This is a genomic window from Aliiruegeria lutimaris (assembly GCF_900099935.1).
GTDB lineage: Bacteria > Pseudomonadota > Alphaproteobacteria > Rhodobacterales > Rhodobacteraceae > Tropicimonas > Tropicimonas lutimaris.
The window spans coordinates 57,011-98,064 of sequence record NZ_FNEK01000012.1 but is presented as its reverse complement, the minus strand read 5'-3'; the positions used below and the strand labels follow the sequence as shown (position 1 = coordinate 98,064).

Annotated in this window: 40 protein-coding genes and 2 tRNA genes (1 of these 42 cut by a window edge); 27 read left to right on the top strand and 15 right to left on the bottom strand. The window is 61.7% G+C overall.

Going from position 1 to position 41,054, the window contains the following annotated elements:
• Both BLR85_RS07935 and BLR85_RS07925 read right to left on the bottom strand, forming a co-directional pair.
• A partial coding sequence (locus BLR85_RS07935) for a transposase (protein ID WP_139188333.1) occupies window positions 1-269 on the bottom strand: 269 nt, incomplete at its 3' end.
• Window positions 270-1,040: 771 nt separating this feature from the next.
• Window positions 1,041-1,127: transfer RNA gene (locus BLR85_RS07925), tRNA-Leu, on the bottom strand.
• Between the two features lie 182 nt (window positions 1,128-1,309).
• Between BLR85_RS07925 and BLR85_RS07920 the strand changes: the two genes are divergently transcribed.
• Entirely contained in the window at window positions 1,310-2,290 is a 981-nt protein-coding gene (locus BLR85_RS07920; RefSeq protein ID WP_093153200.1) for a complex I NDUFA9 subunit family protein, read from the top strand.
• Window positions 2,291-2,423: 133 nt separating this feature from the next.
• On the opposite strand, the gene BLR85_RS07915 is transcribed toward BLR85_RS07920, so the two are convergent.
• A complete protein-coding gene (locus BLR85_RS07915) occupies window positions 2,424-3,227 on the bottom strand; it encodes an undecaprenyl-diphosphate phosphatase (RefSeq protein WP_093153195.1) in 804 nt (267 codons plus the stop codon).
• A 215-nt stretch (window positions 3,228-3,442) separates the two neighbouring features.
• Between BLR85_RS07915 and BLR85_RS07910 the strand changes: the two genes are divergently transcribed.
• From BLR85_RS07910 to gltB, 3 genes are all read left to right on the top strand, one after another.
• Window positions 3,443-4,879, top strand: a complete 1,437-nt coding sequence (locus BLR85_RS07910; protein WP_093153190.1) for an NAD(P)-dependent oxidoreductase — start codon at window positions 3,443-3,445, stop codon at window positions 4,877-4,879.
• A gap of 80 nt (window positions 4,880-4,959) precedes the next feature.
• On the top strand, window positions 4,960-5,664 hold the full coding sequence (locus BLR85_RS07905) for a hypothetical protein (protein WP_139188332.1): 705 nt from the start codon (window positions 4,960-4,962) through the stop codon (window positions 5,662-5,664).
• Window positions 5,651-10,189 carry a glutamate synthase large subunit gene (gene gltB, locus BLR85_RS07900; protein WP_093153180.1) on the top strand — a complete coding sequence of 1,513 codons (4,539 nt, stop codon included), beginning with the start codon at window positions 5,651-5,653 and terminating at the stop codon, window positions 10,187-10,189. The genes BLR85_RS07905 and gltB overlap by 14 nt, the downstream gene beginning before the upstream one ends.
• Before the next feature lie 66 nt (window positions 10,190-10,255).
• Here the strand turns inward: gltB and BLR85_RS07895 are convergent, their stop codons facing one another.
• A complete protein-coding gene (locus BLR85_RS07895; RefSeq protein WP_093153175.1) occupies window positions 10,256-10,759 on the bottom strand; it encodes a hydrolase in 504 nt (167 codons plus the stop codon).
• A 115-nt stretch (window positions 10,760-10,874) separates the two neighbouring features.
• On the opposite strand from BLR85_RS07895, the gene mtgA reads away from it, so the two are divergent.
• The 4 genes from mtgA to BLR85_RS07875 all read left to right on the top strand — a co-directional run bounded on the left by mtgA (window position 10,875) and on the right by BLR85_RS07875 (window position 13,683).
• Window positions 10,875-11,627, top strand: a complete 753-nt coding sequence (gene mtgA / locus BLR85_RS07890) for a monofunctional biosynthetic peptidoglycan transglycosylase (RefSeq protein ID WP_425284468.1) — start codon at window positions 10,875-10,877, stop codon at window positions 11,625-11,627.
• A gap of 61 nt (window positions 11,628-11,688) precedes the next feature.
• Complete coding sequence (fzlA, locus tag BLR85_RS07885) at window positions 11,689-12,354, top strand: FtsZ-binding protein FzlA (protein WP_093153165.1); 666 nt, start codon at window positions 11,689-11,691, stop codon at window positions 12,352-12,354.
• Window positions 12,355-12,381: 27 nt separating this feature from the next.
• Window positions 12,382-13,419 carry a tRNA epoxyqueuosine(34) reductase QueG gene (gene queG, locus BLR85_RS07880; protein ID WP_093153160.1) on the top strand — a complete coding sequence of 346 codons (1,038 nt, stop codon included), beginning with the start codon at window positions 12,382-12,384 and terminating at the stop codon, window positions 13,417-13,419.
• A 66-nt stretch (window positions 13,420-13,485) separates the two neighbouring features.
• Window positions 13,486-13,683, top strand: coding sequence for a hypothetical protein (locus tag BLR85_RS07875; protein ID WP_093153155.1), 198 nt, complete (start codon window positions 13,486-13,488; stop codon window positions 13,681-13,683).
• Between the two features lie 40 nt (window positions 13,684-13,723).
• Here the strand turns inward: BLR85_RS07875 and BLR85_RS07870 are convergent, their stop codons facing one another.
• Window positions 13,724-14,194 carry a hypothetical protein gene (locus BLR85_RS07870; RefSeq protein ID WP_139188331.1) on the bottom strand — a complete coding sequence of 157 codons (471 nt, stop codon included), beginning with the start codon at window positions 14,192-14,194 and terminating at the stop codon, window positions 13,724-13,726.
• Between the two features lie 90 nt (window positions 14,195-14,284).
• Window positions 14,285-15,154: a branched-chain amino acid aminotransferase gene (locus BLR85_RS07865; protein WP_093153144.1), complete on the bottom strand. Its 870-nt coding sequence runs from the start codon at window positions 15,152-15,154 to the stop codon at window positions 14,285-14,287.
• A gap of 155 nt (window positions 15,155-15,309) precedes the next feature.
• Here BLR85_RS07865 and BLR85_RS07860 point away from each other — a divergent pair, with 155 nt between their 5' ends.
• The 6 genes from BLR85_RS07860 to dxs all read left to right on the top strand — a co-directional run bounded on the left by BLR85_RS07860 (window position 15,310) and on the right by dxs (window position 20,652).
• Window positions 15,310-15,822 carry a MarR family winged helix-turn-helix transcriptional regulator gene (locus tag BLR85_RS07860; RefSeq protein ID WP_093153139.1) on the top strand — a complete coding sequence of 171 codons (513 nt, stop codon included), beginning with the start codon at window positions 15,310-15,312 and terminating at the stop codon, window positions 15,820-15,822.
• Window positions 15,819-16,538, top strand: coding sequence for a response regulator (locus BLR85_RS07855; RefSeq protein ID WP_093153134.1), 720 nt, complete (start codon window positions 15,819-15,821; stop codon window positions 16,536-16,538). Before BLR85_RS07860 ends, BLR85_RS07855 begins: the two co-directional genes overlap by 4 nt.
• A gap of 81 nt (window positions 16,539-16,619) precedes the next feature.
• The gene (locus tag BLR85_RS07850; RefSeq protein WP_093153130.1) at window positions 16,620-17,555 is read left to right on the top strand and encodes a histone deacetylase family protein; all 936 of its coding nucleotides are present in this window, start codon (window positions 16,620-16,622) and stop codon (window positions 17,553-17,555) included.
• Window positions 17,552-17,794 carry an exodeoxyribonuclease VII small subunit gene (locus BLR85_RS07845; protein WP_093153126.1) on the top strand — a complete coding sequence of 81 codons (243 nt, stop codon included), beginning with the start codon at window positions 17,552-17,554 and terminating at the stop codon, window positions 17,792-17,794. Before BLR85_RS07850 ends, BLR85_RS07845 begins: the two co-directional genes overlap by 4 nt.
• Window positions 17,791-18,663: a polyprenyl synthetase family protein gene (locus BLR85_RS07840; protein WP_093153120.1), complete on the top strand. Its 873-nt coding sequence runs from the start codon at window positions 17,791-17,793 to the stop codon at window positions 18,661-18,663. Before BLR85_RS07845 ends, BLR85_RS07840 begins: the two co-directional genes overlap by 4 nt.
• Window positions 18,664-18,717: 54 nt before the next feature.
• Complete coding sequence (gene dxs, locus BLR85_RS07835) at window positions 18,718-20,652, top strand: 1-deoxy-D-xylulose-5-phosphate synthase (protein WP_093153116.1); 1,935 nt, start codon at window positions 18,718-18,720, stop codon at window positions 20,650-20,652.
• Between the two features lie 17 nt (window positions 20,653-20,669).
• On the opposite strand, the gene BLR85_RS07830 is transcribed toward dxs, so the two are convergent.
• From BLR85_RS07830 to BLR85_RS07815, 4 genes are all read right to left on the bottom strand, one after another.
• Window positions 20,670-21,254, bottom strand: a complete 585-nt coding sequence (locus BLR85_RS07830) for a hypothetical protein (protein WP_093153112.1) — start codon at window positions 21,252-21,254, stop codon at window positions 20,670-20,672.
• Window positions 21,251-22,123 carry an SDR family oxidoreductase gene (locus BLR85_RS07825; RefSeq protein WP_093153107.1) on the bottom strand — a complete coding sequence of 291 codons (873 nt, stop codon included), beginning with the start codon at window positions 22,121-22,123 and terminating at the stop codon, window positions 21,251-21,253. The genes BLR85_RS07830 and BLR85_RS07825 overlap by 4 nt, the downstream gene beginning before the upstream one ends.
• A gap of 70 nt (window positions 22,124-22,193) precedes the next feature.
• Entirely contained in the window at window positions 22,194-22,628 is a 435-nt protein-coding gene (locus tag BLR85_RS07820) for a DUF1810 domain-containing protein (protein ID WP_170844484.1), read from the bottom strand.
• A gap of 153 nt (window positions 22,629-22,781) precedes the next feature.
• Window positions 22,782-23,261: a hypothetical protein gene (locus BLR85_RS07815; RefSeq protein WP_093153102.1), complete on the bottom strand. Its 480-nt coding sequence runs from the start codon at window positions 23,259-23,261 to the stop codon at window positions 22,782-22,784.
• A gap of 257 nt (window positions 23,262-23,518) precedes the next feature.
• Here BLR85_RS07815 and BLR85_RS07810 point away from each other — a divergent pair, with 257 nt between their 5' ends.
• From BLR85_RS07810 to BLR85_RS07800, 3 genes are all read left to right on the top strand, one after another.
• On the top strand, window positions 23,519-24,472 hold the full coding sequence (locus tag BLR85_RS07810) for a sugar phosphate isomerase/epimerase family protein (RefSeq protein WP_093153097.1): 954 nt from the start codon (window positions 23,519-23,521) through the stop codon (window positions 24,470-24,472).
• A gap of 137 nt (window positions 24,473-24,609) precedes the next feature.
• Window positions 24,610-24,882 (top strand): YciI family protein, encoded by a 273-nt coding sequence (locus BLR85_RS07805; protein WP_093153092.1) that lies wholly within the window; start codon window positions 24,610-24,612, stop codon window positions 24,880-24,882.
• A complete protein-coding gene (locus BLR85_RS07800) occupies window positions 24,882-25,301 on the top strand; it encodes an EVE domain-containing protein (RefSeq protein ID WP_093153088.1) in 420 nt (139 codons plus the stop codon). The genes BLR85_RS07805 and BLR85_RS07800 overlap by 1 nt, the downstream gene beginning before the upstream one ends.
• Window positions 25,302-25,389: 88 nt before the next feature.
• Here the strand turns inward: BLR85_RS07800 and BLR85_RS07795 are convergent, their stop codons facing one another.
• From BLR85_RS07795 to BLR85_RS07780, 4 genes are all read right to left on the bottom strand, one after another.
• The gene (locus BLR85_RS07795) at window positions 25,390-25,635 is read right to left on the bottom strand and encodes a hypothetical protein (protein WP_093153083.1); all 246 of its coding nucleotides are present in this window, start codon (window positions 25,633-25,635) and stop codon (window positions 25,390-25,392) included.
• Between the two features lie 223 nt (window positions 25,636-25,858).
• Complete coding sequence (locus BLR85_RS07790; RefSeq protein WP_170844483.1) at window positions 25,859-26,410, bottom strand: rhomboid family intramembrane serine protease; 552 nt, start codon at window positions 26,408-26,410, stop codon at window positions 25,859-25,861.
• Window positions 26,411-26,591: 181 nt separating this feature from the next.
• Window positions 26,592-27,980 (bottom strand): hypothetical protein, encoded by a 1,389-nt coding sequence (locus BLR85_RS07785; RefSeq protein ID WP_093153074.1) that lies wholly within the window; start codon window positions 27,978-27,980, stop codon window positions 26,592-26,594.
• 16 nt (window positions 27,981-27,996) lie between these two features.
• Window positions 27,997-28,605 (bottom strand): polysaccharide biosynthesis/export family protein, encoded by a 609-nt coding sequence (locus tag BLR85_RS07780; RefSeq protein ID WP_093153071.1) that lies wholly within the window; start codon window positions 28,603-28,605, stop codon window positions 27,997-27,999.
• 229 nt (window positions 28,606-28,834) lie between these two features.
• Here BLR85_RS07780 and BLR85_RS07775 point away from each other — a divergent pair, with 229 nt between their 5' ends.
• The 5 genes from BLR85_RS07775 to BLR85_RS07755 all read left to right on the top strand — a co-directional run bounded on the left by BLR85_RS07775 (window position 28,835) and on the right by BLR85_RS07755 (window position 34,712).
• Entirely contained in the window at window positions 28,835-29,668 is an 834-nt protein-coding gene (locus BLR85_RS07775; RefSeq protein ID WP_093153067.1) for a flagellar motor protein MotB, read from the top strand.
• A 99-nt stretch (window positions 29,669-29,767) separates the two neighbouring features.
• A complete protein-coding gene (locus BLR85_RS07770; protein ID WP_093153063.1) occupies window positions 29,768-31,111 on the top strand; it encodes a flagellar hook protein FlgE in 1,344 nt (447 codons plus the stop codon).
• Window positions 31,112-31,141: 30 nt separating this feature from the next.
• On the top strand, window positions 31,142-32,599 hold the full coding sequence (flgK, locus tag BLR85_RS07765) for a flagellar hook-associated protein FlgK (RefSeq protein WP_093153059.1): 1,458 nt from the start codon (window positions 31,142-31,144) through the stop codon (window positions 32,597-32,599).
• A 2-nt stretch (window positions 32,600-32,601) separates the two neighbouring features.
• Window positions 32,602-33,609, top strand: a complete 1,008-nt coding sequence (locus BLR85_RS07760; protein ID WP_093153055.1) for a flagellin — start codon at window positions 32,602-32,604, stop codon at window positions 33,607-33,609.
• On the top strand, window positions 33,609-34,712 hold the full coding sequence (locus BLR85_RS07755) for a flagellar basal body P-ring protein FlgI (RefSeq protein ID WP_093153051.1): 1,104 nt from the start codon (window positions 33,609-33,611) through the stop codon (window positions 34,710-34,712). The genes BLR85_RS07760 and BLR85_RS07755 overlap by 1 nt, the downstream gene beginning before the upstream one ends.
• Window positions 34,713-34,730: 18 nt before the next feature.
• On the opposite strand, the gene tsaD is transcribed toward BLR85_RS07755, so the two are convergent.
• On the bottom strand, window positions 34,731-35,843 hold the full coding sequence (tsaD, locus tag BLR85_RS07750) for a tRNA (adenosine(37)-N6)-threonylcarbamoyltransferase complex transferase subunit TsaD (RefSeq protein ID WP_093153046.1): 1,113 nt from the start codon (window positions 35,841-35,843) through the stop codon (window positions 34,731-34,733).
• Between the two features lie 45 nt (window positions 35,844-35,888).
• Here tsaD and BLR85_RS29780 point away from each other — a divergent pair, with 45 nt between their 5' ends.
• The 5 genes from BLR85_RS29780 to BLR85_RS07725 form a co-directional block, all read left to right on the top strand.
• Window positions 35,889-36,623 carry a uroporphyrinogen-III synthase gene (locus BLR85_RS29780; protein ID WP_093153041.1) on the top strand — a complete coding sequence of 245 codons (735 nt, stop codon included), beginning with the start codon at window positions 35,889-35,891 and terminating at the stop codon, window positions 36,621-36,623.
• A gap of 76 nt (window positions 36,624-36,699) precedes the next feature.
• The gene (locus tag BLR85_RS07740) at window positions 36,700-38,208 is read left to right on the top strand and encodes a COG4223 family protein (protein ID WP_093153038.1); all 1,509 of its coding nucleotides are present in this window, start codon (window positions 36,700-36,702) and stop codon (window positions 38,206-38,208) included.
• An 11-nt stretch (window positions 38,209-38,219) separates the two neighbouring features.
• Window positions 38,220-39,740: a heme biosynthesis protein HemY gene (locus BLR85_RS07735; protein ID WP_093153034.1), complete on the top strand. Its 1,521-nt coding sequence runs from the start codon at window positions 38,220-38,222 to the stop codon at window positions 39,738-39,740.
• A gap of 251 nt (window positions 39,741-39,991) precedes the next feature.
• A tRNA-Thr gene (locus tag BLR85_RS07730) sits at window positions 39,992-40,067 on the top strand.
• A 345-nt stretch (window positions 40,068-40,412) separates the two neighbouring features.
• On the top strand, window positions 40,413-41,054 hold the 5' portion of the coding sequence (locus BLR85_RS07725) for a 2-hydroxyacid dehydrogenase (protein ID WP_093153029.1). It continues 303 nt past the right edge of the window; 642 of the gene's 945 nt are visible here — the first part of the coding sequence; its start codon is at window positions 40,413-40,415; its stop codon lies off the right edge, out of view.

The following is a 41,054-nucleotide window of genomic DNA, read 5'->3' as shown; positions in this document are numbered from 1 at the left end:
CCCCGTGCAGCCTCGGCCAGAACCATCTTGTCCAGCGTCAGATCAGATACCGCGCGCCTGAGCCGCTGGTTCTCCGTTTCCAACTGCTTCAGGCGCTTCAGTTGATCCCGGCTCATGCCGCCATACTCCTTGCGCCATCGGTAGTAGGTCTGCTGCGTCACGCCAATCTGGCGAACGGCATCGGCAACCGAGCTGCCCTGACCTTGCAGCACTTCAACCTGCCGCAGCTTCAGCACGATCTCCTCGGGTTTGTCTCGCTTTCCAGCCATCGTTTGGTCCTCCTGAAAACGGGATAAAGCTATCCCAGTTGGTGGACCACTTCATTGGGGGCACTCCACGACGGCAATGCGCAGTCAGTGGACTATCTCAAAGTGGTGGGTTTCCGCTCGACCACCGCAATAACCAATTACGGGTTTGCCCTTCCGCATTACCTTCCCTCGGTTTTCGGTTTTTGCTGCCCCTGCTAACAGTGGAGCACTTTCTTTTTGCCGACGCCAAATAGTCCGCTGACGAGGAGCTTGGAATGTCGCGCCTGCCTGCGCCACTAAGAGCAGAGAGGGGGACGCCTGTATCAGTGATGAAAATGGGGCGCCCTAATCCGCAGAAGCTCCCGTTGGCGTTCCTGAGAACGATAGAAAATCTGGAAACATCAAGAATCGCGAACGCCTCTCGTACTGCCATCACAATTGCCGGAAAGCGCTGCGAAGGCCTGGCACGGGAGCGAGACGGATACCTTCCATTTGATGGAATGTTTGCGAGAGTGCGACGTAACTACGTGTGGGCTTCGTCCACGGGCGCGCGGGAGGTCTCGTCGCGGCTAAAGCCGAGGTCGGAGGTGGAAGCGGTGTTGTGGTATTCTACACCGCTCGTATCGCCGCCAAGCCGCTTTACCTCCCCCCACTCCTGCGCGACGTCGTATTCGTCGGCCAGCCGAGCCTTAGAGCGAGTTTCACCGTGAAAACAGTGGGGGACTAATTGGGGGTCTGATCCGCGATAGATCTCAATAAAACATTGTTTTGATTGAATTTTATGGGAAAACTTGGTGCCCAGGAGAGGACTCGAACCTCCACGTCCATACGGACACTAGCACCTGAAGCTAGCGCGTCTACCAATTCCGCCACCTGGGCCGGTGTCGTGAGCGCGGTGATTATATCCGGTGCCGAGAGGTGTCAACGCCAATCAGACAGTTTTTTCGCGCCTCCTCCCTTTATCAGGACAGTAGACAGAGTGGCGCGACGCAATCGCTGCTTGTTCGTTTGCCGACTCAGCGCTATCTCGATGCGTGAGCCACCGAACGGAGGAAACTTACATGCCCAAACTCGTCACGATTTTTGGCGGCTCCGGTTTCGTAGGACGCTATATCGCCCGCCGCATGGCCAAGGAAGGCTGGCGGGTGCGGGTCGCGACCCGGGTCCCCGACGAGAACCTTTTCGTGCGCACCTTTGGTGAAGTCGGACAGGTCGAACCGGTTGCTTGCAATATCCGCGACGAAGACTCGGTGCGCGACGTGATCCATGGCGCGGATGCCTTGGTAAACTGCGTCGGGATCCTCGCCGAGTTCCGGAAGAACACGTTCGAGTCGGTGCAGATCGACGGCGCCGAGCGGATCGCACGCCTTGCGAAGGAAGCCGGCGTAACGTCGATGGTCCACCTCTCCGCGATTGGCGCCGACGCGACGTCCGAATCGCAGTATTCCCGCACCAAGGCCGCCGGCGAGGAAGCCGTACTCCGGCATATGCCGAACGCGGTTATCCTGCGGCCATCGGTGATTTTCGGTCCGGAAGACGAATTCTTCAACCGCTTCGCCTCCATGTCCCGCTTCGGCCCGGTTCTGAGCATCATCGGTGCCGATACGAAGTTCCAACCGGTCTATGTCGATGACGTGGCCAAGGCGGCGGTGGCCGGGGTGACCGGCGCGGCGGAACCCGGCATCTACGAGCTTGGCGGGCCGGACGTGGCGAGCTTCCGGGACTGGATCAAGCTCATGCTCAAGATCGTGCGCCGCGAGCGGCTGATCAACGACATGCCAACCGGGATCGCCAATCTGGTGGCCGGCGGCTTCGGTATTCTTCAGAAAGTCACCCTCGGTAATATCGAGGCACCGCTGACACGCGACCAGATCAAGAACCTCAAGCGGGACAATGTCGTGAGCGAGGGCGCCAAGACATTTGCCGATCTCGGGATCGAACCGCTCGCGGCCAAGGCCGTGTTGCCGGATTACCTGTGGCGTTTCCGTCCCGGCGGTCAGTTCGAAGCACTGACGGAATCTGCAGGCAACCTGAAAGCCTGAGAATTCACGAAAACAGATCAAAAGGGTCGGCTCCGCGCCGACCCTTTCTCGATTCGGAAGGCACGATCTGCGATCGCCGCGCCGCGCTGAGGCGAATGCCGGGCGCAGATCAAGGCCCGCCGTTCCGGCTCCGTCAGCTGTAGGCGATCACGAGCAACACGATTCCGAGAACGACCCGGTAAATCACGTAGGGAGTGAAGCTCACCGAGCGAAGCAGTCGCATCATGAAGCTCAAGGCCAGAAGCGCTGCCACGAAGGAGAAACAGGCGGCGATGGAGGCATCCCGCAAAAGCGCCATGTTCCCCTCGGCAATGACATCAAGGCCGAGCAACGCGCCGGAGGCCATGATCGTCGGGATCGACATGAGCATCGAGATGCGGGCCGCGTCGCCACGGGCAAACCCCATATGGCGGGCACCGGTGATGCAGATACCCGAGCGAGACGTGCCAGGGATCAGCGCCACCGCTTGCCAGAGCCCAAGGATCCACGCCTGCCGCAGCGACCAGTCGGAGGCTTTCAGGTCTTCCGACCCTTTCTGGTCCGTCCAGTAGAGCAGGATTCCGAAGAGCAGCATCGTCCACCCGATCACGGCAGTGGAGCGCATGGCTTCGTCCAGCCCGGTCAGTTTCAGAACCAACCCGATGGCCATCACGGGGATGGTCGCGATGATCAGCAGGAAGGCGAGGCGCGCGCCTGGCGTGTCGATACGTCCCCGCAGCAGCGTGGGAACACCCTTGAGGGCCGTTTTCACATCGGCCCAGAAAAACAGGATGACGGCGAACAGAGTTCCCACATGGGTGGCAACATCTATGGTCAGGCCCTGGTCCTCCAAACCTGTCAGGTTTGGCAAGAGAATCAGGTGACCCGAGGAGGAAACGGGCAAAAACTCCGTAATGCCTTGAATTATAGCGACCAGAAGGATGTGAAAGAGCGTCATTGGTGCAGGCCCGTGATCAAAATCGTCGGCAGAGTAACCGGATGATTCTGAATGAAAAGACCAGAATAATGACAGCTAAGCTGTCCTATTACAGTGAAGTCGGACGAAAAAGAGCCCCGTGACTGCGAAAAATCCGCAAAGTAGGTCACCGTTTATGACTTTATTTCTTCAGACCAGACGTGTATTCAGCCCGGACTGAATTATGGAGGCAGCCAGTGGCCAAACAGCGAATGCTCCAGTTCGTGTCCGTGGACAAGCAGATGCCCGCTAAGCGGGAAGCAGATGACCGGGCGCACGACTTCCTGGAAATCTATGGCGAGTTCGCCGAGGCGAAAGCCGAGGAGCAGGCCGGTCGATGCAGCCAGTGCGGGGTTCCGTACTGCCAGTCGCATTGCCCGCTGCACAACAATATCCCCGATTGGCTCAAGCTCACGGCCGAGGGCCGACTGGAGGAGGCCTATCAGGTCAGCCAGATGACCAACACCTTCCCCGAGATCTGTGGGCGGATCTGCCCGCAGGACCGGTTGTGCGAAGGCAATTGCGTTATCGAGCAATCCGGGCACGGCACCGTGACCATCGGAGCGGTGGAGAAATTCATCACCGACACCGCCTGGGAAAAGGGCTGGGTGCAGCCGATCAAGCCCGCCAACGAACGCACCGAGAGCGTCGGCATCATCGGCGCCGGTCCCGGTGGACTGGCAGCGGCCGACCGTCTGCGTCGTGCTGGCGTGCAGGTGACGGTTTATGACCGCTATGACCGCGCGGGCGGGTTGATGACCTATGGCATTCCGGGCTTCAAGCTCGAGAAGGACATCGTGATGCGCCGCAACGAGCAGCTCGAACAGGGCGGCGTGGATTTCGTGCTCAATTGCAATATCGGCGAGGACATTTCCTTCGACGAGGTCCGCAAGAAGCACGACTCGGTGTTGATCGCCACGGGCGTCTACAAGTCCCGCGACCTGCAGGCGCCGGGCTCCGGTGCGCATGGCATCGTGCGGGCCATCGACTACCTGACAGCCTCCAACCGCAAGAATTTCGGCGATGCCGTTCCGGAATACGATAATGGCGAGTTGAACGCCGAAGGCCGCAAGGTCGTCGTCATCGGCGGCGGCGACACCGCGATGGACTGTGTCCGCACCGCGATCCGCCAGGGCGCCAAGAGCGTGAAATGTCTCTATCGCCGCGACCGCGCCAACATGCCCGGCTCGCAGCGCGAGGTGCAGAATGCCGAGGAAGAAGGCGTCGTCTTCGAATGGTTGACCGCACCGAACGGGTTCATCGGCGAGCCGGTCTCGGGCGTGATGGTGCAGAAGATGCGCCTGGGTGCGCCGGATGCCTCCGGCCGTCAGCGTCCCGAGGTGATCGAAGGGGCCGATTATATCGAAGAGGCCGATCTCGTCATCAAGGCGCTCGGTTTCGAGCCGGAAGAGCTTCCCTCCCTGTGGGGCGTGCCTCAGCTCGAAGTGACCCGTTGGGGCACGATCAAGGCCGATTTCCGCAGCCACGAGACGAAAATTCCGGGCGTTTATGCCGTGGGCGACATCGTGCGCGGAGCCTCGCTCGTGGTCTGGGCAATCCGGGACGGGCGCGAGGCCGCCGACGCAATGATCAACGGTTTCGACACGGCCGCGACCGGTGTGGCGGCGGAATAGCCCTCAGCACGGTCGGCAAAGGGACTGACATGGGACGAACTGAACGGAAATGGCTCCTGGGCTTGGCGGGGGCGACTGCGTTGACTGCCCTTCCCGCCTTGGCTGGTTCGATCGAAGTGCCCGAGGGCTGTGCTGGCTTTCTGACGGTTCAGCAGAAGGGTTGCGGCGTCTCCCATTACTGGCGGTGCGAGGCGGCGCCGGAGGGCACGGTCTGGGAAGTGCATTACGATTCCGAGGGCATCTACTCGCTCTCGGTCTATGATCCCGATTTCCAGTGGCTCGACAGTCAGTACTTCCGGGAAAACACTCGCGAGCACCTGACCGAAACCGCTCCGGACCCGGCCTCGCTCGGGGAATTGCTGGAAACCGGCCAAGACAGCTACGCTTTTGTGATCCGGGAGGAAGGCCCCGAGGGCATTCGCGACGTGGTTCACCAGGGCCAGGACCGGCTGACCGGACGCACGGTAGTGATCGACGGCGTCGAGCTGCTCGAGACAGAGTACACCTCGACCGCAATGGATGCGGACAGTGGCGAGGAGATCTTTGCCGTGGCCGGCAACCAATACGTGCTGGCCGAAGAGCGCCTGTTCTTCCTCGGAGCCGACAGCTTTCTGCAGGACGGCGAGGAAATGAAAAACGATTTCAGCCCGGTGCGGTTCATCCGCCCCGGCGAGGCGGGGTTCACCGAAATGACCCCGCTCTACGGATGCAACGCGACGGAGGAGATCGGCTACCAGCCGCCTGCCTCTGCCCAGCGAAAGGAGAAGCGCAATGACGACCTATGACGACACGTGGGCCGAGGCCGAACGGGCCAAGCGCGAGGAACTGGCCAGGAATGGCATGTATCGCGAAGAGGACGAGCATTCCTCCTGCGGCGTTGGCCTTGTGGTGGCCATTGACGGCAAGAAGAGCCGCAAGGTGGTCGAAGACGGCATCAACGCGTTGAAGGCGGTCTGGCACCGCGGCGCGGTCGATGCCGACGGCAAAACCGGCGACGGCGCGGGCATTCATGTGCAGATCCCGGTGCCCTTCTTCTATGACCAGATCCGCCGCACCGGCCACGAGCCGGACGTGGAGAAGCTGATCGCCGTGGGCCAGATCTTCCTGCCGCGGAACGATTTCGGCGCCCAGGAAGCCTGCCGGACCATCGTCGAGAGCGAGGTCCTGCGGATGGGTTACTATATCTACGGCTGGCGCCACGTGCCTGTCGACATCTCCTGCCTTGGCGAGAAGGCTAACGCGACGCGCCCGGAGATCGAACAGATCCTGATCTCCAACACCAAGGGCGTGGACGAGGAGACCTTCGAGCGCGAGCTCTACGTCATCCGCCGCCGCATCGAAAAGGCCGCATCGACCCGTCGCGTACCGGATTTCTACGTCTGCTCGCTCTCCTGCCGCTCGATCATCTACAAGGGGATGATGCTGGCCGAACAGGTGGCCGAGTTCTATCCGGACCTGCAGGACGAGCGTTTCGAAAGCGCCTTTGCGATCTATCACCAGCGCTATTCGACCAACACCTTCCCGCAATGGTGGCTGGCCCAGCCCTTCCGCATGCTCGCCCATAACGGCGAGATCAACACGCTCAAGGGCAACACCAACTGGATGAAAAGCCACGAGATCCGGATGGCGCACGCGACCTTCGGACCGATGGCCGAGGACATCAAGCCGATCATCCCGCAAGGTTCGTCGGATTCCGCCGCGCTCGACTCGGTGTTCGAAATGCTGGTGCGCGCCGGGCGCTCGGCGCCGATGGCCAAGACCATGCTGGTGCCGGAAAGCTGGTCCAAGCAGGCCGTGGACCTGCCGCAGAGCTGGCAGGACATGTATTCCTACGTGAACTCCGTCATGGAGCCCTGGGACGGCCCAGCCGCGCTGGCCATGACCGATGGCCGCTGGGTCGTTGGCGGGCTGGACCGCAACGGCCTGCGGCCGATGCGCTATGTCGTGACGGGTGACGGGCTGCTGATCGCGGGTTCCGAGGTCGGCATGGTGCCGACGAACGAGACCAACGTGATCGAAAAGGGCGCGCTTGGCCCGGGCCAGATGATCGCTGTCAACATGTCCACCAGCAAGCTGTTCCACGACAAGGAGCTGAAGGACAAGCTCGCCTCCTCGCAGCCTTTCAGCGAGTGGGTGGAGAAGGTCGTCGAACTCGACAGCGTTCTTGCCGGCGAAACCGAGAAGCCGGTCTTTACCGGCGCCGAGCTGCGCAAGCGGCAGATCGCGGCTGGTTACTCCGTCGAGGAGCTGGAGCAGATTCTCGTTCCCATGGCTGAGGATGGCAAGGAAGCGATCGCCTCCATGGGCGATGACACGCCTTCGGCCGTGCTGTCCGAGAAGTACCGCCCACTGAGCCATTTCTTCCGCCAGAACTTCTCCCAGGTGACGAACCCGCCGATCGACTCCTTGCGCGAATACCGCGTGATGAGCCTGAAGACGCGTTTCGGCAACCTCAAGAACGTGCTGGACGAGGACAGCTCGCAGACCGAGATCCTGATCCTTGAGACCCCGTTTGTCGGCAATGCCCAGTTCGAAAAGCTGGTTGTCGAGTTCAACGCGCCGATGATCGAGATCGACTGCACCTTCCCGGCAGGCGGGGAGCAGAACGCGTTACGCGATGCGCTTGACCGGATTCGGACCGAGGCGGAAGACGCCGTGCGCTCCGGTGCCGGCCATATCGTTCTGACCGACCACTACCAGTCGGACGACAAGGTTCCGATGCCGATGATCCTGGCCACCTCTGCGGTGCATTCCTGGCTCACGCGCAAAGGCTTGCGGACATTCTGCTCGCTCAACGTACGGTCGGCCGAATGCGTCGATCCGCATTACTTTGCCGTGCTCATCGGCTGCGGTGCGACGGTTGTGAACGCCTATCTGGCCGAGGACAGCCTGGCAGACCGCATCGAACGCGGCCTGTTGGATGGCCCGCTCAACGAGGCGATGGCCCGCTACCGTGCGGCCATCGATGCCGGCCTACTCAAGATCATGTCCAAGATGGGTATCTCGGTCATCTCCTCCTATCGGGGCGGGCTGAACTTCGAGGCCGTGGGCCTCTCCCGCGCCATGGTGGCGGAGTACTTCCCCGGCATGACCAGCCGCATCTCGGGCATCGGCATCGTCGGTGTCCAGCGCAAGGCCGAGATGGTGCACCAGCAGGGCTGGGGTGGCGGTACCGACATCCTGCCGCTGGGTGGTTTCTACAAGGCCCGCAAATCCGGCGAGACCCATGCCTGGGGGGCGCAGACGATGCACATGATGCAATCTGCCTGCAACACCGGCTCCTTCGAGCTGTGGAAGCAGTACTCGAAGAAGATGCAGGCCAACCCGCCGATCCACCTGCGCGACCTGATGAACTTCAAGCCGCTCGGCCGTCCGGTGCCGATCGAGGAGGTCGAATCGATCACGTCGATCCGCAAACGCTTCGTGACACCGGGCATGTCGCTCGGCGCGTTGAGCCCCGAGGCACACAAGACGCTGAACATTGCCATGAACAGGATCGGCGCCAAGTCGGACTCCGGCGAGGGCGGCGAGGATCCGGCGCATTTCGTGCCGGAGCCGAATGGCGACAACCCCTCGGCCAAGATCAAGCAGGTGGCCTCGGGCCGTTTCGGCGTGACCGCCGAATACCTGAACCACTGCGAAGAACTTGAGATCAAGGTAGCCCAGGGCGCCAAGCCCGGCGAGGGCGGCCAGCTTCCGGGCGTGAAGGTCACCGATCTTATCGCGCGGCTGCGTCACTCCACCAAGGGCGTGACGCTGATCTCGCCGCCGCCGCACCACGATATTTACTCGATCGAGGACCTCGCGCAGCTGATCTATGACCTCAAGCAGATCAACCCGCGGGCCAAGGTGACGGTGAAGCTCGTGGCGTCCTCCGGTGTAGGCACTATCGCTGCCGGCGTGGCCAAGGCCAAGGCCGACGTGATCCTGATATCGGGCCATAACGGCGGCACGGGCGCTTCGCCGGCGACCTCGATCAAATATGCCGGTCTCCCCTGGGAGATGGGCCTGACCGAGGCGCACCAGGTTCTGGCGATGAACAAGCTGCGCGACCGGGTGACGCTCCGCACCGATGGCGGGCTTCGCACCGGTCGGGACATCGTGATCGCCGCCATGCTCGGCGCCGAGGAATACGGCATCGGCACCGCCGCGCTCATCGCGATGGGTTGCATCATGGTGCGCCAGTGCCAGTCCAACACCTGCCCCGTCGGCGTCTGCACGCAGGATCAGAAACTGCGCGACAAGTTCACCGGGTCTGCGGACAAGGTGGTGAACCTCATCACCTTCTACGCCCAGGAAGTGCGCGAGATCCTGGCGGAGCTTGGTGCCAAGAGCCTCGACGAGGTGATCGGCCGCACCGACCTGCTCGCGCAGGTCAGCCGTGGCAACGCGCATCTGGACGACCTGGACCTCAACCCGCTGCTGATCACGGTCGATGGCGCCAATGACATCGTCTACGACCTCTGGAAGCCGCGGAACCCGGTGCCGGATACGCTGGACGCGCAGATCGTGGCCGATGCGGCACGGTTCCTGAAGGACGGGGAGAAGATGCAGCTCTCCTATGCCGTTCAGAACACGCACCGCACCATCGGCACGCGGACCTCTTCGCATATCGTGCAGCGCTTTGGCATGCGCAACGCGCTGCAGCCCGACCACCTGACGGTGAAGCTGACCGGCTCTGCCGGCCAGTCGCTCGGGGCCTTCGGCGCGCCGGGCCTGAAGCTCGAAGTGTCGGGGGATGCCAACGACTATGTCGGCAAGGGCCTTTCGGGCGCGACCATCGTCGTGCGTCCGCCGATGAACTCGCCGCTGAAGGCCGACGACAACACGATCATCGGCAACACGGTGCTCTATGGTGCGACCGATGGCTATCTCTTTGCCGCCGGCCGCGCGGGCGAGCGCTTCGCGGTGCGGAACTCGGGTGCGAAGGTCGTGATCGAGGGCTGCGGCTCCAACGGTTGTGAATATATGACCGGCGGCGTTGCGGTGATCCTCGGCTCCATCGGCGCCAACTTCGGTGCCGGCATGACCGGGGGAATGGCCTATCTCTATGATCCGGACGGCAGTTCGCGTGAGCTGATGAACATGGAGACGCTGGTTACGGCACCGGTCACTCATCCGCATTGGGAAGCCGAGCTGCGCGACCTGATCGAGCGCCACGTGGCCGAAACGGAGTCGGTCAAGGCGGCGGATATCCTCCAGCACTGGGACCTGGAACTGCGCCACTTCGTGCAGGTCTGCCCGAAGGAAATGTTGGTGCACATCCCGCATCCGCTCGGCGTCGAGGAAAATGCCATTCCGGCGGAGTGATCTGCGCAACGCAGATCAGGAAAATGCAGGCCGGTCCCTCGGGGCCGGCCTGTGCCTTTTCACAGCTCAGATCCGGGCCACGCCCACGACGTAGTTCTTTCCGTAGTGCTTCGCGCATTTCGGGCAGGTCGTGTAGAAGAAGATCTCGCTGGTCTCGCAGCCGTGGCTGCGGGCAAGCTCTTCCATCTCGCCGTACCATTGCTTTGCCTTCGAATAGGGACCCTCGAAGACACGGGTGACGAAGTCGCCCGAGAGGGTGGTCATTTCCTCCTGCGGCACCGGGTGGTCCACGGAAAAGTAATGTTCCGCCTTCCAGGGCGACAGGTCCTTGCTTAGCACGATCATGTTGCCGGTATCCCAGCCGCCCGAGGCGCGGACATGCTCATCGACCCGCCTGAAGATCTTGCCCATATTCACCGGGACATGCATCGCTGCCTGCGTCTCGGCCCTCAGGAAAGGCTTGTCCTCGAAATGCAGCTTTGCGCCGTCCCAGCCGTCGGGATTGAATTTCGGGCAGCAATTCGTTGGGTTCACGCTGTCGTCGAAATGGGGGAGTTCATTGGTCCGCATGGCTCTCGTCTCCTGCCGCCGCAGTTTCGCAGATGATGCCTGCCCGCGCCATGACGCGAGTCAAATCCGGGACGGCACTGCCAGCGACTTGACGGCCGCCGGCCTCGCGCGGCATGTGAAACGCGTGGCACAGAAGAAGAGCAGATCGAAGGCCAAGGGCAAGGCCAGTCGTTCCCGGCAGGACCTCCTGCCGGTAAAAGCCGCCTTGTTCGCGCGGAAGTGGATCTGGCGCGCGCTCTGGGCACCGGTCATCCTTGTCCTGTTCCTCGTCATCCTGTTCCGCTTCGTGAATCCGCCGACGACCCATACGATCTGGACCGAGTCCCGGCGTCTGGACGGGGTCGAAAGGGTCTGGGTGCCGCTCGAAGAGATGTCTGTTCATATGCCGCGCTCGGTTGTCGCCGCGGAAGATGCGAATTTCTGCCTCCATTGGGGGTTCGACATGGCCGCGATCCGCGAGGCTCTCGATGACGGTGGCCAGAGGGGTGCCTCAACGCTCACCCAGCAGACCGTCAAGAACGTATTCCTGTGGCAAAACCGCAGTTGGTTGCGCAAGGCGCTGGAGGCGACGATCACCCCCCTTGTGGAGCTGGCCTGGCCCAAGCGCCGGATCCTGGAAGTGTATCTGAACGTTGCGGAGATGGGTGAGGGCGTTTTCGGCGCCGAGGCTGCCGCCCAGTCCTATTTCGGAATACCGGCACGGGATCTGGATGCGACCCGTGCCGCCAGAATTGCCGCCGTCCTGCCAAACCCGAAGCAACGCGACGCGGCAAAACCCACACCTTGGCTGAAAAAGCGCGCGGCTTCTATCGCCGACGGAGCCGCAACCATTGCCGTTGACGGCCGCGCGGCCTGTTTCGAGGATTGAAAATGCCCCGCAGGCACGGCAAGAAAAGACGACCCACCCTCACGCTCCCAGAAGGCTCTCGATGAATCGACTGTATCACGTTCCGCTTTCTCCCTTTTGCCGCAAGGTGCGCCTGGTTCTGGCGGAAAAGAAGATCGAGGTGGAGTTGGTCGAAGAACGCTATTGGGAACAAGATCCCGATTTCCTCCGGCGCAACCCGGCCGGAAAGGTCCCGGTACTGCGAATGGACGGCATGACCATGGCCGAGAGCCAGCCGATCTGCGAGTACCTGGAGGACGTGGCCCCGGAGCCTGCGCTGCTGCCGAAGGGCGCCAAGGAGCGCTACGAGGTGCGCCGTCTGTGTTCCTGGTTCGACGACAAGTTCCACCACGAGGTGACGGCGAACCTGTTATACGAACGGGTGAACAAGAAGATCACCAAGCAGGGCTATCCGGAGAGCAAGAACGTCAAGGCCGGGGCGCGGGCGATCAAGTATCACCTCGACTACATGACCTGGCTGCTGGATCAGCGCCGCTGGCTCGCAGGCGATCACATGACGCTCGCCGATTTCGCCGCCGCCGCGCATATCTCCTCGCTTGACTACATCAGCGATGTCGACTGGAACCGGAGTGCGAACGTCAAGGACTGGTATGCCAAGATCAAGTCCCGCCCGGCCTTCCGCGGACTTCTGGCCGACCAGGTTCCCGGCTTTCCGCCATCCCAGCAATATGCTGACCTGGATTTCTGAGACAGCCCCCCTTCGCGGACCGGCGCCATGACCCGCCTGCGTGACCGGCTGGAACGGCAGGCGGTGGCGGAGGGCTTCTCGCTCATGCGGATCTGCCGTCCGGATGCGATTGCGCATGTGCCGGGAGAGCTCGCGGAATTCGTCGAGCGTGGCTTTCACGGGCAGATGGACTGGATGACGGAGCGGATGGCGTGGCGCGGGGACCCTTCCGCGCTCTGGCCCGAGGCGCGCTCGATCATCCTGCTGGCCGAAAGCTACTCGCCCGAGGAAGATCCCGAGGCGAATATCGCCAACCCGGAACTGGCGACGGTCTCTGTCTATGCCCGCGGCAAGGATTACCACGACCTGGTCAAGAAGCGGTTGAAACGGCTGGCGCGCTGGCTGATTGCCGAGGGCGGCGGCGAGGTGAAGGTTTTCGTCGATACCGCGCCCGTGGCCGAGAAGCCGTTGGGGCAGGCGGCCGGGCTTGGCTGGCAGGGCAAGCATACGAACCTTGTCAGCCGCGATCTGGGCAACTGGTTCTTCATCGGTTCGGTCTTTTCCACGCTGGAGCTGGAGCCCGACGAGCCGGAACAGGACCATTGCGGCTCCTGTCGCGCCTGCCTCGATGCCTGTCCGACAGAGGCCTTTGTTGCGCCCTACCGGATGGATGCGCGGCGGTGCATTTCCTACCTGACGATCGAGCATCACGGGCCGGTCGATCCGGAATTACGCGCCCGGATGGGGAATCGAATCTATGGCTGCGATGCATGCCTCGCCGCATGCCCGTGGAACAAATTCGCCGTCGAGGCGAGCGATCTTCGTTATGCCGCACGCGGGGATCTCGCCGCGCCGCCGCTCGCCGAGCTCGCCCAGCTCGATGACAGCGCCTTTCGTGCCCGTTTTTCCGGCAGCCCGATCAAGCGAATTGGCCGAAACCGCTTCGTGCGGAACGTTCTTTACGCCATCGGCAATTCCGGCCAGCCCGGTTTCCGGGCAATTGTAGAAAACCTGTGCGAAGATCCCGACTCGACAGTCGCGGATGCGGCCAACTGGGCTTTGAGCAGATTGCCGGGGGTTTCCTGATCCGTGTCAATTTCCGTTGTCCGGTTCATCTGCTATGATCGGGGTGTCGTAGAAAGGGAGGATCGCATGGGCAAGCACGTGCTCGACCATAAACGCCGTCGGACGATTTCGCAGGTTAAGCCTTTTTCCGAAGTGACGCGCCGGACTGCCCCCGAGGGCACCAACCCGGCCGCGAAATACCTGCTTCGCAAGAGGAAGGGGCCCTGCAACGATGCATTGCGCTTCCAGGCCTTCCTGCGGATTGATCGTGGTATGACGGCCTGAACAGACACATCCGGCCACGGCTCGAACGGGCATGGCCGGGCTACCAGCTATGCTCGCGCGTGACGTATTGCGGATCGTGCTGGCGTTTTGCGGCCTCGGACACGATCCGGACAGCTTGCGGCGCGTCGTGAAGCTGGAACGGGCCGTGGGTTTCACCAATTGTTAGAAAGATGATCTGCGTCGGGCCGTCCGTAGGCTCCGGGTGCAGGCGGATATTCGCCTCCAGCCCTTTGCCATAGAATGCGCGCTCCAGCTTCTGTCCGAAGCGGGCGGCGAGTTCACGGCTCCTTTGGGACTTGCCGGTAATCACGAAACCCTGAACATCCATATGCTCAAGGCCCTGTCCACTGGCGACAAGACGCTCGACGGTGAGTGCCAACGGACGAAATGTCGGATCTCCCGTAAATTGGTAATAGCTCAGGGCCAGTGTCGCCGGGGTGGCGATGGCGACAATAAGGATCGCAAGGATCGAGATCTGTCGCTGTTGAGGCGGATGTGCGGTCTGTTCCATTGCCGCGAACATCGCGTGCAAATCTCAAGAAGGAATTAAGATTTCACCGGAAGGAAAGTGCCGGCCCGATGAACGGGCCGGCGGCACGGATCAGGACCGCACCAGCTTCTCGTAGCTTTCGGCTATGTCCCGCGTCAGGGCGCCGACTTCGAAAGTGTAGTCGCCGATCTGCCCCACGGGCGTGACTTCGGCGGCTGTACCGGTCAGCCAGCATTGCTCGAAACCTTCCAGCTCTTCCGGCATGATGTGGCGTTCCTTCACCTCGATCCCCTTTTTCTTGAGCATCTCGATGACGGTCTGGCGGGTGATGCCATTCAGGAAGCAATCGGCCAGCGGGGTATGCACCTCGCCGTTACGGACGAAGAAAATATTCGCCCCCGTCGCCTCGGCCACGTAGCCGCGATAGTCGAACATCATCGCGTCCGAACAGCCCTTTGCCTCCGCGGCATGCTTGGACATGGTGCAGATCATGTACAGTCCGGCCGCCTTTGCGTGGCTCGGAACCGTCTCCGGCGAGGGCCGCTTCCACTTGGAGATGTCGAGCTTCGCGCCCTTGAACTTGGCATCGCCGTAATAGGCGCCCCACTCCCAGGCGGCGATCGCCATGCGGACCGGGTTGCGCGCGGAGGCGACTCCCATGTCGGGACCGGCCCCACGCCAGGAGACGGCCCGAACATAGGCATCCTGAAGACCGGATTCCTTGAGGATCAGGTCCTTGGCAGCCTCGATCTCGTCGACCGAGTAGGGAACCTTGAAATCGATCATCGAGGCGGATTTGATCAGCCGCTCGGAATGTTCCCGGCTCTTGAAGATCTTGCCATGATAGGCGCGCTCGCCTTCGAATACGGCAGAGGCATAATGCAATGCGTGGGTCAAGATATGCACGTTTGCGTCGCGCCAAGGCACGAGCTTCCCGTCCATCCAGATGACTCCGTCTCGATCGTCATATGCACCAGCCATATCTTTTACTCCTTGGCCTTTTTCGAAAGTTGCGCAGAAAATGTCCGTTTCGGACGTAATGTTGCGCAAAAACTGACCGCAGCTAGCAGTTGGCCCTAGCAATGTCAACAAGGCTGACATAAAACGTGATTGTGAGGACAACAGAGAGATAGACAATGGCGCAAGGACCCGGTGGCAGTGGCCAGCATGGGGAAACGTTGCTGTTTCTGACGGATGAACAGCTGCGCAAGGGGATCGAGGCAATGTTCTTTGCCTACAAGGGTTTCACCTCGGACCCGGACCGAATCCTGGAGGAGCGCGGCTATGGCCGGGCGCATCACCGGGCGATCCATTTCATTCATCGCAGCCACGGCACCACGGTGAACAACCTGCTGGCCATTCTCGGGGTGACCAAGCAATCGTTGAACCGGGTTTTGCGGACATTGATTGAGGACGGGTTGGTGGAGAGTCGAGTCGGCACCCGCGACAAGCGCGAACGCCACCTCTTCCTGACCGAGAGGGGGCTGGTACTGGAACGCGAACTGAGCGACGCGCAGCAAGCGCGCGTGCGTGACGCCTTCCGCGCCGCCGGGCCGGGCGCCGTTGCGGGCTTCCGCACGGTTCTGGAAGCAATGATGGACCCGGACATGCGTCGGCGCTATCAACGTCTGACGGAGAATGGTCGATGAGCGAATTTCCGGCGGGCGCTACGGTCGAGGCGCATCTGCTGATTGTTGACGATGACGAACGCATCCGGGCGCTTCTGAAGAAGTTCCTGATCCGGAACGGCTTCCTTGTGAGCGCCGCCCGCGATGCCGCCCATGCGCGCCGATTGCTGTCGGGGCTGGATTTCGACCTGATCGTTCTCGATGTGATGATGCCGGGAGAAGACGGCGTAAGCCTGACCGCATCCCTTCGCAACAAGATCACGACTCCCATCCTTCTGCTGACGGCCCGCGGCGAAACCGAGGACCGTATCAAGGGGCTGGAGGCCGGCGCGGACGATTACCTCGCCAAGCCGTTCGAGCCCAAAGAGTTGCTGCTGAGGATCAACGCGATCCTGCGCCGCGTACCGAGCGAGACCCGCGTCAATGCCGGCCCGAAGATCCTGCATCTCGGGCCCGTTCGCTACGATGTGGACAAGGCGGAATTGTGGAGCGGAGACATGCCGATACGCCTCACCGCGACCGAAGTGTCGCTGATGCGGATCTTCGCCGCCCATCCGGGCGAACCGCTCAGCCGGGCGCGGCTGGTGGAGGAGTTGGGGCGCGACGGGGACCAGGCGCAAGAGCGCGCAGTGGACGTTCAGATTACCCGCTTGCGGCGCAAGATCGAAACCGACCCACGGCAACCCCGCTTCCTGCAGACGGTTCGCGGGGCGGGATACATGCTGGCACCGGACTGACCGCATCGGGCGCCGGACGCAAGAATGTCGCCGGTTCTGCCGTCGGCAAATGGATTGAGGCCGAACATGGAAGGGTCTGCAATGACCACAGCGCTTTTCACACATTCCGATTGCCTTGAGCACGAAACCCCCGAAGGACATTCGGAGCGCGCGGACAGGTTGCGGGCGATCTGGAAGGCCCTGGAAGACCCGGCCTTCGACGCGCTGGACCGGCGCGAGGCCCCCTTGGCCGAGCGTTCCGAGCTGCTCCGCGTTCATCCCGAGGCCCATGTCGCGGCAATCGAGGCCGCGATTCCCGCCGAGGGATATGTTTCACTGGATGCGGATACGCATGTGATGGCGGGCTCGCTCGTGGCCGCGCTGCGGGCCGTCGGAGCAGTGGTTTCGGCCGTCGACGCGGTCATGGCGGGTGAGGTCAAGAACGCCTTCTGCGCGATTCGACCGCCGGGGCACCATGCGGAGAGGGTGACCCCGATGGGCTTCTGCCTGTTCGGCAACGTGTCCATCGGCGCCAAACGGGCGCTCGATCACTATGGGCTGGAACGGGTGGCGATCATCGATTTCGACGTGCATCACGGGAATGGCACGCAGGATCTGCTGTGGGACGAGCCGCGCATCCTGTTCTGTTCGACCCACCAGATGCCGCTCTATCCGGGCACCGGCGAGCCGCGCGAGACCGGCGCGCATGACAATATCATCAACGCGCCGCTGCCGCCGATGTCCGACGGCGCGGCCTTCCGGAAGATCATGGAGGAGCAGATCCTGCCCGCCCTCGACGATTTCCAGCCGGAACTCGTGCTGATCTCGGCCGGCTTCGACGCCCACAAGGACGATCCGCTGGCCCAGCTGAATTTCGATGTGGAGGATTTCGTATGGGTGACAGAGAAGATTTGCGATATCGCCGACAAACATGCCGGCGGGCGCGTGGTCTCGACTTTGGAGGGCGGCTATGATCTGGAGTCGCTGGCCGCTTCGACGGCGGCCCATGTAAAAGTGCTGATGGAGCGAGGCGCATGAACGATACACCCGTCGAGAAGATGAGCTTCGAGCAGGCCATGGCCGAACTGGAGCAGGTGGTTCAGAAGCTGGAAAACGGCCAGGTGGCGCTGGAGGAATCGATCCAGCTCTACGAACGCGGAGACGCGTTGCGCAAGCGCTGCGAGGCCAAGCTGCAGGCGGCCGAGGAAAAGGTCGCGGCGATCACGACCGATGCCGCCGGCAACCCGACCGGAACGAAAGCCTTCGACGCCCAATGACCTATCGCGACGCGCTGGCGGCCGCCGCGGACCGCGTTCAGGCCTGCCTCCTGGAGGAGTTGCAGGGCTATGCCGCACAGCCCGTGATAGAGGCGATGCGCTACGCTGTGGGTGGCGGCAAGGGGCTACGCGGGTTCCTCGTTCTGGAAAGCGCCGCTTTGCACGAAATTCCTCAGGAGCAGGCGATCTGGGCGGCAGCGGCCATCGAGGCGGTGCATGCCTATTCGCTGGTTCATGACGACCTGCCGGCGATGGATGACGACAGCCTTCGTCGGGGTCAGCTAACGGTGCATGTAAAATGGGACGACGCAACGGCGATCCTTGCCGGCGATGCATTGCAGACATTGGCGTTCGAGCTGCTGTCGCGTCCGACCTGTTCGCGTGACGCGGAGGTGCGGGTGGACCTCGTCGCCTCGATGGCAAAGGCCGCCGGGGCGCAGGGCATGGTTCTTGGTCAGGCGCAGGATATCGCGGCGGAAACCGCCACCGCGCCCTACACGCTTGAACAGATAACCGAGTTGCAGGCCAACAAGACCGGCGCGCTGATCCGTTGGTCGGCGGAGGCGGGCGCGCGCCTGGCCAAGGCCGATCCGGCACCGCTCACGCGGTACGCGACCGCGCTCGGACTTGCCTTTCAGATCGCGGACGACATCTTGGACGTGGAGGGCGACGCCGCCACCGCGGGCAAGGCATTGCGCAAGGATGCCGATGCCGGCAAGGCCACTTTCGTCTCGCTGCTGGGGCTGGAGGGCGCCAAGTCGCGGGCACGGGCCCTTGTGGAGGAGGCCGAAGAGGCGTTATCCGCTTATGGTGCGCGCGCCGAAAGCTTGCGGCAGACCGCTCGTTTCGTTATCGCGCGCGAAAAATGAACACGGCTGCCCCCAAGGGCCGCCGGGAAGCTGCGGCCAGCGGAGGGCCGAGCCATGGTGATGAAACCTGTCACACCGCTTCTTGATCGGGTCGATAGCCCGGCGGATCTGAAGCATTTCAGCAATGCCGAGCTGGTAAAGCTCGCCGACGAGCTGCGCGCCGAGACAATCAGCGCGGTGAGCGAGACGGGCGGACATCTGGGCGCGGGGTTGGGCGTGGTGGAACTGACCGTGGCCATTCACGCCGTCTTTGATACCCCGCGCGACAAGCTGATCTGGGACGTGTCGCACCAATGCTATCCGCACAAGATCCTGACCGGACGCCGGGACCGTATCCGCACCCTGCGCCAGAAGGACGGCTTGAGCGGCTTCACCAAGCGCTCAGAGTCGCCCTATGACCCGTTCGGCGCCGCCCATAGCTCGACCTCGATCTCCGCCGCGCTCGGCTTTGCCACCGCACGTGATCTGGGCGGAGTGACCGAAGAGGGGCTGGGAGACGCGATCGCCGTGATCGGCGACGGTGCGATGAGCGCCGGCATGGCCTTCGAAGCGATGAACAATGCGGGCCACCTCGACAAGCGCCTGATCGTGATCCTGAACGATAACGAGATGTCCATCGCGCCGCCCGTCGGTGCGCTATCATCCTATCTCTCGCGTCTCTATGCCGGTGCGCCCTTCCAGGATCTGAAGGCCGCCGCCAAGGGCGCGCTCAGTTTCCTTCCCGAACCCTTCTACGAAGGCGCCAAGCGGGCGCGGGACATGGTCAAGCATGTCACCATCGGCGGCACGCTATTCGAAGAACTCGGCTTCGAATATGTCGGCCCGATCGACGGGCATGACATGGATATGCTGCTCTCGGTGCTGCGCACGGTGAAGGCGCGCGCGGACGGGCCGGTGCTGATCCACGCGATCACCAAGAAGGGCAAGGGCTACGCACCGGCCGAGAAAGCCTCGGACAAGGGCCACGGCGTGGCCAAGTTCGATGTCGTGACCGGCACGCAGAAAAAGGCGCCGAGCAACGCGCCGAGCTATACCAAGGTCTTTGCCGAGGCGCTGCTGCAGCACGCCGCGGAAGACGACAGGATCACCGCGATCACCGCCGCCATGCCGGACGGGACCGGGTTGAACCTGTTCGCGGAGCGTTATCCGAGCCGGTGTTTCGACGTTGGCATTGCCGAGCAGCACGCGGTGACCTTTGCCGCCGGTCAGGCCGCAGGCGGGCTGAAGCCGTTCTGCGCGCTCTATTCGACCTTCCTGCAACGTGGCTACGACCAGGTCGTGCATGATGTCTGCATCCAGCGCTTGCCGGTTCGTTTCGCGATCGACCGCGCCGGGCTGGTCGGAGCCGATGGCGCGACCCATGCGGGTGCCTTCGACATCGCGTTCCTGAGCAACCTGCCGGGCATGGTGGTGATGGCCGCAGCCGACGAGGCCGAGCTGAAGCACATGATCGCCACTGCCGTTGCGCATGACGAGGGACCGATTGCCTTCCGTTTCCCGCGCGGTGAGGGTGTCGGCGTGGACATGCCCGAACACGGCGAAGTGCTGGAAATCGGCAAGGGCCGGATCATTCGGGAGGGCAGTGGTGTTGCCATACTGTCCTTCGGCACGCGCCTTCAGGAAGTGGAACTGGCCGCCGAGAACCTCGCCCGCCGCGGCATCAACCCGACCGTGGCCGATGCCCGCTTCGCAAAGCCTTTGGACCGCGACCTGATCCTGGATCTCGTCCGGCGCCATGAAGCGCTGATCACCATCGAGGAAGGCGCCATCGGCGGTTTCGGCTCCCATGTCGCCCAGCTTCTGGCCGAGGAGGGCGTCTTCGATCACGGGTTGAAGTTCCGCTCCATGGTGCTGCCCGATACCTTCATCGACCAGGCCTCGCCCAAGGACATGTATGCCGTCGCCGGCATGAATGCCGAGGATATCGAAGCCAAGGTTCTGGACGTGATCGGGGTCGCCCGCATCGGAGCGGCAAGCGCGTCGGGCTGAGCCGGGCCGGTCTCGCCTCAGTCGCAGTAATAGGCCCGGATATTCACTCCTGGATACCCGGACCAGTCACGTGGCCGGTCCGGTAGCAGCGTGCCGGAGTCGTTGAACTCCTGTCCGGGGAAACGCGGCTCGAAATCCTGCTCAAGGACCTGGCAGATCGATTGCGGGCGGATTTCCGCACCGTTGGGACGGTTCACCGAGAGCCCGGTAATATCGACGAGGTGACCAGCCTTTTTCGCGCTGCCACGTATTTCGAAGCTCAAAGGTTCAGGCAACAGAAACGCCTCCTTGCCAATTGCGTCCCGACCCGTCGGATCGAACCGGAGCCGGTACGTCCCGGGCGGCACGAGCAGCTTGAAGAATCGTCCGCTTTCGATATTCGCACCCATGGCCTCTGCGCCCGTGGTTGCATTCTCGAGCGTCAGGAAAAGATCCTGCCCTTCGCGCGTTTTCACCTGCAAGGGAAAGACGGCGGGTAGCCCGGTGCGGTTCCAGGCCAGCCCGTGCGGGGCTGTTGCTGATTGGGCCAATGCCGGCGCAAGATGCGCGAAGACCAGCAAGATGACGATTGCGGCGACAGGAGGGCCCGCGCGCGCCGTCATCTTTCGGCCTGCTCTTCCTCCGCTTTCAAGAGCGCTGCCAACCCGCTCCGGTAATCAGGATAACGGAGGGCAACCCCAAGTTCCTCACGGATCCGGTCATTGCGAACCTTTTTGCTCTCTGCATAGAAACTGCGGGCCATGGGGCTGAAATCGGCGGCCTCGAAGGGTGTATCGGGCGGCACAGGCAGGCCGAGCAGCTCTGCGGCATGGGCGATCACGTCCTGCGGCGGCGCGGGCTCGTTGTCGCAGACATTATAGACGGCGCCCGGGTTGGGCCGTTCCATCGAGGCAATGAGTATCTGCGCGATATCCTCGACATGGATGCGCGAAAACACCTGGCCGGGCTTGATGATCCGACGCGCCGTTCCCGCGCGCAGCTTTGCAAAGGGTCCGCGTCCCGGGCCGTAAATTCCAGCAAGGCGAAAGATGTGTAGCGGCAGTTCGCACCGGGCTGCGAGCGCTTGCCAGGCCTGTTCCGCCTCGACCCTGAGCTTGCCGCGCCGGGTGGAGGGGGCGAGCGGCGCATTCTCGTCGACCCAGCCGCCCGCGTGATCGCCATAGACACCGACGGTGGAAAGGTAGCCCAGCCATTGCGGCGGCCTCTCGCAGAGCGCGTCGGAAACATGGGGCAGGAAGGGATCGCCCTCCGCGTCGGGCCCGGCGGAGAGGAGCACATGGCTGGCCTGCGCCAGCAGGGGCTCAAGCTCGCAACCCGGCCAGATATGGATTTCGATGCCGGTATCGGCCAACTTTGCGGCTTCTTCCCCGGTACGGGTCGTTCCGATCACGCGCCATCCGCGTTCCACGAGATGCCGCGCCAGAACCCGCGCCGAATAGCCGTGTCCAAGTGTCAGAAGAGTGCGTTCCATACCGCTCTGTATGCGAGAGTGCTTGCCGATTGGGAAGGCCGGATTTCGCCACGAGCCGGTGCGCCGGCGGTTACCGGTCCTCCGCTGCCAGCATGTCCAGCGTCAGGGGGCAACGCTCATCGCCGAAAAAGCTCTCCAGAACGGTATCGAAGGGGCCGGGATCGTTGGCCACGGCAGCGAATAGCGTTGCGCAGGATTGCAGCTTGCAGGCATCGACATCACCGAAGATCCGTTCAACCGACTGTCCCGCATGCGGTTTCAGGCGTTCGAAGGACTCGATCAGCCGCGGACCGAGCAGCGAATGTGCAAGGTAACGGCGGGCCTCCTCGGTACCCGAAATACCGAAATACTGCGCCCGATGGCTGTGACCCAGCCCGCGCAGCTGCGGGTAGATGAACCACATCCAATGGCCCTGCTTGAGGCCTGCATCGACTTCGGACATGGCATCGGACCAACGTCCTTCCTGCGCCTCGATGAAACGTTCCAGACTCGTCTCGTCATACATTTTCAGCCGCTCCACCTGTGTCACGCGATCCGGTGTAGCACGACCGTTCCAACCGGCCTACGGCGCGGAAGACATGAAAAGGCCCGGCGCTTTCGCACCGGGCCGGATCGCCATTGAGCCATTTCTCAGGGCATTACCCGGATCTAGCTGACCTCAGTCTTCACCATGCTCGAGGACCAGAACGGCAGGGCTGGAGGTCGTGGCGTCCATACCAAGCGAGCTGGCAAGCTGGGTCCAGGCCGGGGAAGGCTCCAGATGTGTCTTCGCGGCCTGATCGCGCAACGCGTTGATCCGCGCGGAGTCGCCGTCATCGAGAGCGGCTTTCAAGGCGACCAGTTCGCCACGGCTGTAATCGGCAGCATTCACGCCGAGGCTTGCGGCCAACTGCTGCACGCCGGGTTCGGCCGCGCTCTTGGTGGAGGCGGTAACACTCGCTGCGCCGCCATTTTCCAGCAGGAAGTTGATGCGGGTGGCGTCGCCATCGTCATTGGCGGCCTTGAGCTGGATCAGCTCGGACTGGGAAAAACCCTGTCCCTGAACGCCGAGAACGGTTGCGAGTTGGTCGCTCGCAAAGGCCGGTGCGGCAACGGCAAGGGTCAGCAGGGCGGAGGTTGCGAGCGCAAAACGTTTCATCTTTTGGTCCTTTCACGTGTACTTTGTGTCTCGTTTCTCTGTCGGCGGTTTGTCTGTCCGCCTTCGATGAGAAAGAGATGGGTACTGTTTGCGGATGCATAAGACTGCGGATTTCTGCAGTATGTGTGCATTATTGAACATTACTTTTTCGACGGAAATCTCGTGAACGCGCAGATGCCGCATTGAAGATTTTTATGTATGCGCTGTAGTATGCGCGACAGGCGCGCCGAAAATGCGAGGAAACCAAGGGACCCGTCATGCTCAAGCTCTCGATCATCACCCTCTTTCTGGGGCAGACCAAGAACCGCTTCCTCGTCTATCAGGATGCTGCGGATACCCCAACCCATCTCGACCGGGCGGGCGCGGCCGAAGGAATCGGCGCGGTAGAATTGCGCTGCCCGGCGGACACTTCCGACATCGCGGCCACCAAGGAAGCGCTGAAGCGCAACAACCTCGCCGTCTCGGCGATCAATTTCGCCTCGGTGCGCAATGATCGCTGGCTGCGCGGCGCCTGGACCGCCGAAGACCCCGCCGAGCGTCGGGCCGCCGTGGACGAGGCCAAACGCGCCATCGACCTTGCCGCCGAACTGGGCGCGCCGCGCTTCCATACCTGCCCGCTGAACGAAGGCTTCGACTACCCGTTCGAGCTCGACCCGATCGCCGCGCTCGACTATTCGGCCGAATGCTTCGAGCAGATCTGCGCCCATAACCGGGACATGAAGATCTGCATCGAATACAAGATCAACGAGCCGCGCGTGCGCTGCCAGATCGGCAATGCGGGCGAGCTGATCGCCTTTGCCAATATCGTCGGCGCGGATAACCTGGGCGCGACGCTCGATGCCGGCCACTGCTTCCTTGCCGACGAGAACCCGGCGGCGGCGGCGGCTCTGCTGCACAAGTGCAACCGACTCTTCTATGTCCACATCAACGACAACGACACCCGCGGCGACTGGGACCTGACGCCGGGCACCTGGCACACTTGGGAATTCATCGAGCTGTTCTTTACGCTGGAGCGGTTGGGTTATGACGACTGGATCGCCTTCGACATCGTTTGCAAGGAGCACGAGAGCCCGCAGGTCTTCACCGATGCGGCGGCGATTGCCAACAAGCTCAAGGAAATCTCGCTGCGCATCGACAAGGAAGACATGGCCACCCGCTACAAGAGCCGCAACCCGACCTCGACCATGCGCATGCTCAACGACCTTCTCTGAATGACGGCCAAACCGGGGCTGGCCCGACAGGGTTCAGCCCAGGTTGCGACGATGACGGCCCCATTTACCGAGGCCCGGCTCTTGATTTGCGTTGGCCTGCACGAGATTGTGCGTCCAACCGATTCAAGGAGATCACGATGCTCGTCGCACTCATCGCCAAGGACAAGGCCGGCGCCCTCGACACCCGGCTGAAGAACCGTGCCGCCCATGTTGAGCACCTCAAGAGCGGTGGTCTCGTGGCGCAGGCCGGCCCGCTGCTGAACGCCAATGGCGAGATGTGCGGTTCGCTGGTCATCTTCGATGTCGAGAGCGTCGCGCAGGTCCAGGAATGGGCGGCCGCCGATCCCTATGCCAAGGCCGACCTGTTCGAGAGCGTCGAGATCATCCCCTGGAACCGGGTGATCGGCTGATGGCCTACTGGCTGTTCAAATCCGAGCCGTCGACCTGGTCCTGGGAGGATCAGGTGGCGAAGGGGGCGACCGGAGAGGAATGGGATGGCGTACGCAACTACCAGGCGCGCAACAACATGCGGGCGATGAAGCTGGGCGATCGCGGCTTCTTCTATCATTCGCAAAAGGACAAGGCGGTGGTCGGCATCGTCGAGATCTGTGCCGAGGCGCATCCCGACAGCACCACCGATGACGAGCGCTGGGAATGCGTGGACATTCGCGCGGTCGAACCGCTGTCCCGTCCGGTGACGCTATCCGAGATCCGGGAACATCCCGATCTCTCCGAGATGGCACTGCTGAAGAACTCACGGCTGTCGGTTCAACCGGTTCGGGAAGACGAGTGGCGGATCGTCTGCGCCCTGGGCGGAATAGAGCCCTGATTCTCGGCCATCCATACCCGTCTGATAATCAAGAAAAAGCCGGGCATCTCACCTGCCCGGCCGGTTTTTGTCCGCGTCGCGCAAAGGCTCAGCCGTTCCACGTCCAGCGGAACATCGCATCCACCGTGGTGCTCACCCGCATTTCGGGGCAGTTGACCACTTCGACCTTGTAGGCGCCGGCGGTGTCAAAGGACTGGAAGCTTTCCCAGTTGCTCGCCGAATTGCGGCGTTCGAGTTCCACGCTGCCGCTGCCCGGATCCACGTCGAGCGTCGCCGGCTTTGCCCAATGCGGAAATTCATCGGTCACCAAGGCCTCGGACTGCCAGTTGCTCATTCTGTTTTCCCTTTCCTAAAGGTTCATTCCCTGACCACCGGAGAGCGCTGTCCATCGCAGAGGGCCAACCCGAGCGCGCTTCAACATGAAACAGGAACAATGGCGTCCCCTTCCGGCGAAATGTCGAATGGAGAGGAAATTTGCAGGGATTGGTAAAGAGACTGCCTCTGCGCCAACCGGGACGTTTACCGATTGTTAGGATCTGGTCCCGCGCATGCCGCGATCAACTGCGCCGGAAAACGCCTTTCGGGCCGCGCCTCGGCCAGATCCATGCAACGATCCACCCGGCCAGAAAACCACCCAGATGCGCCTCCCATGCAAGCCCACCGGCCAGCGCAACATACATGACCACGTTATAGAGCAGGAGGAATGCAAAGACCTTCCATGTCGCGGCCAGGGAGGCCGCAAGGCTCGGTTGCGCGCGCCAGACCCAGAGGAGGATTGTCCCGGCCAGCCCGAAAAGGGCGCCGGAAGCGCCGACCATCGGCCAGCCGCCCGAATGCAACAGGCCGTAACCGGCCCCGCCCCCGAGCAGCGAAAGAAAGTAGATCACGGCGAACTGGAGCGCACCGGAGCGCCCGATCACGATACGGCCCAGCATCCAGAGCGTCATCATGTTGAAGACAAGATGCAGAAGTCCGCCATGCAGGAAGCCATAGGTGACGAACATCAGCGCGGGTTGGAGCGCGATGACCGGCTGGCTTCCATGCAGAAGATCCGGCCAGAAGGCCCCGTAGCCGAGAAGCAGATTCCTGAGATTCGAACCCCTGAACATGCCGATTTCAGTCAGCAGGCAAGCCGCTTCTATAAGCGTGCAGAGCCCGATGATCCCAAGCAGAAGGGGCTTTCCCGGGAAGCGCATTCGTGGAGCGGTCGAAATCATGGTCTGATGCTTGATCGCGATTACGCCCAATGGCAAGCCGGATTGGCACCGCTGGCCGATACTCCCATACCCGTCACGGTCGCAGGGAGAACCGCTTGTCAATCCGGACGAAAACCTTGTTCTCGGTCACGACATTCTTGTTGTCGCCGTCATCGGAGAAGGCGTGCCGATAACCAGTGACAAGGCTCAAATCGCTCTGAATGCTGCGGAAATAGCTGATGCTGGCCGCGGCCTGCCGATAGTCGCCGCCCTCGCCGTCGAGATCATCCGAAGCCAAAACACTGACATCGAACCGCAACCCGTCCTGCACCGTCAATTCCTGGTCCAGCCGGAAGGCAAGCCGATTGCGCAGCGCCTCGTTTTGATCGTCATCCGTGTAGACAGCGCTGTTGAAGTCCAGCGAGAGCTGTCGCGTGCGGTAGTCGCGTTCCCATTTCACTGCGCCGACGGGCGTGACGCGCCCATCGTCCAGCCATGTCGCGCCGACGGTGAAATTCATCTGTCCCCGCTGGAGATCCAGCTTGCGCCCGATCCGCGCCGTGGTGCGCACCCCGTTGCTGTCCAAATCGCTCTTCAGCGCGAAACGCAGGTTTCCGTTGCGCAGGTCCTTGACCAGCGAGAGATCGACGGTCGGTGATTCTTTCACCGATGTCTCGCGCCCTTCCGAAGCCGGGCTGGTGAGTTCGTTACGCTCGTAGCGGAGCAATGCGCGCAGCGTCAGGTCTGGGGATAGCTGCGATTGGAGGCCGGCGCCGACAGAGGAATGCTCCTCGTCATCGTCGAGATCATCTATGACGTCCCTCTCGCGATACCCCGCGACCAGCAACAGCGAGCTTGTCCGGGTCAACGCGAATCCAAGCTCGCCCTCGACCCGGAACGTATCGCGATCGGTCAGGTCGGGGTCGGTCGTGTCGGAAAAACGGCGCTGGTGATAGGCAAGCTCTGCCTTGGCCCAAGTGGGCGACTCCAGGCCGACCGCCATTTCGATCTTGGCTTCCGTGTCCCGCCGGGTTCCCTGGTCTACCACCAGGTCGGTGCTGGAATCGAAATCCCTGTCCAGGTCGATCCCGTTATCACGCTCGCGATAATCCAGCTTGGTACGAAAGAAGGACCCGCTTCCCTCGCGCCGGTAGCGCAAGGTGGCAAAAGGGTTGATCCACTGGCTCGTCCGATCCGGGTCTTCCGCGAAATCACCGAGTTCGAAACGGGCGCCGGTCTTGAACGAGAATTTCTCCCGGCGGGTTTCGGTCTCGTAGCCCAGCGCGAAATCAGTGACCCATAAGCTCGTCGTTCCGAGAGGGTCTTCGAGACTTTCATAATTGTCGTTGATCTCAAGCCCCGAACCGACATCGAAATAGAAGTCGGACGCATCTTCCTGCACCGTTACCGCGCAGGCGGGCGCGGCAACCATCGCCAGCGCCAACAGGCCGGCAAGAAGTTCAGGATGTCGGGTGGCGCCCATGGCTCTCTGGCTCTCGTTACTCGAACAAGCGCCGTTCCGGGACAAGTATCACGTCACCGGGAACGAGTACGGGATCACTGGTTACCATCGCGCCCTGAGAGATCGCCTTGTAGTTGACCTTGAACAGGCTCTGGCGTCCATCCGCGGCAGTTCTCCTGAGCTGCAGCCGTTTCGTCGCCGCGAACTTGGTGAAGCCACCGCTCTGGGACAGAAGCTGCAAGAAGGTCGTTCCGGGTTCTACCTCCTTCGGTCCGGGGGTGTTCACCTCCCCCACGAGATAGACTGTCACCAATTCATCGGGCTGCTCGCGCACTTCCATGCGATCGGAATAAACGTCCGCCACCGACACATAGATTGTCGGCTGGACGGCGAAGTTCGACGCAACCTTGCTGGAAATGGTGCGCGCGATCTGTTCGGTGCTTTTCCCACTGGCGCGAATTGTCCCCGCCATGGGGAAGCTGACATTTCCATCGGGCAACACCAGAACCTGCCGGTTGAGCGAGGTATCCTCGAGGATTTCAATTCGAAGGGTATCACCCGGTTTTACGAGATAATTGCCCTGGGCGCTGGCGCTGCCCAGAGTCAGAATCATCGCCACGAAAGCGATGAACAGCCTAATTATCATTCTGCTACCCTCGATACGTATCTGCCTCGGTGCCCTCTTTGGGGGCATTCGAGCCGATTATTACTGCCAATTCTCGCAAAACGGGAAAATTTCCATGGCCCGTCAAGCTATTCCCCTTCGGTGTTGCATCATGGAACCTGTCTTTCGGAGGCCTCGCCCCCAATCCCATCAATGTTTCGTTCACTCACGGCTGCTAGGTCTGATGACGGGTGAAAAGCGAGGTGATGGGATGAGCGTTGGTTCCAACGCACCAGTCATCATCAAGGGGAAAAAGGTTATTGCCGGCGAGGGGCACCACGGAGGGGCGTGGAAAGTTGCCTATGCCGATTTCGTCACGGCGATGATGGCCTTTTTCATGCTGATGTGGCTGCTGAATGCAACAACGGAAAAGCAAAGAAAGGGTATCGCGGACTATTTCAGCCCGACGATTCCACTCAACCGTATTTCGGGTGGAGGAGACGGCACTCTGGGGGGCGACTCGGTCTTTACCGAGGAGACGCTGGCTCAGAACGGAATAGGAGCGACCAACCGGCATGCCGCGCCCGGCAAGCCGGGGTCTCCCGGTATTCCAGTGACCGCCGGCGCCGACAAGGACAAGGGCCTGGAAGGTATCGAGGAAATGCTGTTGGGAAGTGGCGGCGAAAGCATGTCCATGCAGAACGCCTTCCGCCATGTCGTTACCAGGATTTCCGACGAGGGTCTGGTCATCGAGCTTTTCGCTCCGGAGGGCGAACCACTCTTTGCTGCCGGCGGCGCGACACCAGCACCGCTGCTCGAAGATCTGGTTTCGGTCATCGGGCGCGTGTTTTCTCTTACGACCAATGACATCGCTGTCAAGGGCTTCAGCCGTTCCCACGCGATCGTGCTGGCCGAAAACCCGGTCTGGGACCATTCCCTTTCCCGCGCGGAGGCCGTCCGGCTCATGCTCGGGGACGCGGTCGGAGAAGACCGGATCGAGCGGGTTGCGGGCTATGCAGACAGGCATCCCGCCGTCCCAAACCCGATGTCGATGCGAAATGATCGCCTGGAGATCGTTCTGCTACGCGTCGAGCCGGAATACTGAACGGTAAAAGCGTAAAACTTTATCTGTTAGCCCGCCATTAAAGCGCCGGCGCCAATAGTGTGGCCAGTTCTGGTCGCAGCAGCAGAAAGGCGCCGTTTAATGACCATTTCCTCTTCCCTGAATGCGGGCGTCGCGGGTCTTGCCGCGAACGCAACGCAGCTTGCAACGATTTCCGACAACATCGCCAACTCGTCGACCTATGGCTACAAACGTGCCGAAGCCGATTTCCACTCCATGGTGATTGACGGCGGCAGCGGATCCTATTCCGCCGGCGGGGTCCGCGTGACCACGAACCGGCTTATCGACGAATCCGGCGCGCTCGTTACGACGTCGAACTCGACGGACCTCGCGGTACGCGGCGACGGTTTCCTTCCAGTCACAACCGAATCCGATGTCGGAACGGATAATGGCGAAGAAGCGATGTATCTCACCACAACCGGTTCCTTTCGAACCGATGAGGACGGCATCCTCAAAACCGAAAGCGGCCTTGTTCTGCTGGGATGGCCCGCCGAGGCCGATGGAACCGTTCCGGAATACCCGCGTGACACCGCAGATGGGCTCGAGCCGGTTCAGATCAACGTGAACCAATTCGCGGGCGAACCGACTGAGAATATTTCGCTGGGCATGAACCTTCCGGCAACCGAGACGGAATATGGCGGAACCGGCGACTCCCTAACCCTGCCGATCGAGTATTTAGACAATCTGGGAACATCGCAGTCCCTGACTATCACCTTTACGCCTTCTGTTTCGGCAACCATCGGCGACGCCACCAACACCTGGAGCATGTCCATCTCGGATTCCGCCACGCCGGGCGAGGTGATCGCAGCCTACGATCTCGTATTCGCGGATGATCGGGATTACGGCGGAACGCTCGAATCTGTCACTCACGACGCCGCGACCGAGACGATCGACGACATCGATGCGACGAAGACGTCCAGCTACGATGCCGCGACCGGAATTCTGAGAGTCTATGTTGATGGCGGTCCCATCGATATCGACATCGGGGCCCAGCACGACTCTGCCGGCATGACCCAGCTGTCGGACAGCTTCGCACCGACTTCTATTTCGAAAGATGGCTCCCCCGTCGGCATCATGACCTCAGTCGAGGTTGACGCGAATGGCTATGTCATCGCCAATTTCGACATCGGCATTTCCCGTGTCGTCTACCAGATTCCGCTCATCTCCATGTCCAACCCCAACGGGCTGACGTCTCTGGACAACCAGACCTACCAGATATCGAGTGAAAGCGGCAGTTTCTACCTCTGGGATGCCGGTGACGGCGCCACCGGGGACATCGTCAGCTACGCCCTTGAGGAGTCGTCGGTCGACGTGGCCAACGAGCTTACGAACCTGATCCATACACAGCGAGCCTACTCCTCAAACGCCAAGGTCATCCAGACGGTGGACGAAATGCTTCAGGAAACCACCAACATCAAACGCTAGGATCCCCTGGCAAACGGGAGGCCGTGACTCATGTCGCTCTCAAGTTCCCTGCACAGCGCCCTGTCCGGACTAAACGCGGCCTCCCGCGCCGTCGAGCTCGTGTCGTCGAACGTGGCCAACGCCATGACCGACGGCTACGCACAGCGCGAAATCAATCTCGCTTCTCAAACGGTCGGCGGAAGCGGCGCCGGCGTTCGGGTCGTCGGGATCACGCGTATCGTCAACGAACGTGCCTTGGCGGACCAGCGCGATGCCAATGCGAACATGGCCAACGCCGAAACCCAGGCAGCGGCCTGGCTCAGCATTGAAACAGCCATCGGCTACCCGACCGAGAGGGGATCCCTGACCGACAGGATCGATCAGTTCGAGGCCGCTCTCATTTCCGCGGCCAGCCGGCCCGAGGAGACCATTCGCCTGGAGGACGCCGTATACAAAGCGGTCAACCTGGCAGAAGGGCTGAACAACATCTCCGATGAAATCGCGGAGACCCGAATGGAAGCAGATGCCGATATCGCAGACATGGTATCGCAACTGAACACCCAGCTTGAACAGGTCCAGTCGCTGAACTGGCAGATCTTCCGGATGGGAAATTCTGGCGATGATTCGGCCTCTCTGCTGGATGAACGCCAAGCTCTGGTCGATTCCATTTCAGAGATCATCCCGGTTCACCAGGTCGAACGGGACGGGAACCAGATCGCCCTGTTTACACCGGGAGGTGCGACACTTCTCGATGGCCCCGCTGCCGAGCTGAGTTTTACGCCCCATGCGGTTATCACCGCGAACATGACCCTGGAAAACGGGACTTTGTCAGGGCTGGAACTGAACGGAGAGCCTCTGGGTCTCCATTCCAGCTACGGATCAATTGAAGGTGGCCGTCTTGCAGCGGCTTTCGAAGTACGGGACGTGATAACCGTGGAAGCGCAGGCAGGCCTGGACGCTCTGGCACGCAACCTGATCGAACGTTTCGAGGATTCCGGCCTCGACGCGACCGTCGCAACAGATGGGCTGGGGCTGTTCGTAGACGGTGCCGCATCGTTCGACCCGACATCAGAGCCGGGATTGGCCGCCCGGATTTCCGTGAACGCAAATATCGATCCGGACAGCGGTGGACAGGCATGGCGGATTCGCGACGGCGTTGGCGCCATCGCCGCTGGAAATGAAGGCGATGCCAGCCTGCTGTCGGCAATGGCAGAAAGTATCACGGAAACCCGCGTAGCGGCGAGCGGCGTATCAGCCGGCGTCTCGAGATCCTTGGCAGGGATTGCCTTCGATCTTCTTTCGGAGATCGAGTCGAATTACAGCAAACACGAAGGTGCCCAAGCGTTTCATTCGGCGAGAGCAGAGGCCATTGCCTATGAGATCGCTCAGGATGGCGTGGATACCGATACCGAAATGCAAAAGCTTTTATTGATCGAGCAGGCTTATGCCGCGAACGCACGGGTCATTCAGACGGTCGATGAACTCATGCAGCATCTTTTGGAGCTCTGATCATGGCCATTCAATCTCTCGGAGATCTCGCGACCAGTACCCTTTTCCGGAGTCAGAATGCCTCGCTGAAGGCAGAAATGGAGACATTGGTCCAAGAGCTCGCCAGCGGACAGGTTGCTATCCGCGACACGGCGCTTGGTGGCAGCTATCGGGCCATCTCCGGGATCGAGTCCTCGTTGACACGTCTGGATGCCTTCGATCTTGCCGCCACCGAGGCTGAGGGTTTTGCAAGCGCCGTACAGACGGCGCTCGGGGACATTCAGGAAACCACGCAGGATCTTTCAATCGACCTACTGTCAGCGGGCACGTCTGCCACACCGGCCCAGGCACAGGCGGTCTCAATTGCAGCCGCGCAGGATTTCGAAGCCATCGTCTCGCGAATGAATACGAACTACGCAGGCCGGTTCGTGTTTGGTGGCGTTTCCACCGATACGCCACCGCTTTCGGATGCCTCCGAAATGCTCGAAGCGCTGGAAATCGCCGTGTCGGGCGAAACGACAGCCGCCGGTGTTGCCAGTGTCGTCGAAGCTTCGTTTGCCACAGGCGGTGCATTCGAGACGACACCTTACTATCAGGGATCGTCGCAGGCGCTCGCGCCAATGTCTGTCGCATCCGACAGGAGCGTTTCGATTGAAACCACCGCGGCGGATGAAGAAATCCGAGACACACTTGCAGGCGTCGCCCTGGCTGTTCTGATCGTGTCCCCGGCGCTTTCCCTGTCATCGGACGAACAAAAATCTCTTGCGAACTTGGCTGGAGAAAAGTTGCTGAATACCAACGAGGACCTTCTGCTGACCCGTTCGGAGATCGGAGCCATTCAAGAAACGATCGAAGACGCCCAAAGCGAGTCACAATCGGAACGGAGCGCGCTTGACCTCGCATTGGCCGAACTGCTGACCGCCGATCCCTACGACCGGGCGACCCAACTCCAGCAAGTCGAATCCCAGATCGAGATGCTTTACGCGCTCACCGTAAGAACCGCCAATCTCAGCTTGTCCAATTACCTGTAATGAAAAATCTCCTTCTCGCAATTCTTCTCCTGTTCGCATTCGCACACATCGGTCAAGCGGGTCCGGTTCGGATCAAGGACCTTGTGGAATTCGATGGAGTTCGCGGCAACGATCTGGTCGGTTACGGACTAGTGGTCGGACTTCACGGAACGGGCGACGGCATTCGAAATGCGCCTTTCACGGAGGAAATTCTCTCCAACATGCTGGAACGTCTGGGCGTGAACGTGACAGGCGAACAGTTCCGGCCGAAAAACGTGGCCGCCGTCTTCGTCACCGCAACCCTTCCCGCATTCGCGCGATCCGGGAGCCGGATCGATGTGTCCGTCTCGGCCATCGGCGACGCCAAGAGCCTGATGGGCGGGACGCTCGTTATGACCCCGATGACCGCTGCCGATGGTCAGATCTACGCAGTTGCGCAGGGTGCAGTGTTGTCCGGAGGCGTGTCCGCCGAGGCGGATGCCTCATCGGTCGTCACAGGGGTTCCAACTTCCGGCGTCATTCCCGCGGGCGGCAGGATCGAGAGGGAGATCGATTTTGATTTCAGCTCGCTTCAATCCTTGCGCCTCGCCTTGCGCGTCCCTGATTTCACCACCGCGGGACGGATAGAAACCGCGATCAATCGCTTCTTCGGCAGACAAGTCGCGCTGATGCTCGATTCGGGGACCGTCGAGCTGGATATAGCCGCAACGCGCAGTGGCTCACCGGCCAGAGCGATCGGCAAGATCGAAAATCTCACGGTGGAGCCTGAAAGAAAGGCGCGCGTGGTTGTGGATCAACGTTCAGGAACCATCGTCATGGGGGACGATGTCCGCATATCGCGTGTCGCGGTGTCACAGGGAAACCTGACGCTTCGGATCGACGAGACACCGATTGCTATCCAACCGAACCCGTTCTCTCCGGGAGAGACCGTTGTTGTGCCCCGGTCGTCAGCGCAGATCGACGAGGAGCCGGGAATCGGCTTGGCCGAAGTGGATGGCGGCACGTCGCTTGCCGAAGTGGTTGCCGGGCTCAATGCGCTTGGAGTCGCGCCGCGCGACTTGATTGACATACTCAAAAGCATCAAGGCGGCAGGGGCGCTGCACGCGGAATTCGTTGTCCAATGACCACGGAAATCCGCGTTTTCAGGCCTTTGCGCCTTTTTTTCCCGATCCCAGCATGGCGGCCTGACGGGTGTCCAGTGGCCAGCGTGGGCGCGCCGAAAGGGTAAGATCGTCGGTTTCGCCCCGCCTGAAGCGCTCTATTCCGGCCCAGGCAATCATGCCCGCATTGTCGGTGCACAGTGCTAACGGCGGCGCGACGAAACCGGTTCCTTGCTCTGTGCAGACTGCTTCGAGCCGAGCACGGATCAGGTTATTCGCAGCCACCCCACCTGCCACGGCCATCATCGGCACCGGCGGGTTCAGGGCAAGATACGCGGCTAGCGCACGTCGGCTTTTCTCGGCGAGCACATCGGCAACAGCCGCCTGAAAGCTCGCGCAAAGATCCGCGCGATCCTGTTCGCGCAGCCCCTGCTCTCGCTTGATACAGGCGTCCCTGGCGCGCAGAAGCGCTGTTTTCAGGCCGGAGAAGGACATGTCGCATCCCGGCCTGTCCAGAAGCGGACGTGGAAATGGAAACCGTTTCGAGTTACCCGCAACGGCGGCCTGCTCCACCTCCGGACCGCCGGGTTGTTCAAGCCCGAGAAGACGTGCGGTCTTGTCGAAGGCTTCCCCGGGAGCATCGTCAATCGTGCCGCCAAGACGGTGGAACCTGTCAGGCGATTCGACGATGAGAAACTGGCAATGGCCACCGGACACAAGCAGCATCAGGTAGGGGAAACCCAGCCCATCGGTGAGGCGCGGCGTCAAAGCATGGCCTGCCAGATGGTTGACCCCTACCAGCGGCAGGCCGGCCCCCGCAGCGAGCCCCTTGGCACACATCACCCCGGACAGCACGCCGCCGATCAGCCCCGGACCCGCGGTGACCGCAATTGCATCCAGCTCCTTCAAGGTTACCCTGGCATCCCGCAGAGCGGCTTCGACCATCAGATCCAGCTTCTCGGCATGCGCCCTAGCGGCAATTTCCGGCACGACCCCGCCGAAAGCAGCATGAAGTTCGGTCTGGCCGGAGACAACATTCGACAGGATTTCTCCGCCCGTTTCTTTGCGCCATCGTACGACGGCGGCAGATGTATCGTCGCAGCTGCTCTCGATTCCGAGCACAGTCAGTTGATTTGGAGTGTCCGGGCGTTGCACGAGATACGATCCGACGGTTAGGAATGTCCTGCCCAGATAGTTGGAATGGCCGGTAAAGTGAACCTTCGCGACACGACCCTCCTGTTGACGCGGCCGGAACCGGCCTCCCGGCGCTTTTCCCGTCAGGTCGAAGAGGTAATCGGGATCTTCGCGAAGACCCTGATTGCACCACTTTTCGAAATTGTTCCCCTGGAAATCGTGTCTCCGCCCGGGTTGAACGAGGAAATCGCCTTTACGTCGGAAAATGGCGTTCGCGCCTTGTCGCTGCATCAGGAAGCGGGAGGCCGGGCGGCCTGGTGCGTTGGCGCCAGAACGGCCGAAAGGGCACAAGCAGAAGGTTATTCCGTCAGAACCACGAAACCGACGGTGAAATCCCTGACCGAGGCTCTGATCGAAGATCCCTCGGTCACCGCGATCGTCCACGTCACCGGGCAGCACAGGCGCGGAGACCTCGCCGAGACGTTGCGCGAGGCCGGTCGGGAGGCGCGAACGCTGATCGTCTACGATCAGCGAGCACTGCCACTGCGATCAGAAATCCACAACATATTGAAAAAACAAACGGATATCGTCGCACCGGTCTTTTCGCCGCGCTCCGCCGATTTGCTTGCGGGGGCTGTGGAGCACCGGAAAGCGCGTATCCACCTTGTAGCTATCAGCGACGCCACGGCCATGGCATGGTCATCGCGGCCGGGCGAAAATGTTCTGATCGCGCCCTCGCCGGATGCCGCGGGCATCCTGTCCGCGATGGGCAGTCTGTTTGACGCATACCCCTCCGCTTGAGGCAGGGGTCGCGCCAAGCTAAGTTCATGCCGGATAACCGTCAGGCACATTGCCGAGATTCGGGGGGTAATTTTCAGTGGTTGATACGAAAAAGTCCGATGCGGCGTCCGAGGAAACGGAACGGCCCGACGAAAACATCTTAGAAGAAGCGCAAACCACCGACGAGGCGCTGGATTCAGAAAACGTTGTTTCCGATGAAACGACGATAGAGGAACCCGGCGCGGTCGAAGACGCGGAGATCGTCGAGGGTGCTGTCGAAGAGGCTTCCGAATTCGAGCCTGAGCCGACCGAAGAAGCCGAGGCGCAGGACAATCCTGATAACGAAGGGATGGAATCCGAAGAGCTGGCGGAACCAGAGGATCCGCAGGATGTCGCCGACCTCGAAACCATGGACGGTGTCGACTATGCGGAAACGCCTGCTGACGCCGAAGAGGCCCCTGAAGGCACGACCGAACCGGAACCGCCGGTAACAGAGGCGCCGCGCACCATCGAGAAAGAAACCGTGGTCGTGGAGCGCAGAGGCGCCATTGTACCCGGCTTCCTCGGCGGGGCTCTCGCGGCGGCGGGCCTTCTCTTTGCCGCGCCCTACGTCGTGCCCGCGAAATTCATGCCGGCCAATCCCGAAGTGCAGGCGACATTGCAGAGCCAGGGCGAAACCATCGCCGCGCTGCAGGCGGAAATCGGCATGCTTGAAGGCAAGCTCGCAGAGACCGCGTCTTCCAGCGCGCTCGATACCCTGAAGGGCGAATCGCAGGAGATTCTCGCCGCGCTCGACAAGTTGGCGGCCGGGATCGCCAGCGGAGACGCCTTGAGCAACGTGACATCGCAGATCACCGCATTGGCGGACCGGATGGGGATCCTCGAGAAGCGTCCGCTCGACGACTCACCCGATCCGGCCTCGATCGCCGCCGTCGAAGCCTATGGGCGGGAACTCGCCCAACTGCGCGAGACCGTCACAGCCCAGATGGCCGCCGCGGACGAGTTGGTGAAATCCGCCGCAGCCGCGGCCGAAAAGGCCGTGCGAGAAGCGCTCGATGCTTCCAGCGAAGCCATGGCCGACGCGGAATCCGTCGAAGAAGCCGCCCGGGAAAAGGCCCTTCGCGCCGCCCAAGCGCAGGCATTGGTCGATATCCAGGCCGCGCTGGAAAGCGGGAACCCATTCGCAGGCGCTCTGCCGATGCTGGACGGGATCGATATTCCCGCAGCGCTGGAAGCCGCGGCTGCCGATGGCGTCTCAACGCTGCCGGAATTGCAGAAGGCCTATACCGCTGCCGCGCGTCAGGCACTCTCGGTTTCCCGGAGCGAAACAACTCCGGAAACGCCCGCTGCGCGCGCATCGACCTGGCTTCAGAACCAGCTCGGCGTTCGCTCTCTTGCTCCGTCGGATGGCGATGATCCGGACGCTGTGCTGAGCCGGGCCGAGGCCGCGCTCTCCGAAGCGCGCCTTGCGGATGCCATTGCCGAATTGTCAGCGCTGCCCGAAGGCGGCCAACAGATAATGGCCGACTGGATAGCGCTCGCCGCTGCCCGGGCCGAGGCGCTTGCCGCCGCAAATGAACTCGCCGCCAGCCTGGCCACCAACTGAGGACACCCGTGATGCTTTGGTCTCTGATAAAGATTCTGTTGTTTGTCGCGGTGGTCGCGGCCCTGACCGTGGGCGCCGGCTACGTGATGGAAAATGGCCCGTCCGTGGTGATCGCGATCAGCGGGTACAAGGAGGTCGAGCTTGAACCACTTCCGGCGGTGCTGGTCGCCCTTGCGGTTGTCGGCATTCTCTATGTCGCCTTCAAGCTGCTCAGCCTGCTCTACGCGTTCCTGAAGTTCCTGCTCGGCGACGAAACCGCGTTGTCGCGCTATTTCGACCGGAACCGGGAACGTCGTGGTTACCGGGCCATGAACGAGGCCCTGATGGCGCTGGCAAGCGGCGAAGGCCGGCAGGCGCTGACCAAGGTCTCCAAGGCCGAAAAACTGCTGGAATCGCCGGAAGTGACCTGTGTGATCACCGCCCAGGCGGCCGAGATGATCGGTGACCAGAAGCTGGCCGAGGATGCCTACAAGAAGCTGCTGAAGGACGACAAAACGCGCTTTGTCGGTATCCGGGGCATCATGAAGCAGAAGCTGGCCGAGGGCGACACCGACACGGCGCTCAAGCTGGCCGAGAAGGCTTATGCGCTCAAGCCCAAGCATGAGGAAGTGCAGGATACGCTGCTGAAGCTCCAGGCCGAGCACCACGACTGGCGTGGTGCCCGCAAGACGCTTGGCACCAAGCTGCGCACCGGCACCCTGCCCCGCGATGTCCACCGTCGCCGCGACGCCGTGCTGGCGCTGTCGGAAGCCAAGGACGTGCTTGATGCCGGCAAGTCCATCGAGTCCCGCGAGGCGGCCATCGAGGCCAACAAGCTCTCGCCCGACCTGGTGCCTGCCTCGATCATGGCCGCACGCAGCTATATCGAGAAGGGCAAGCCGCGCCTGGCAACCCGCGTGCTCAAGAAGACCTGGGAATCGCAACCGCATCCGGAGCTGGCCGTTGCCTTTGCCGAGATCGCGCCCGACGAGGACCCGAAGGCGCGTCTGAAGCGGTTCGGCGAGCTGACCAAGATCAAGCCGGATCATCCGGAAACCAAGATGCTTCTGGCCGAACTCAACATCGCCGCCGAGGATTTCCCCTCCGCGCGTCGTGCCCTCGGCGATCTTCCGACAAGCGATCCCACAGCACGGTCTCTCTCGATCATGGCCGCAATCGAACGCGGCGAGGGCGGGGACGATGCGGTTGTGCGCGGTTGGCTGGCCAAGGCCGTGATCGCGCCACGCGGGCCGCAATGGGTTTGCGAGAGCTGCCAGAATACCGAGCCGACATGGACACCGGTCTGCTCCAATTGCGGCGGCTTCGACACGCTGAGCTGGCGCGAGCTGGCAAAAACGGAACTGGCGATGCCCACAGGCAGCGAAATGCTTCCGCTCGTCGTCGGGAAAACGCCCGGGCCTGAAGCACCGATCGAACCGGCGGTCGAAGACGTGGTGGAGGCCGAAGAAAGCACTGCGCCCGAGGCCGAGATCGCAACGGAGGAAACAGGCGACACCGTCACGCTCGAAGCCTCGGAAGTTGAGAAAAAATAGGGTTCATCAACTCTATCGGGAAGCTTGCGGGCTTCCCGAACAGTTTCGCCGACGCCGTTTCCCGCTCTATCCGAAATCTTCGGAATTTCCTTCGGAACGCTGTCAATTCCGAGATTGACCTTGCCGGTTCGAGGGATTATTGGGCCTGAGATCGAAGCTGGAAGCAGCTTTGAAGCGCCAATGTGACGGGCTTCATCTCGACACGACGCGCTGGATGGTGGATCCGATACGGTTCTGCCGCCGAAAAGGTCGCCGCTGTAGCTCAGCTGGTAGAGCACGTCATTCGTAATGATGGGGTCGGGGGTTCGAGTCCCTTCAGCGGCACCACCTTTTCAAACAAATTGAACTACTTATCTGGTTTCAGTTTGTTCCGGAAATGTAGCCCATACCCAGAACATCCAAAACGTTCACAGTTGAAAGTGTGAACGCTCTGAAAAAACGTCTGTGACAAGTTCCTGAGTTCCTCAGTTGGGTCCAGGCCTCCCCAACGATACGAGTGGTCTCGTCGCACTCTACCTGCTCGTCTGTCCTCGTGTCCACTCACCACCATGACTTGAACTTGGGTGAAGCTTCTCCACGCGACCTCAGCTAACCGCCAACGCCTCCGTAGCCGACACAAGGGGGCGCCCAGGTGCGAACTGACTACGTCGTGACCCCAGGAGTTACCGAAAGATGAAACCGACCATTCTCCAGATGGGCGCCTATCCCGAATGGGACGAGGTCCCGCTGCAAGAGACCTACGATGTCCGGCGGTATTTCGAAGCGAAATACAAGGACGACTTCCTCGCCAAATGTGGCGGGAATATCCGCGCAATCGCGACGCGGGGCGAGCTTGGGGCGAGCCGGAACATCATCGAGGCCTGCCCGAATCTCGAGATCATCTCCATCTACGGGGTCGGTTTCGATGCCGTAGATCTCGACGCCTGCCGGGAACGCGGCATCCGGGTCACCAATACTCCGGACGTTCTGACCGGAGACGTGGCCGATCTTGGCGTCGCCATGATGCTTTGCCTGTCGCGCGGTATGATCGGCGCCGAAGAGTGGGTGCGTGGCGGAAACTGGGCAAAACAGGGAAACTACCCGCTGAAACGCCGGGTCTGGGGCTGCCACGCGGGCGTGCTGGGCCTTGGCCGGATCGGTTTCGAGGTTGCCCGGCGCCTTCAGGGCTTCGGCATGGAGATCGCCTATTCCGATATTGCCGAAAAACCCGAGGCAGGGGGCTGGGCCTTCGAGCCGGACCCGGTCGCACTGGCGACGCGGTCCGACTTCCTGTTCGTGACACTCGCCGCCTCGGCTGCGACCCGTCACATCGTG

What these genes read in the sequence shown, in the direction of transcription:
- BLR85_RS07760 (WP_093153055.1), top strand. Translation starts at nt 32,602, where the DNA reads ATGGCCATTCAATCTCTCGGAGATCTCGCGACCAGTACCCTTTTCCGG.
- BLR85_RS07795 (WP_093153083.1), bottom strand. Translation starts at nt 25,635, where the DNA reads ATGAGCAACTGGCAGTCCGAGGCCTTGGTGACCGATGAATTTCCGCAT.
- fzlA (WP_093153165.1), top strand. Translation starts at nt 11,689, where the DNA reads ATGAATCGACTGTATCACGTTCCGCTTTCTCCCTTTTGCCGCAAGGTG.
- BLR85_RS07895 (WP_093153175.1), bottom strand. Translation starts at nt 10,759, where the DNA reads ATGCGGACCAATGAACTCCCCCATTTCGACGACAGCGTGAACCCAACG.
- BLR85_RS07855 (WP_093153134.1), top strand. Translation starts at nt 15,819, where the DNA reads ATGAGCGAATTTCCGGCGGGCGCTACGGTCGAGGCGCATCTGCTGATT.
- BLR85_RS07805 (WP_093153092.1), top strand. Translation starts at nt 24,610, where the DNA reads ATGCTCGTCGCACTCATCGCCAAGGACAAGGCCGGCGCCCTCGACACC.
- BLR85_RS07800 (WP_093153088.1), top strand. Translation starts at nt 24,882, where the DNA reads ATGGCCTACTGGCTGTTCAAATCCGAGCCGTCGACCTGGTCCTGGGAG.
- BLR85_RS07870 (WP_139188331.1), bottom strand. Translation starts at nt 14,194, where the DNA reads ATGGAACAGACCGCACATCCGCCTCAACAGCGACAGATCTCGATCCTT.
- BLR85_RS07780 (WP_093153071.1), bottom strand. Translation starts at nt 28,605, where the DNA reads ATGATAATTAGGCTGTTCATCGCTTTCGTGGCGATGATTCTGACTCTG.
- BLR85_RS07755 (WP_093153051.1), top strand. Translation starts at nt 33,609, where the DNA reads ATGAAAAATCTCCTTCTCGCAATTCTTCTCCTGTTCGCATTCGCACAC.
- BLR85_RS07830 (WP_093153112.1), bottom strand. Translation starts at nt 21,254, where the DNA reads ATGACGGCGCGCGCGGGCCCTCCTGTCGCCGCAATCGTCATCTTGCTG.
- BLR85_RS07775 (WP_093153067.1), top strand. Translation starts at nt 28,835, where the DNA reads ATGAGCGTTGGTTCCAACGCACCAGTCATCATCAAGGGGAAAAAGGTT.
- BLR85_RS07920 (WP_093153200.1), top strand. Translation starts at nt 1,310, where the DNA reads ATGCCCAAACTCGTCACGATTTTTGGCGGCTCCGGTTTCGTAGGACGC.
- BLR85_RS29780 (WP_093153041.1), top strand. Translation starts at nt 35,889, where the DNA reads ATGGCCGGTAAAGTGAACCTTCGCGACACGACCCTCCTGTTGACGCGG.
- BLR85_RS07735 (WP_093153034.1), top strand. Translation starts at nt 38,220, where the DNA reads ATGCTTTGGTCTCTGATAAAGATTCTGTTGTTTGTCGCGGTGGTCGCG.
- BLR85_RS07790 (WP_170844483.1), bottom strand. Translation starts at nt 26,410, where the DNA reads ATGTTCAGGGGTTCGAATCTCAGGAATCTGCTTCTCGGCTACGGGGCC.
- BLR85_RS07875 (WP_093153155.1), top strand. Translation starts at nt 13,486, where the DNA reads ATGGGCAAGCACGTGCTCGACCATAAACGCCGTCGGACGATTTCGCAG.
- flgK (WP_093153059.1), top strand. Translation starts at nt 31,142, where the DNA reads ATGTCGCTCTCAAGTTCCCTGCACAGCGCCCTGTCCGGACTAAACGCG.
- BLR85_RS07850 (WP_093153130.1), top strand. Translation starts at nt 16,620, where the DNA reads ATGACCACAGCGCTTTTCACACATTCCGATTGCCTTGAGCACGAAACC.
- BLR85_RS07785 (WP_093153074.1), bottom strand. Translation starts at nt 27,980, where the DNA reads ATGGGCGCCACCCGACATCCTGAACTTCTTGCCGGCCTGTTGGCGCTG.
- BLR85_RS07865 (WP_093153144.1), bottom strand. Translation starts at nt 15,154, where the DNA reads ATGGCTGGTGCATATGACGATCGAGACGGAGTCATCTGGATGGACGGG.
- BLR85_RS07825 (WP_093153107.1), bottom strand. Translation starts at nt 22,123, where the DNA reads ATGGAACGCACTCTTCTGACACTTGGACACGGCTATTCGGCGCGGGTT.
- gltB (WP_093153180.1), top strand. Translation starts at nt 5,651, where the DNA reads ATGACGACCTATGACGACACGTGGGCCGAGGCCGAACGGGCCAAGCGC.
- BLR85_RS07845 (WP_093153126.1), top strand. Translation starts at nt 17,552, where the DNA reads ATGAACGATACACCCGTCGAGAAGATGAGCTTCGAGCAGGCCATGGCC.
- BLR85_RS07840 (WP_093153120.1), top strand. Translation starts at nt 17,791, where the DNA reads ATGACCTATCGCGACGCGCTGGCGGCCGCCGCGGACCGCGTTCAGGCC.
- BLR85_RS07815 (WP_093153102.1), bottom strand. Translation starts at nt 23,261, where the DNA reads ATGAAACGTTTTGCGCTCGCAACCTCCGCCCTGCTGACCCTTGCCGTT.
- BLR85_RS07860 (WP_093153139.1), top strand. Translation starts at nt 15,310, where the DNA reads ATGGCGCAAGGACCCGGTGGCAGTGGCCAGCATGGGGAAACGTTGCTG.
- BLR85_RS07915 (WP_093153195.1), bottom strand. Translation starts at nt 3,227, where the DNA reads ATGACGCTCTTTCACATCCTTCTGGTCGCTATAATTCAAGGCATTACG.
- BLR85_RS07820 (WP_170844484.1), bottom strand. Translation starts at nt 22,628, where the DNA reads ATGTATGACGAGACGAGTCTGGAACGTTTCATCGAGGCGCAGGAAGGA.
- BLR85_RS07770 (WP_093153063.1), top strand. Translation starts at nt 29,768, where the DNA reads ATGACCATTTCCTCTTCCCTGAATGCGGGCGTCGCGGGTCTTGCCGCG.
- dxs (WP_093153116.1), top strand. Translation starts at nt 18,718, where the DNA reads ATGGTGATGAAACCTGTCACACCGCTTCTTGATCGGGTCGATAGCCCG.
- BLR85_RS07810 (WP_093153097.1), top strand. Translation starts at nt 23,519, where the DNA reads ATGCTCAAGCTCTCGATCATCACCCTCTTTCTGGGGCAGACCAAGAAC.
- queG (WP_093153160.1), top strand. Translation starts at nt 12,382, where the DNA reads ATGACCCGCCTGCGTGACCGGCTGGAACGGCAGGCGGTGGCGGAGGGC.